Origin of the sequence: Caenispirillum salinarum AK4 (assembly GCF_000315795.1) — a bacterium.
Lineage (GTDB): Bacteria > Pseudomonadota > Alphaproteobacteria > Rhodospirillales > Rhodospirillaceae > Caenispirillum > Caenispirillum salinarum.
Genome location: NZ_ANHY01000012.1, coordinates 114,762 through 166,186, shown reverse-complemented (window position 1 = coordinate 166,186; position 51,425 = coordinate 114,762). Strand labels below are relative to the sequence as shown.

Here is a 51,425-nt window from a genome sequence, read left to right as displayed (position 1 = left end):
CCCCCCCCCCCCCCCCCCCCCCCCCCCCCCCCCCCCCCCGCCACATCAAGACACAACGAAAACAAACACATCCGCCGGACGGGAGGCGTCACTTCATGAACCACGTTCCTCAAAGCCACGCGGACGAAAACCACCAGCACCACGGCAGCGGCGAGAAAGACCTGCGGATCGCCGAAACGAACATCCCCCTGCCCTACCACGACCGCATTCGGCCGGTCTCCACGGCGCAGGTGTGGGGCTGGTTGCGGGCGGGCTGGGCGGATATGCGGGCGGCCGGCTGGCGCAGCCCGGCCTTCGGCGCGGTGTTCGTCGCGCTCGGCTATGCGATCTGGTTCGGGCTGGCGAGCTTCGGGATGCTCTACCTGCTGACCCCCATGATCGCCGGTTTCCTTCTTGTGGCGCCGTCCCTGGCGGTCGGCTTCTATGAAATGAGCCACCGCATGGAACAGGGCCGCGACCCCAGCTTCCGCTCGGCGCTGTTCTCGTTCCGGCACAACACCTTCCACATCCTGACCGCCGGACTGGTGCTGATGCTGTTCATGATGATCTGGGTGCGCATCGCCGCCCTGATCTTCGCTGTCAGCTTCCCCTACACCAACATGACCGGCCCTGCCCTGCTGTCCGCGTTGGGATCGGCCGACGGAATCGTGTTCCTGACGGTGGGCACCGTGATCGGCTTCGGGTTCGCGGTCGTCGCCTTCGTGTTCGGCGCGTTCAGCCTGCCCATGATGCTCGATCGGCGCAGCGATATCTTTGCCGGTGCCATTGTCAGTGCTCAGGCGGTCTTCAAAAGTCCGAAAGCCATGGTACTCTGGGCGGGACTGATCGTGGCGTTCACCGGCATCGGGCTGGCGACGGCCTTCCTGGGCCTGATCGTGACCCTGCCGCTGATCGGCCACGCCACCTGGCACGCCTACAGGGATGTTGTTGAATGGGACGATCCGCCGCCGCCCTCCTCGCCGTGATCGCGACCGCCGCGCTGACCGGCTGCTCCACGGTGGAGCAGATCCTGCCCATGGGGAACCAGACCCTGACCGTCACCCCCAGCGGCGGCGCCGCCTATGAGGGCCGGTGCATCGTACGCGGACAGGAGCCGGTAATCCTTGAGGGCTCCAGCGAACAGAGTTGGGAGCTTGGCGAAGGCGTGGACTGCCGGATCGTGCAGCAGGGCGACGGCAGCCTGAGCGCGGTGCTGACCGGACCCTCCGGCCTTGTCAGCCGCAGCGAGACCACCGGCGACGGCGCGTTCATCTCCATCGCGCAGCAGTAGGCCAGGCAGCCACGGTTCGCCCGTCACGCCCGCTGCGCGTGTCGGGCTTTCTTGATCTCGTACATGGCCTCGTCGGCGCGCTCCATCAGTGCGGCGACGCCCTCGCCGGTTTCGGGGTCGAGGGTCGAGGCACCGCAACTGGCGCCGACCGACAGCGACAGGTGACCGAACGCCACCCGCTTCTCCGCCACCGCCTGCGACAGTTTGGACGCCAGGGCGCGCGCCTGCTCCGCCCCCGTTTCGGGTGCCAGAATCGCGAACTCGTCGCCGCCCACCCGCGCCACAAGGTCGGAACTGCGGACGTTGTCGGCCAGCGCCTCGGCCACGCCCTTCAGCACCGCGTCGCCGGCCGCGTGGCCGTGAATGTCGTTGATGGGCTTGAAGCGGTCCAGGTCCACGAGGATCACCGACAGCGGCCGCCCGTAGCGCCGTGCCCGCTCGGCTTCGCCATGCAGCGCGCTGTCGAAGCGGCGGCGGTTGAAACAGCCCGTCAGGCCGTCACGAACGGACTGCTGAAGCAGCTCCTCGCGGCTTTCCTCCAGTTCCGCCATCAGGGTGTTGAAGTCGTCGGCCACCGATGTCACCTCGCGCGGCCAGATGGACCGGGGCGCAACGCGGCGGCCCAGGTCGTCGCGGTCGACGATGTGGCGCATGGTCTCCGACAGTTCCACGATGGGCCGCGTGATGAGGCGGCGGAGCATGATGAACAACAGCAGGAACAGGGCGACCGCGCCACCCACGTACAGCCATCCGGCCGATCGCAGCGTCACGCGCAGGGGCACGCGCAGTTCCTCGGTCGGGAACTGGATGTCGATGATGCCGTTCACGTCGCCGAGATTGGCGGTGTCATGGCACGACAGGCAGGATTCCTCGGCCAGCAACGGGTACAGGTAGCGGACGGACTCGCTGCTTTCGACCAGCCGCTCCGCGCCGTCCATGAAGGCCTGCCGCACCACCGGGTCATTCTCGCGCGCCTCGGCGGAGGGCGGATGAGCACCGAAGGCTTCGGCCACGCCGGCGCTGCGGTAGACGCGCACGTCCATGGTTTCATCGTGGCGGTTGATGCGCGAGATGATCTCGTCGATCTCGCTGCGGGTCCAGCCCTTGCGCATGACCGAGTACAGGTGATCGAACACCAGTTGCGAGGCGCGTCGCGATTCCGCCGTCGCCAGCCGCCTTACGGCGGCTTCCTCCTGATAGCTGGTGACGATGGGCATCCCCGCCGCTACCGCCGCCGCGACGCCGCTGAAAATGATCAAAAGCCACGCGCCGATGGACAGGCTATCCACAGCCCGCCGAATCATGAGCCGTCCCCCGCTGTATCCTCTTATCCCTCGCCGCAGAGCATACAGCACACGGAAGACGGGTCCAGCCCGAATGTCCCCACCGGCAGTGTGGCTGCCCAGTGCCGGCGGCGGACGGTCACCAGGGCCAGCCGAAGGGGCGCAGGAACTCGGACACCGGATTCAGGCGCGCCAGGCACCAGGCGTGCACCTTCCAGCGCCAGAAGGTTTCGGCGATGAAGGTGTCGTCGCGGCTGACCTTCCACTTGCGCCAGTGCGGCCAACTGGTGCGCTCCATGGTCACCAGTTGGCGGTGGTCGGACGGCATTTCGTATTCGCGCACCAGATAGGCGCCCTGGGAAAAGGTGCGGATGATCCGACGGTCCCACGCGGTCCCGCTCGACTCCGCGATCGCAGACGCATCCAGCATTGCTGCGGCCTCACACTCAAACGAACGTGTCCTCCGCCACCGTCCGAACGCGGCGATGGCGGGTCGGCGTGCCGGGCGTTGGTCCCGGCGCCGCGCGACCCCTGGTGCGGGGATAAACGCGCGCGCCGCCGCATGGTTTGAGTTTAGGCTGCCTCGATCGGTCGCGCCATTCTCCGGGCGGCTATGAGGAACTCGATATTGCCCTCGGGGCCCGTGATCGGGCTTTCCGTCAGGCCCACCACTTCCCACTCCGGCAGGCCCTCGAGCCAGCCGCGGATGGTCTCGCACACTTCGCGGTGCAGCGCCGGGTCGCGCACCACGCCGCCCTTGCCGACGCGCTCCTTGCCCACCTCGAACTGCGGCTTGATGAGGGCGACCAGCCATGCCCCCTCCCGCGCCAGCGCCATGGCGGCGGGCAGCACGGTGCGCAGGCCGATGAAGCTCGCGTCGCACACCACCATGTCCACGGGCTCGGGAATGTCGGCGTCGGTCAGGTGGCGGGCATTGGTGCGCTCCATCACCACCACGCGGTCGTCGGTGCGCAGGCGGTGGGCGAGCTGGCCGTAGCCGACATCGACCGCGTAGACCTTCCGCGCGCCGTTCTGCAACATCACGTCGGTGAAGCCGCCGGTGGAGGCGCCCACGTCGATGGCGGTCAGCCCGGCCGGGTCGATCTGGAACTGCTCGATGGCCTTGGCGAGCTTGAGCCCGCCGCGCGACACCCAGGGGTGGTCCTGCCCGCGCACCTCAAGGGCGGTGTCGGCAGCGATCTTCTGCCCCGCCTTGTCCAGCTTGCGCTCGCCGGAGAACACCTTGCCGGCCATGATGAGCGCCTGGGCGCGCGTGCGCGTCTCGACAAGGCCCCGGTCGACCAGCGCCTGGTCGAGCCGGACCTTTTCCACCTTTTCCGTCGGCATGTCAGGCGCGCGCCGCACCCTCTTCACCCCGGCCCAGCGCCTTCAGCGCCGTCGCCGCGATGTCCTCGGGGCGCAGGCCGGCCATGGCGATCTGGGTGTCGGGCTTCTCGTGCTCGATGAAGCGGTCGGGGAAGCACATGGTGCGGACCTTCAGGCCGGCGTCCAGGAGGCCTTCCTCGGCCAGGAAGTGCAGCACGTGCGCGCCGAAGCCGCCGCGCGCGCCTTCCTCGACCGTAATCAGCACCTCGTGATCGGCGGCCAGGCGCCGCACCAGGTCGGTGTCGATGGGCTTGGCGAAGCGGGCATCGGCGACCGTACACGACAGGCCCTTCGCCGCCAGGTCCTCGGCGGCCTTCTGCGCGGCCGTCAGGCGGGTTCCCAGCGACAGGATGGCGACGGTCGAACCCTCGCGCAGGACGCGGCCCTTGCCGATCTCCAGCACCTCGCCCTTCTCGGGAAGCTGCGTGCCCACGCCCTCGCCGCGCGGATAGCGGAAGGCGAACGGGCCGCTGTCGTGGGCGACGGCGGTCGCGACGGCATGCACCAGTTCCGCCTCGTCGGCGGGGCACAGGAACGTCATGTTGGGCAGGCAGCACAGGTAGCAGAGGTCGAAGCTGCCCTGATGGGTCGCGCCGTCGGCGCCGACGAAGCCCGCGCGGTCGATGGCGAAGCGCACCGGCAGGTTCTGGATCGCCACGTCATGCACGACCTGATCGTAGCCGCGCTGCAGGAAGGTGGAGTAGATGGCGGCGAAGGGCTTGTAGCCCTCGCTGGCGAGGCCGGCGGCAAAGGTGACGGCGTGCTGCTCGGCGATGCCCACGTCGAACGTGCGTTCGGGGAACTCCTTGCCGAACTTGTCCAGGCCGGTGCCGCCCGGCATGGCGGCGGTGACGGCGACCACCTTGTCGTCCTCGCGCGCCTCCTCCACCAGCGCCTTGGCGAAGACCGAGGTGTAGCTGGGCGCGTTGGGCTTGGCCTTGGCCTGCGTGCCGGTCACCACGTCGAACTTGGAGACGCCGTGGTACTTGTCGGCGGCGGCCTCGGCGGGCGCATAGCCGCGGCCCTTCTGGGTGATGCAGTGGATGAGCACCGGCCCCTGCGGGTCGCTGTCACGGACGTTCTTCAGCACCGGCACTAGGTGGTCCATCTTGTGGCCGTCGATGGGGCCGACGTAGTAGAAGCCCATTTCCTCGAACAGGGTACCGCCGGTGACCATGCCGCGGGCGTATTCCTCCGCCCGCTTGGCGGCGCGGTTGATGGGGCCGGGGAAGCGGGCCGCCATCTCCTTGGCAAGCTGGCGCGCCGACAGCCAGGGCTTGGACGACAGCACCTTGGACAGGTACGCCGACATGGCGCCCACGGCGGGCGCGATGCTCATGTCGTTGTCGTTCAGGATGACGATCAGCTTGGCATCCATGGCGCCGGCGTTGTTCATGGCCTCGTACGCCATGCCGGCCGACATGGCGCCATCGCCGATGACGCAGATGACGTGCCGGTCGTCGCCCGCCAGGTCGCAGGCCACCTTCATGCCCAGCCCCGCCGAGATGGACGTGGAGCTGTGGCCGGCGCCGAAGGGATCGTACTCGCTCTCGCTGCGCAGGGTGAAGCCCGAGATACCGCCCGGCTGGCGCACCGTGCGCAGGCCGTCGCGCCGGCCGGTGACGATCTTGTGCGGATAGCACTGGTGGCCGACGTCCCAGATCAGGCGGTCGGTGGGAGTATTGAAAACGTGGTGCAGCGCCACCGTCAGCTCGACCACGCCAAGGCCGGCGCCCAGGTGCCCGCCGACGCGCGACACGGCGTCGATCAGGTCGGCGCGCACCTCGTCGGCCAACTGGGCCAGTTGGTCGACGGACAGCTTGCGCATGTCCTCGGGGCTCTTGACGGTGTCCAGGAGGGGGGTCTCAAGTCGCTGGGTCAAGACGGTGTCCTCTGCGGAGCAAGCAATCGGGATCAGGCGCGGCGCGTCAGCACGAACTGGGCGACGTCGCGCAGCAGGTCGGCCTCGCGGTCGAAGGGTTTCAGATGCGCAACGGCCTGCTGTATCAACATTTCGGCCTGCGTGCGCGCTCGCTCAACCCCCAGAAGCGAAACAAAGGTCTGTTTGCCGGCGGCGGCGTCCTTGCCGATGGTCTTTCCGACCTCGGCAGCGTCGCCTTCCACGTCCAGCAGGTCATCGACGATCTGGAAGGCCAGCCCCATGTCGTGGGCGTAGCTGGACAACGCCTGGCGCAGGCTGGGCGCCGCCTTGCCCAGGATCGCGCCGGCCAGGCAGGAAAAACCGATCAGCCGGCCGGTCTTCATCTGGTGCATGCGGGTGACGGCGTTGACGTCCATGAAACGGCCGTAGGATTCGTCGCGCTCGGCCAGCAGGTCGACCATCTGGCCACCCACCATGCCGCGCCCGCCGGCGGCCTTCGCCAGTTCGGTCACGAGGTCGGCGCGGACCGCCGGATCGGTATGGGCACCGGGATCGCCCAGAAGCTCGAACGCCCGGGTCAGCAGGGCGTCGCCGGCCAGAATGGCGGTGGCCTCGTCGAACTCCACATGACAGGTGGGCCGGCCGCGGCGCAGATCGTCGTCGTCCATGGCCGGCAGGTCGTCGTGCACCAGCGAATAGCTGTGCACCATCTCCACCGCCGCTGCGACGCGCAGGGCCGCCTTTTCGGACACATTGAACAGCCCGGCGCTGGTCATCACCAGGAAGGGGCGCAGCCGCTTGCCGCCGTTCAGGCAGGAATAGCGCATGGCCTGCCACAGGCGTACCTCGGGGCAGTCATCCACCGGCAGAAGGCGCGTCAACTCTTCTTCCACGGCGGCGGCGCGGTCGGCCATGATCTCGGGCAGGCGGCTCATGCGTGTGGACACTCCTGGGCGATGCGGCGGAAAACGGCATCCGGACGATGGGCACCGGGTGCAAGGCGGGGCGGCGACAAAGGGGTCAGCCCACGTCCAGCGGCGTCGCGCCGGTGGGGCGGCCGTCGCCGGACAGGGTGATCTTCTCCACCCGCTGGCGGGCCTCGTTCAGCTTGGTCTCGCAGTGCTTGCGCAGCGCCACGCCCCGCTCGTAGGCGTCGACGGCCTCATCCAGCTTGACCTTGCCGCCCTCAAGCTGGCGGACGATGTCCTCCAGCGCGGTCATGGCGTCCTCGAAGGAAAGCTGGGCGATGTCGGCGGGAATGGAAGCGTCTTCGGCCATGCCTGGGTCTTGTCCTGCAAAACTTTCGGAAGGGGCCGAAGTCTAAATCCCGGCGCGCCTCCATGGCAAGCAAACAACCCTTTGCGGCCACCGGCATTCCGGCGCCTACGCCCGGAGTGGTACCGGCTCAGAGCCCCATCAGCGCGCGGACATGCGCCACGGTGCAACCGGCCAGGGCGCGGATGTCGTAGCCGCCCTCCAGCACGGAGACGACACGGCCTTCGCAGCAGTCGTCGGCGATCGCCATCAACTCCTTGGTCGCCCACACGAAATCCTGCACCTGGAACAGCAGGTAGGCCATGGGATCGCTGGCGTGCGCGTCGAACCCGCAGCTGATGATGATGAGGTCCGGGTCGAACTCTCGCAAGCGCGGAAGGATCTCGTCGGACATGGCCTGGCGGAACTCGTCCCCGCCCGAGCGCACCGGCAGCGGCACGTTGACGATGTTGTCGTGTGCCCCCGTCTCGGCCGGCGCACCCGAATTGGGCCACTGGGGAAACTGATGGGTCGACGCATAGAACATGTCCGGGTCGTCCCAGAAGATGTGCTGCGTGCCGTTGCCGTGGTGGACGTCCCAGTCGATGACCGCCACCCGCTTTAGGCCGTGCTCGGCGCGGGCGTGATAGGCACCGATGGCGGCGTTGTTGAACACGCAGAACCCCATCGCCATTTCGCGCTCGGCGTGGTGCCCGGGCGGGCGCACCGGGCAGAAGGCGTTGCGCACCTCGCCCTTGCACACGGCATCCACCGCCGTGCAGACGGCCCCGGCGGCGCGCAGCGCGGCCTCTCCGCTTTCGGGGCTGAGAACGGTGTCGCCGTCGATGTGGTGGTGCCCGTCGTGGGGCACGGCATCCATCACGCGCTCGATGTAGCTGAGCGGATGAACCCGCATGAGCTGCTCGCGGGTGGCATGGGGGGCTTCCTCGCGGTGGAGCATCATGAAGTCCTCGGCCTCCAGCACGCGCATGATGGCCCGCAGACGGTCGGAATTCTCGGGATGGAGGTCCCCGGTGTCGTGATCGATGCACGCATGATGCGTGACCAGAAGCGTCGCCATGTCCCACCGGCCTCCCCGCCGCCCAATTTTGCCGCCGGGACGGCTTCCCCGGCGTTCCTTCCACAGAATCGTCCGAAATGTGTCACCAAGGGCCCCATGCTTGCAACCGGTCTTTAGACAGGTCTGCCATTATGGAACCTTGGCGGGATGGCGGCAGTCCGCCGTTTCCGGGACCCGCCCTCTTGTCCCGGCCGAGACGATTGCTCATATGGAACGGGCGGTCTACAATGGCATAGACCTGCAAGAAATACGGGAAAGAAATGCCGGAAGATTTGGGGATCGACCTGGAGCAGCTGCAGGAGAACGCGCGCCGCGCCAGCGCGCTGCTGAAGGCGATGAGCAACGAGCATCGCCTGATGGTCCTATGCCAACTGCTTCACGGCGAGAAGTCGGTCGGACAGCTGGAGCAGATCGTCGGCCTGAGCCAGTCGGCGCTCAGCCAGCACCTCGCCCGCCTGCGTCGGGACGACCTGGTGAAGACGCGCCGCAGCGCCCAGACCATCTTCTATTCCCTGAAGGGGGAAGAGGCGAGCGCCGTCATCAACACCCTTTACACCCTGTACTGCGCCGACGACGCCGAACGCCTTTGCGGCCCGGCCGCCGCCGCCGGCTGACAAAACGCCCGCGCCGCCGGACGGAACATGCTATGGCCGCGCCGCCTCCTGGGGGCGCGGTTGGTCGTTGTGCGCCTGGACCGGTTCGCTCAGCAACAGAGGCCGCAGCAGCACCTGCTGGCTCAATGCCACAAGGGTCGCGGCTGCGATGATCAGCGCAAGACGGGTCACCCTGCGCTGGAAGCTGGTGTGGGTCTGGTCCATGGCACTGGAACAAACGGCAGGGCGCAGACTCCGTTCCAGGCCCTGACGGATACACTTTATCCGAACGGATATTCTCTTACGCCCCGAGCCGACGATACAGGTCCGCCCCGTCCTCGCGCCGCGCGCGCGTGACCAGGCCGCTCGCTTCCAGATGCCGCAGGTGGGCCAGCACCTCACCCACGGCGAAGAAAAGCTGATGGTCGTCCAGCGTCCGCCGGAACAGGTCGGGCACCATGTCAGCCGCCGTGCGACCGCCGCCGTCGCCGCAGGCCTCGGCGGCGGCCTCCAGCCGTTCCGCGTGGTGGGCGAGCAGCGCCGCCACGCGCTGCGGCACGCCGAAGAACGGCAGGCCGTGGCTCGGCAGCGTCAGCGTGTCGGGTGGCAGGTCGGCGAAGCGGGCCAGCGACCGCAGGAACTGATCCAGCGGGTTGGCCTCGGGCTCGTTGGGCCAGAGCGAGACGTTGGGACTGATGGTCGGCAGGATCTGGTCGCCGGAAATCAGCAGTCCGGCCTCGGCGCAATAAAGCGCCGCATGCTCCGGCGCATGGCCGCGCCCGACGATCACCCGCCAGTCACGCCCGCCGATGGAAATCGTCTCGCCGTCCTCGATCCGGCGGTAGGCGCGCGGCAGGGGCGAAACGCGCGGTGCATAGGCGTTGCCGCGCTTGTGCACCAGCGCCAGCCGGTCTTCCGGAAAACCGGCACGGCGGTAGAAGCCCACATGCGTTTCCACCAGCGCGTCCGACGTGTCCAGCGACAGCAGCATGCCCGTCGCCCACTCCCCCTGCGTCGCCCACAAGCCGACGTTCAAGTGCTCCGTCAGCCAGCCGGCGAGGCCCATGTGATCGGGATGGAAGTGGGTGCAGATCAGCCGCCGCGCCGGCTTGCCCTTCAGGGCCGGATGGGCCGGCACGGCATCCCACAGCCCCTTGGTCTCGGCGCTGGCGATGCCGGTGTCGATCAGCGTCCAGCCGTCGCCGTCCTCGACGAGCCACAGGTTGATGTGGTCCAGCGCGAACGGCAGCGGCATGCGCAGCCACAGCACGCCCTCGGCCACCTCCAGCGGTTCGCCGGGCGCGGGCGGCTCGGCGATGGGAAAGCGCAAGGGACCGGCGGGGGTGTGCGTATTCGTCGTCATGGCTTCACAGGTGCCACGGCCGCCCCTCTACCGCAAGGGCCGCTTTCCGGCCTAGACTGTCCGCCGGACGAGACCACGTCGAGGAACGAAAAAGGCATGACCCTGCGCATCGGCGTGGACCTGGGCGGCACCAAGATCGAGGCTATCGCGCTCACCGCGGCCGGTGAGGTCCGGGCGCGCCAGCGCATCGCCACGCCGACCGGCGACTATACGGCCACCGTCCGCGCCGTGGTCGACCTCGTGACGGCCGTAGAAAAGGCCGCCGGTGGTGCGGGAACGGTGGGCGTGGGCATTCCGGGCGCCGTCTCTCCGGCGACCGGCAGGGTGAAGAACGCCAACTCCACCTGGCTGATCGGCCGGGCGCTGGACGCCGACCTGGAGACCGCGCTCGGCCGTCCCGTGCGGCTGGCCAACGATGCCGACTGCTTCGCCCTGTCGGAGGCCACGGACGGCGCGGCAGCGGGCGCGCCGGTGGTCTTCGGGGTGATCCTGGGAACCGGCGTCGGCGGCGGCATCGTGGTCAATGGCCGCCCGATCTCCGGCCCCAACGCCATCGCCGGAGAGTGGGGCCACAATCCCCTGCCTGCCCCCACCGACGACGAGCGGCCGGGCCCGTCCTGCTACTGCGGCCGGTCGGGCTGCGTCGAGACGTGGCTGTCGGGCCCCGCCCTCGCCGCCGACCACGCCCGCGTCACCGGCGCCACCCTTACCGCCGAAGCGATCGCCGGTCGCGCTGCCGCCGGCGACGCAGCCTGCATCGCCACCCTGGAACGCCATGCCGCACGGTTGGCGAAGGCGCTGGCGGGCGTCATCAACATTCTCGACCCCCATGTGATCGTCCTGGGCGGCGGGCTTTCGAACATGGCGCACCTTTACGACCGTGTTCCGGCGCTGTGGGGGGCACACGTCTTTTCCGACCGGGTCGACACCCGCCTGGTGCCGCCGGTCCACGGCGATTCCAGTGGCGTGCGCGGCGCTGCATGGCTGTGGCCGGCATGACGGTGACCTTGCTCTGCGCGCCCCCGCGCCCCACCTGAGGCCCACGCCGAGAACCAGGAGAAGGAGCCAGCCGGCATGGCCGCCACCGTCGACTATTACCTCGCCCTCAACTCGCCGTGGAGCTACCTCGGTTCCCCGCGCCTGCAGGAGATTGCCGCCCGCCACGGCGCCTCCGTGCGGGTCAAGCCCGTGAAGCTGGGCGAGGTGTTCGCCAAGACCGGCGGCACGCCGCTGCCCCAGCGCCCGCTGGAGCGCCGCAACTACCGCCTGCTGGAACTGGAGCGCTGGAGCACGCACCTGGGCGTGCCGCTGGTCGTCCAGCCGCGCAACTTCCCTTCCGACGAGACAACGGCGGCGCATCTGGTCATCGCCGCGCAGGAGGACGGGCTGGATGCGCTGGGACTCGCCACCGCCCTCGGCCGGCAGTTGTGGGAAGAGGACATGAGCCTGGCCGACATGGATGCCCTGCGCGCCACCGCGCTGCTGGCCGGCGTGGATGCCGATCAGCTGCTGGGTGCCCATCCGGTGCAGGACCTGGACGCCATCCACACCCGCAACACGGAAGACGCCCTGGCCGCCGGCGTGTTCGGCGTGCCGAGCTATGTGGTGAACGGCGAGGTCTTCTGGGGCCAGGACCGCCTCGACTTCCTGGACCGCAAGCTGGCGGCCTCCTGATCCGACCGTCCTGAACGAAAGAAGCACCGGCCTGAAAGCCGGTGCTTCTTCATTTTCCGGGCCCGGCGAAGGACCGCGCGCCCTCAGCAGTCGGGGCGGTCGAGCGGCTTGAGGTCGGTCAGATCGCCCGAGATGGTGAAGTCGCCGAAGTCCTGGACGACACTCTCGGCCACGCCGTTGTCGTGGTAGGTCAGCCCCACCTGGAATTCCGGCATCGGTGCGGCGCTGCCCTCGGGGAAGAAGGCCATGTTCATGGTCCAGGCCGGACCCTCAAGCAGGCTCGCCGCGATACGCTCGGCGCTGGCGGCCGCCTGTTCCGGCCCGCCCGGCTGGGCGGCCTGACGGCTGCCGATGAGCGCCGAGACCTCGTAGGTGCCCCGGTCGCCAGACCCGTCGAAAACATTGCGGTTGACAAAGGACCCGCCCTTGTCGGCCTCGTCCAGCAGCAGGCGCGTGTGTTCGGTCGGGAACAGGGTGCCGACCGGCAACTCGGCGGATCGCGTGCTCGGCTGGGTGAACTCCACTGTGCCGGTGGCGCCGGCGTCGTCGGGCATGGAGGCGCGGCCGTCGATGGTCTCGATCAACTGGCCGTTGCGGCTGTTGCGCACCTGGAAGCGGTACTGGCTGCCGTCCTTGCTTTCCCATGTGGTGAATTCCCACGCGGTCATCACCGGCGTGCCGACGCCGTAGGAGATGGACAGCAGCGTACGCGTGTTCACGGCATAGCCGTCGCAGGTGTCGGCGAACTTGTAGTGCATGGTGCCGCGTGCCCCCACGACGCCGCTGCCCGAGCGCGAGCTGGACAGGTGCATGTCGTAGGTCGCCTCGTGCGGGACCAGCGCGTCCGGCGCGACGGCCGTGGTTTCGGCGCGGGGCGCGGCGGACGCGGCCGTGACTCCCAGCACCAGGGCGCCGGTCAAAGCAACGCCAGACGTCATGCGGCTCATAAGCAGGTTCCTTTTCAAACGCCCGAATGTGGCGATCCAACGACCGCGGTTCAGGCCCCGTTCCCTCCGATTTAGGCAACCCGCCCCCAACGAACAAGGCGCGCGACCCATCGGCCGCGCGCCCCGCCCTTCGACCGGCCGAAGCCGGGTCCAGTCTAACCGCCGCTCAGGCGTCAGGAGCCGCTCTTTTCGGCGGCCTCCTGCGCATCGGTGGTAGCCTTGGTCTTGATCTCCTTGGGTTTCTTCACCTGGATGTGAAGCTCGCGGAGCTGCTTTTCCGAAACCTCCGACGGCGCGTTCATCATCAGGTCCTGCGCCTGCCCGTTCATCGGGAACGTGATGACCTCGCGGATGTTGGGCTCGTCGGCCAGCAGCATGACCATGCGGTCGATGCCCGGGGCGGAGCCGCCGTGCGGCGGGGCGCCGTACTTGAAGGCGTTCAACATGCCGCCGAACCGCTCCTCCACGACCTCGGGGCCGTAGCCGGCGATCTCGAAGGCGCGGTACATGATGTCCGGGCGGTGGTTACGAATGGCGCCCGAGGACAGCTCCACGCCGTTGCACACGATGTCGTACTGGAACGCCTTGATCTCCAGCGGGTCCATGGTGTTCAGCGCTTCCAGCCCGCCCTGCGGCATGGAGAACGGGTTGTGGCTGAACTCGATCTCGCCGGTGTCCTCGTTCAGCTCGAACATGGGGAAGTCGACCGTCCAGCAGAAGCGGTAGACGTCCTTCTCCAGCAGGTCCAGTTCGTTGGCGACCTTGGTGCGGACCAGGCCGGCGAACTTGGCGGCCTTCAGCGGCTTGTCGCAGGCGAAGAACACGGCGTCGCCGTCCTTCAGGCCGCAGGTCTCCTTGATGGAGGCCACGCGCTGCTCGTCCAGGTTCTTGGCGATGGGGCCCTTGGGCCCGGCCTCGGCGAACTGGATGTAGCCCAGGCCGCCGGCGCCGTTCTCGCGCGCCCACTCGTTCAGCTTGTCGAACCAGCTGCGCGGCTGGCCGGCACCGCCCGGCGCGGGAATGGCGCGGACGATGGCGCCCTTCTCGATCTGCTTGGCGAAGATGCCGAAGTTCGACCCGCGGAAGGCCTCGGTCACGTCCTGGATGATGAGCGGATTGCGCAGGTCCGGCTTGTCGGAGCCGTACTTGAGCATCGCCTCATCGTAGGGAATGCGCGGGAACGGGCTGTCTGTGACGGTGCGGCCCTCGCCGAACTCGTTGAACAGGCCGGCCAGAACGGGCTCGATGGCGTCGAACACGTCTTCCTGGGTGACGAAACTCATCTCGAAATCGAGCTGGTAGAACTCGCCGGGGCTGCGGTCGGCGCGGCTGTCCTCGTCGCGGAAGCAGGGCGCGATCTGGAAGTAGCGGTCGAAGCCCGCCACCATCAGCAGCTGCTTGAACTGCTGCGGGGCCTGCGGCAGGGCATAGAACTTGCCCGGGTGCAGGCGCGAGGGCACCAGGAAGTCGCGCGCGCCTTCGGGGCTGGAGGCCGTCAGGATCGGCGTCTGGAACTCGGTGAAGCCCTGGTCGATCATGGCCTTGCGCAGGTAGCTGATGACCTGGCTGCGCAGCATGATGTTGCGGTGAAGCTTGTCGCGCCGCAGGTCAATGTAGCGGTAGCGCAGGCGCATTTCCTCGGAGTATTCCTGGTCGCCGGCCACCTGCATGGGCAGCACCTCGGCCGAGGACTGGATCTCCATGTCCTGGACCTGAACCTCGATGTCGCCGGTGGACAGGCGCGGGTTCTTGGTCTCGTCGCTGCGCATGACGACCTTGCCGGTGATGGTCACCACGCTTTCCACGCGCAGGTCCGTCAGGGCCTCGAAGTGGGCGTTGGACGTATCGCACACCGTCTGCGTGACGCCGTGGTGGTCGCGCAGGTCGATGAACAGCAGGTTGCCGTGGTCGCGCTTGCGGTGCACCCATCCCGACAGCCGCACGGTCTCGCCGGCGTTGGCGGCCCGCAAGTCGTTGCAGGTATGGCTACGGAATTGATGCATGACAGTCCCTCGGGCTTTCGCGGAAATGGTCAGACGCCGCCCCGCGCGGGCGCGCGCGTCCAGAGCGGCGAACAGGTGGGCTTTGGGAGGCGAAAGCACACCGAACGGCCGCGTTTGTCAAGCGCGGCTTGGGCGGACCGCCTCCGGTCGCCGGCGTGCGTGCGCCGTCGCCAATGATCTTGCCCGCGCGGCCCGGCGGGAGTAAAAGCAGAACCCATGACCCTGATCGCCGATTCCGACGCCCTCCGCGCCCTTTGCGACCGCCTGTCGAAGGCCGAGTACATCACCGTCGACACCGAGTTCATGCGCGACCGCACCTACTGGCCGGGCCTGTGCCTGATCCAGGTGGCCGGTCCCGATGAGGCATGGTGCATCGATCCGCTGGCCCCGGGCATGGACCTGACGCCGCTGTTCGACCTGATGCGCGACGAGAGCGTGCTGAAGGTCTTCCATGCCGCGCGCCAGGACCTGGAAATCTTCTACCGGGCCATGGGCGCCTTCCCCAAGCCACTGTTCGACACGCAGATTGCCGCCATGGTCTGCGGCTTCGGCGATTCCGTGGGGTACGAGACTCTGGCGACCAAGCTGGCCAAGGCGCGCATCGACAAGTCCATGCGCTTCACCGACTGGGGCCGCCGGCCGCTGACGGAAAAGCAGCTCAACTATGCGCTGGCCGACGTCACCCACCTGCGCGTGGTTTACGACAAGCTGCGCAAGCGCCTGGAAAAGACCGGCCGCGCCCACTGGCTGACCGAGGAAATGGACGCCCTGGTGGCGCCCGAGAAGTACACCTTCGACCCGGACGCCGCGTGGCAGCGCATGAAGCCGCGCACCAAGAGCCCGCGCTTCCTGGCCGTGCTGAAAGAGGTCGCGGCCTGGCGCGAGCGCGAGGCTCAGACCAAGGACATGCCCCGCCAGCGCGTGCTCAAGGACGAAGCGATCCTGGAGATCGCCGCCCACGGCCCGAAGACGGTGGAGGAACTGGCGCGCGTCCGGGCGCTGACCCGCAACACCGCCGAGGGCCGCCTGGGGAAGGAAATCCTGGAAGCCGTGGAACGCGGCAAGGCGGTGCCCGAGGCCGAAGCGCCGCGCATGGCGCCGAAGCGGGAACTGCCGCCGGGCGCGGGTCCGGCCATCGATCTTCTCAAGGTGCTGCTGAAGATGCGCTGCGAGGAGAACGACGTGGCGCAGAAACTGGTCGCCAACATGGACGATCTGGAGCTGATCGCGCTGGACGACGACGCCCCCGTCGCCGCCCTGCACGGCTGGCGGCGCGAGCTGTTCGGCGAGGATGCGCTGAAGCTCAAGCGCGGCGAACTGGCGCTCGCGCTCGAAGGCGAAGCCGTGGTCGCCCGCCCGGTGCCGGCGGCGGAAAACGCCGAGGGCTGAGGCCGCGCGGCGGGCATCCTACACTGTGGGTGACCACCGCTTCGGATCAAAGGCCATGGGCTTCCAGAGCGACAACGCACGCATCCGCGAAAAGATAGAGCGCCTCGCGCGGCTGAAGGGCCTGGACGAAGAGTCCGCCCTTGAGGACGCGCTGGACGCGCAGCTTTCCGTCCGCAGAAGGAAAGAAAACACGCCGGAAGCCCGCCGCGCGCGCTTGGAAAAGATTGTCGAGGAAATCAACGCAATCGGCCCCCTGCCGCCGGACCAGCAGTTTGATGCTGTGGAGTGGGACGACCTCGGGCTGCCGAAATGATCGCCGTCGACACTTCGGCCTTCATTGCGATCGTGGCGGGCGGGCCCGAGCGCCCCGCCATGATGGAGTGCCTCTGGAACGCCGAGGCCGTGCTGGTCAGCCCGGTCACTGTGGCGGAGACCCGAATGGTGGTGGCTGGGCGCTTTAAGCCGCAAGCCGAAACCAAGCTTCTCGAAATCCTCGACGAGCCGAACATCATGGTCACGTCCATCGGGCAGAAGGACTTAGACATCCTCCACGCGGCCTTCCTCCGCTACGGCAGGGGCAGCGGGTCGGGGCCAAGCTGAACATGGGGGACCTGTTCTCCTATGCGCTGGCGAAAGGCCGCGACACTCCGCTGCTCTACAAGGGCAACGACTTCAGCCGCACCGACATCCGCCCCGCCCTGCCCAGCTAACAGTCCACACATTGAAACGCCGCCCCGGAACCCTCCGGAGCGGCGCTTGATTTTTGACTTCCCTCGACTTCGGCGGCGGCGGTTTTTAATCGCCTTGTTCCGCCCCTCATGCGCCGTCGCGATACCGGCGCATGATCTGCATGCCGCTTTCCACCATGTCGGCCATCATGACCATGCTGCGCGGCTTGTCGTCGTTGGCCTGGTCCAGGGCCTGCGAGAACACGGCCTTGACCTGCTCCCGCGTGTCCTCGTCCGCCGGGCTGGAGGCACCGACGAAAAAGCCCGTCGCGTGGCCGGCGATGATCCCGATGTCGCCGGGCGGCAGCTTCAGGTCGCGGGCGATGACGTAGATCGATGCCGCGATCATACGGGCGGCCTGGTCGAAGCGCTCTTCCTGCGCGGCCTTGCCGGAAACACCCGCCTTGCGGAACACTTCCGCCTGCTGGACCATGCGGTTGTATTCCATGGTTTCCTGCTGGCGGAACCGCGGATCGATGTTCTTCACCAGCGCCTGGGTGTCGAATTCGGTCATGGTGGCGTCCTCCTGGATCGGCGGGGCGGCGGCTGAGCCGATCGATGTCATGAATGCCGTCAGTCATAGGGACGAACGCCGCCTCACCCGCCGGGTTGCAGCGGGGCGACCATGTAAACGCCAATATCAAGAGAGCATAAAAAAGAGAAAGCCTGCCAGTCTCTACCCCTGGTTACACAGGAACGACTGCATAGTCAGGTACTCCGAGTATCCCGGCAAGTTTCTCGAAGCGCCGAACCGAAGCATCTCCGGAAAACAAGGGGTCACCCGCCGGCACGTCCAGCGTCAGGCGACCGGGCGTCCAGCGCAGGCGGGTGCGCTCCAGAAGGCCCGGCGCACCGCCCGAGATGGTATGGCCGAGGCGCAGGGCGTTGCCGATGATGCGCACCCGCTTGACCCGTTCCTCGTCCAACATGGCGGCGGCCTGGCGCGCATAGGGCTGGTCGCTGCTGGAGGCATAGCGGAAATAGACGGCCAGCGCGAGCGCGGCGCGGTCGGTGTGCGACAGCCCCATGAACGGCAGGCGCAGCACCTTCAGCAGGCCCTGCTCCGCCCGATAGTCCGGGTGTTCCGACCAGAAGATGTCGCCCAGCAGGCAGGCGGCCAGCCGCAGGCGCTGAAGCTGCGCGCTTTCCTCGGGGAAGAGGGGGCTCATCCAGTCCATCAGCTCGCGCGCGTGCTGAGTGAAGCGTCCCGCCGCCAGTGCCAGGTCGGCGCAGGCGGAAATCAGCGGGTCCTCGTCGCGCACCGCCGACGGCAGGTTCTGGAAGAACTGGCCCTCGCGCATGCCGTAGACGGAGAACACAAGCTCCGACGGCTCCACCACCTCGATCAGCCGCTGCAGGGCGACCGCCGCCATGGGGAGCGTCGGCAGTCGGCGCTTGGACACGCCGGGAATCTTTTCCAGCGACTTGCGCGACTGGCGGGCGATCAGGTCCAGCAGGCCGACGGCATCGCCGGCCGGCAGCGTGAAATTGTCGAGAACGTGCAGGGGATAGTCCATCTGCTCGATGCAGATGCGGGCGATGGTGCGCCACGCCCCGCCGACGGCGTACAGGCTGCGCCCCCGCCCCTGCCCCAGCCAGTTCAGCGCGGCGAGGTGGCCGTCGATGATGCCGACGGCCTTGTCGCGGTCGCCCCCGGAATGGTCCTGCAGGCGCAGCACGCCCAGCGGCATGCTGGTGAAGTCGCCGAAACGGTGGTTCTCCACCATCACCAGTTCCAGCGAGCCGCCGCCCAGGTCGGCCACCATGCCGTCGGCGTCGGGAATGCTGCACAACACGCCGAGGGCGGCATTGCGTGCCTCTTCCTCGCCGGAGAGCAGGCGGACCTTCACCCCGCACCGCTCCTCCAGCCGGGCGATGAACTCCGGCCCGTCGGCGGCATCGCGCGACGCAGCCGTGGCCAGCACGTCAAGCGTGTCGACGTCCATGGCACGCGCCAGATGAACGAACCGCTCCACGGCGGCGAGCGCCATGGTCACGCCCTCAGGGTTCAGGCGGCCCGATCGCTCGAGGCCCGATCCCAGGGCGCAGACAGCCTTTTCGTTGAACAGCGGCACCGGCGTGCGCGTCAGGCCGTCGTAGACCACCAGGCGCACGGAGTTGGAACCGATGTCGACGATGCCCACCGGCCGGCGCCGGCGCACGAACATGCCGCCTTCCGCCGCACGGCCGGCCGGCTGGATCAGCTTGCCCGTCACCGGATCGACGGAGCGCGCCTTGGAGGAGGACTTGCGGGCCGGGGCGTCCTTGTCGTTGCTCACGATGGCCTGCTCTTCCGTTCTCAGCGGTTCTTCAGGGCCAGCTTGGGGATGGGCTTGCGCTCGTGCTGCATGGCGCTGCCCCGGCCGGAAAGGCTGGGGTTGGTCATGAAGTAGGTGTGCGCGCTGAAGGCCTCGTCACGCTGCGGCACGCGGTTGTAGGCCCCGTCGTCGCTCAGGTACCAGCTCTGCGCCTCGTCCTTCAGGTTGGCGACCATGATCTGCTCCAGGATCTGGGCGTGCACGGTCGGGTTCTCGATGGGCACGAAGGCCTCCACCCGGCTGATCAGGTTGCGCGGCATCCAGTCCGCCGACGAGATGTAGATCTTCGCATGGCGCGACGGCATCTCGTGGCCGTTGCCGAAGCAGGCAATGCGCGAATGTTCCAGAAACCGCCCGACGATGGACTTCACGCGGATGTTCTCCGACAGCCCCGGAACGCCCGGACGCAGACAGCAGATGCCGCGAATCACCAGTTCCACATGCGCGCCGGCCTGGCTGGCGCGGTAGAGGGCGTCGATGACCTTGGGATCGACCAGGCTGTTCATCTTGGCCCAGATGGTCGCCGGACGGCCGGCCTTGGCGTGCTCGGCCTCCTGCCCGATCATCTCGATCAGCTGGTCACGCAGCTGCAGGGGCGCCAGCGACAGCTTTTCCAGCCGGTCGGGCTTGGCGTAGCCGGTCATGAAGTTGAACGCCTTGGCGGCGTCGCGCCCCAGCGCCGGATCGCAGGTGAAGTACGACAGGTCCGTATAGATCTTGGCCGTGATCGGGTGATAGTTGCCCGTGCCATAGTGCACGTAGGAGCGCAGCTCCTGCCCTTCCTTCCGCACGACAAGGCTGATCTTGGCGTGGGTCTTCAGGTCCATGAAGCCGTAGACGACCGAGACGCCGGCACGCTCAAGGTCGCGGGCCCACTGGATGTTGGCCTCTTCGTCAAAGCGGGCCTTCAACTCCACCATGGCGGTGACGGACTTGCCCATCTCGGCCGCCTCGATCAGCGCCTTGACGATGGGGCTGTTCTTCGACGTGCGGTAGAGCGTCTGCTTGATGGACATGACGTTGGGGTCCCGCGCCGCCTGACGCAGGAACTGCACCACCACGTCGAAGCTCTCGAACGGGTGGTGGACGACGATGTCCTTTTTCTTGATGGCCGCGAAGCAATCGCCGCCGAAATCGCGGATGCGTTCGGGGAAGCGCGCGTTGTAGGGCACGAACTGAAGGTCCGGGCGCTCGTCGGTGATCAGGCCCTTGGTGTCAGCCATGCCGATCAGCCCGTCGATCTTGAAGACGTCCTCGTCCTCGACCTCAAGCTCGCTGCACACCAGCTGGAACAGGTCCTCGGGCATGTCGACGTTCATGGTCAGGCGGATGCAGTGGCCGCGGCGGCGACGCTTGAGCGCCGACTCGAACGACTGCACCAGGTCCTGCGCCTCTTCGTCGATTTCCATCTCGCTGTCGCGGATGACGCGGAAGTGGCCGCCCTGCACCACCTTGAAGCCGGGGAACAGCTTGTCGAGGAACAGGCCCACGACCTCCTCCAGCGCCAGGAACCGCACCTCCGGCCCTTCCAGCCGGATGAACCGGTCCACCTGGGTCGGCATGGGGATCAGCGCGCGCAACGACTCGCCGTCCTCCAGCCGCGTCAGATGCAGCACCACGGCGTGCGCCAGGTTGGGCAGGAAGGGGAACGGGTGCGCCGGGTCGATGGCCAGCGGCGTGAGAATCGGGAAGATGCGCTCCATGAAGTGCTGTTCCAGCCACTTCCGGTCGTCGGGCGTCAGGTCTTCCTTGTCGATGACGTTGATGCCCTCGTGGCGCAGAAGCTCCCGCAGGTGGCGCCAGCAGGCGGCCTGCTGGTCCATCAGGCGGCGCGCTTCCTCGTTGATGCGCTCCAGCTGCTGGGCGGGCGTCAGGCCGTCCTGGCTGGTGGTCTTCACGCCGGCGTGCAGCTGCCCCTTCAGGCCCGCGACTCGGACCATGTAGAACTCGTCCAGGTTGGACGCCGAGATGGACAGGAAGCGCAGACGCTCCAGCAGCGGGTGCCGCTCGTTGTAGGCTTCTTCCATGACGCGGAAATTGAACGCCAGCCAGGACAACTCCCGATTGATGAAGCGTTCCTTGCTGTCCAGCGTGATCGCTTGGATTTCCGGGGTTTCGGCGGTCCGTTCGGCAGTCGTCATGGGCTGTTCCATCGGCGCGGGATTTTTGACGGGTGTAACGTTGCCGTCTTCGACAGACGGCGTACGCTCATATATACACTATGCCCCGAGCCGTACCGCAACGCCTTGGGGCAAATTCATAAACATGAAACGGATATTCCTCCTGCGGCACCTGAAGTCGAGCTGGGATTTCCCGGAGCTGGACGACTTCGACCGCCCGTTGAACGAGCGGGGCGACCGCGCCGGACCCCTGGTGGCCCGCCACATCGCCGCCCACGCCATCCGCCCGGACCTGGTGCTGTGCAGCGCCGCGCGCCGAACGCGCCAGACGCTGGACCACATCGTGGAGGTCTTCGATGGCGTGCCGGTGCTGTACGAGCGCCGCCTGTACGAGGCCACCGCCGCCAACCTGCTCAAGCGCCTCAAGGAGCTGCCGGCCGATATCGAGTCGGTCATGCTCATCGGGCACAACCCCGGTTTGCACAAGCTGGCCACCGGCCTGACCGAGAAAGAGGTGCCCGACACGGTCGCCGGCCTGGCCGACCTGCGCGCCAAGTACCCGACGGGCACGCTGGTCACCCTGACCGCGCCGGTAGACGAGTGGACGGACCTGGAAAGCGGCCTGTGCCGCCTGCGCGCCGTGGTGCGGCCCAAGGACCTGGAGAACTGAATCCGGTCCTGCCGCCACCGCCGTGACAGGCGCATCAGCGTCCTGTCTCAGCGAGGCTCCGCCCTCGCGCGTTGAGCGGTCATGCAGCCGCTGGTTTCATCGCTGTCCCTGCCCCTTCTTGCCGGCCTTTTCCTCGGGCTTGCGGTCGTCGTGGGCGTCGCCGGAACCTTCATGGCGAAGGTCGCCGACTCGCTGGCGGAACGCACCCGGCTCGGCGGCACACTGATGGGGGCGGTGTTCATCGGCGTCTCCACCTCGCTTTCGGGCATATCCACATCCGTCACCGCCGCCGCAAGCGGATCGCCGGAACTGGCGGTTTCCAACACCATCGGCGGCATCGCCGTGCAGACGGCGTTTCTCGCCATCGCCGATCTGGTGTTCCGGCGCGTGGACGTGCTGGGAAACAGCGACACGCCGTCGGCCCTCTACCAGGGCCTGTTGCAGATCGCGCTGCTGACCATTCCTCCCATGGCGATGTTTCTGCCGCACTACAGCCTCTACGGCATCAGTCCGGTCTCGCCGCTGCTGGTGGTCGCCTATGCCGCTGGCCTGTTCGTGCTGCGCAGCGTGCGCGCGGAAACCATCACGCCCCAGGACGACGAAGTCCGCTGGGCGCGCGACGAGGCCCGCGAACAGGGCGGACACCTTCGGCATTCACTGACGGCCCTGTGGCTGCGGTTCGCCGTCTTCGCCGCCATCACGGCCGCCGGGGGCTATGGCATCGGGCAGAGCGGCATTGCCCTGGTCGGCAAGACCGGCCTGTCGGAAACGGCCGTGGGCGGGCTGTTCACCGCCGTCTCCACCTCCATGCCCGAGCTGGTGACGGTGCTGGCTGCCGTGCGGCAGCGGGCGCTGTCGCTGGCCGTGGGCGACATTCTGGGCGGCAACTGCTTCGACGTGCTGTTCCTGGCGCTGGCCGACATCGCCTACCGCGAGGGCTCCATCTACGCCACCATCACCGGACGGGCGGACTTTCTGTTCGCCCTGACCATCATGCTGGTGGTGCTGGTAATGCTTGCCATGCTGCGCGACCGCGGAAAAGGCGGGGAAGGCAGGGGTCGGCGGCGCGGCTGGTCGGTGGAAAGCCTGCTGATCCTCGGGCTCTACCTGGGCGGGGCCGTGGCGCTGTTCGGCGGCGGATGATATCTTTCGGCGTAGACCGGTTGCGAGTCGCCCGTGACCTTCCCGTGTCCGTGGAAGTGGCCGTGGCGGAGGGCCGCTGCCTGCGCTAATGTCCCGGTCGACCTGGAACCGCCGTCATTGCGCCTCATTTATAGGGCACAGACATGTTCGGAGGCGCGCCTGCGCTTCCGGTGACGATCTAAGGACACGTGACCCGATGATTACCCGCCGCGCCTTCACCACCCTGGCCCTCTCCGCCGCCGCCCTCGCCATCGTGCCCGGCCTTTCCGGCCTTCTGGGGCTCGCGGGCGGCGCCTCCGTCGCCCACGCCGCCGACGGAGAGGAACGCCTGGTTACCACCTACACGGTGAAGAAGGGCGATACCCTGCACACCATCGCGCAGGAAAAGGGCCTCGGCTTCCTGGAGATGCGCGCGGCCAACCCGGACGTGGAGCCCTGGCTGCCCGAGGTGGGCCGCGAGGTCATTGTGCCTTCGGTGCACATTGCGCCCAAGGGCATGGAAAAGGGCGTGCTCATCAGCCTGGGCGCCATGCGGCTGTTCCACTTCCAGAAGGACGGCACGGTCAACAGCTATCCCATCGGCATCGGCGCCGAGGGGCTGGAGACGCCGACGGGCGAAACCAAGATCGTGCGGAAGAAGAAAAACCCCAACTGGTATCCGACCGAGAACATCCGCAAGCGCAAGCCGCACCTGCCCGCCATGGTCCCCGCCGGCCCCGACAACCCGCTGGGCACGCGCGCCATGTACCTCGGCTGGCCGGCCTACCTGATCCACGGCACCAACCTGCCGGAAGGCGTCGGCCGGCGCGTCTCGTCGGGCTGCATCCGCATGTATCCGTGGGACGTGGAGTCCGTCTTCGAGAAGGTGGACGTCGGCCTGCCGGTGGAATCGCTGACCAAGCGCCATTCCGTCGCCTACGACGACGGCCGCCTGTGGCTGGAAGTCCACCCGACCCTGGACGGCTGGAACGCGCTGGAGGCCCGCGACGAGGACCGCCCCCGCCCCGGCCTGACACAGGACATCATCAACGACGTGGTCGCCGCCGCGCCCGAAAGCATTCGCATCAACTGGGAAGCGGTGGAGAAGGTCGCGCTGGAGGAGCGGGGATATCCCGTGGCGGTCGGCCGGGCCGCCCAGACGGCCGCGCGCTGAGGCCCCGGTAATTATCTGACATCGACTGCTTTTGCCACGGCCGGACCACCATCCGGCCGTGTCTGTTCCAGCACCGCCGGATACCATACGTGGCCGTATAAAAGCCCTGTCGGACATTCGGATGTTGCGTCCACCGGGCCGAAGTATTTGCGTTCATTTCATAAATTTGACCCGAGTCCAGCGGTTTCCGGTTTGCCCCCGCGCCGGTTTGGGGTATGTCCTCGTTTGCGCGGGCTCCGTGTCGGCTGATAGACTTCGGCCATGCGGCGAGCCTGCATCCTCGGCGGGAGAGCAGGCCGCGGCCGGTGCACTTCCGCCGCCGGCGCGGGCCGGACCCGCCAGGAGCCGCCCCCACGGTGCAACCCAGACGCAGGAACGGTCGGACACGAGGATGAGCGACGATACTCTGACGCTGGCGGGCGACTTTCCCGCTCCCACCCGTGACGAATGGCGCACGGCCGTCGAAAAGGCGCTCAAGGGCGCGCCCTTCGACAAGAAGATGCTGACGAAGACCTACGAAGGCATCACGCTGCAGGCGCTCTACACCCTCGACGACTGGAAGCCGGAGAACGACCCCTCCGGCCTGCCCGGCTTCAAGCCCTACACCCGCGGCGGCCAAGTGGCCGGCCAGCGTGTCGGCGGCTGGGACATCCGGCAGTTGCACACCCACCCGGACCCGCAGGCGGTCAACAAGGCGATCCTGACGGACCTGGAGCGCGGCGCGACGTCCGTGACGCTGCGCCTGGACGATGCGGCGCGCGGCGGCGACGACGCCGATCAGGCTGCCAACTACGCCGGGCTGAACGGCCTCATGGCCTACACCGCGGCTGACTTCGACACCGCCCTGACCGGCGTGTACGAGGACCTGGCCGGCGTGGCGCTGGAATCCGGCGCCGCCTTCCTGCCCGCCGCCGCCCTGCTGGCCGGTCACTGGAAGACCAAGAGCGTCGATGCCGCCACGGTCAAGGGCGCCTTCAACGCCGACCCGTTGAACCGCCTGGCCGCCACCGGCGACCTGCCCGGCGGCGTCGAGGCCGGCCTGAAGGCCATGGCGGACCTTGCCGCCTACACGTCCAGAACCTTCCCGCACGTCACCGCCGTGCGTGTCGACACCGGCCCCTATCACCTGGCCGGAGCGACCGAGACGCAGGACCTCGCCATCGCCATGGCAACCGCGGTGGCCTACCTGCGCGCCATGACCGATGCGGGCCTGAGCATCGACGACGCCGCGCGCCAGATCACCTTCCAGCTGCCCGTCGGTGCCGACCAGTTCATGGGCATCGCCAAGCTGCGCGCCGCCCGCCGCCTGTGGGGCCGCGTCATGGAGGCCTGTGGTGCGTCGGACGAAGCCGGCCGCATGCGCCTGACCGCCGCCACGGCGGAGCGCATCGTCAGCCAGCGCGACCCCTGGGTGAACATGCTGCGCACCACGGTCACCACCTTCGCCGCCGCCGTGGGTGGCGCGGAGACCAACACCGTGCTGCCGTTCGACGCCATGCTGGGCCTGCCGACCGAGTTCGCCCGCCGCGTTGCGCGCAACACGCAGCTGATCCTCATGGAGGAGTCCAACCTGGACAAGGTCATCGATCCCGCCGGCGGCAGCTGGTACGTCGAGACCCTGACCGAAGAGGTCGCCGCCGAGGCCTGGACCCTGTTCCAGGACATCGAGAAGCACGGCGGCATGGCGGAATGCCTGTCGAACGGCCACGTCCTGGCGAAGATCGAGGCCGCCCATACGGCGCGCGCCAGGAACATCGCCAAGCGCAAGGACCCGATCACCGGCGTCTCCGAGTTCCCCAACATCCATGAAAAGCCGGTGGACATCGAAAAGCCGGACCTGGACACGCTCCGCCGCGCCGCCGCCGCCAGGACCAAGGAAAGCCGCGCCGGCGTCTCCCTGCCGCTTGATAAGCTCGGCTCCGGCGCCGTGACGGAAGCCGCCATCGAGGCCGCCGCCACGGGCGCGACCATCGGCGCCCTGTCGGCCGCCCTGTTCGCTGGCGGCGAAGAGGACACCGTCACCGCCCTGCCCCGCCGTCGTCTGGCCGCGGAGTTCGAGGAGCTGCGCGACGCCTCCGACGAGTTCATGGTGACCACCGGCGCCCGCCCCAAGGTGTTCCTGGCGAACCTGGGCCCCATCGCGGCCCACACCGCGCGGGCCACCTTTGCCAAGAACTTCTTCGAGGCGGGCGGTATCGAGGCCGTCACCAACGCCGGTTTCGACAGCCCCGAGGCCTGCGCGGAGGCCTGGAAGCAGTCGGGCGCGCCGATTGCCATCCTGTGCTCCTCCGACGCCGTTTATGACGACATGGCCGAGCAGACGGCGCAGGCCCTGAAGGCCGCCGGCGCCAAGCGCGTCTGCCTGGCCGGCGCGCCGGGCGAGAAGAAGGACGCCTACACCGCCGCCGGCATCGAAGGCTTTGTGTACCTGGGCTGCGATGCGCTGGACACCCTGCGCGGCGCCCTGGCCCTGATGGGAGTGATCGACCGATGAGCGCCAAGATCCCCGATTTCTCGACCGTCGACCTGGGTGCCAAGAGCCCCGGCGCCGCCGCCTCGGTTCAGGACTGGAGCGCCAAGGTCGACCAGGAAACCGGCAGCAAGCCGGAGTCCCTGGCCTGGACCACGCCCGAGAAGATCGACGTCAAGCCGCTCTACACCAGCGGCGACCTCAAGGGCCTGGACCACCTGGGCACCCTGCCCGGCCTGCCGCCCTACCTGCGCGGCCCGTACCCGACCATGTACGTGACGCGGCCGTGGACGGTGCGCCAGTACGCCGGCTTCTCCACTGCCGAGCAGTCCAACGCCTTCTACCGCCGCAACCTCGCGGCCGGTCAGAAGGGCCTGTCGGTGGCCTTCGACCTGGCGACCCACCGGGGCTATGACTCCGACCACCCACGCGTGGCGGGCGACGTCGGCATGGCGGGTGTGGCGATCGACTCCATCTACGACATGCGCCAGCTGTTCGACGGCATTCCGCTGGACCAGATGAGCGTGTCCATGACCATGAACGGCGCGGTGCTGCCGGTCATGGCGCTCTACATCGTCGCGGCCGAGGAACAGGGCGTTAAGCCGGAACAGCTGAGCGGGACCATTCAGAACGACATTCTGAAGGAGTTCATGGTCCGCAACACCTACATCTATCCGCCCAAGCCCTCCATGCGGATCATCTCGGACATCTTCGGCTACACGTCGCAGAACATGCCGAGGTTCAACAGCATCTCCATTTCCGGCTACCACATGCAGGAAGCCGGCGCGACGGCGGACCTGGAGCTGGCCTACACCCTGGCCGACGGCGTCGAATACGCCCGCGCCGGCATGGCGGCGGGCCTGGGCATCGACCAGTTCGCGCCGCGCCTGTCGTTCTTCTGGGCGATCGGCATGAACTTCTTCATGGAAGTCGCCAAGATGCGCGCCGCCCGCGTGATCTGGGCGAAGCTCATCAAGCAGTTCGACCCGCAGAACGACAAGTCCCTGGCGCTGCGCACCCACAGCCAGACCTCGGGCTGGTCGCTGACGGCGCAGGACGTGTTCAACAACGTCACCCGCACCTGCATCGAGGCCATGGCCGCGACCCAGGGCCACACGCAGAGCCTGCACACCAACGCGCTGGACGAGGCGCTGGCCCTGCCGACGGACTTCTCCGCCCGCATCGCCCGCAACACCCAGCTGTTCCTGCAGCAGGAAAGCGGCACCACCAACGTCATCGACCCCTGGGGCGGCAGCTACTACGTGGAGCGCCTGACCCGCGACCTGGCGGACCGCGCCTGGGCACACATCCAGGAAGTCGAGGCTGAGGGCGGCATGGCCAAGGCCATCGAGGCCGGCATCCCCAAGATGCGCATCGAGGAAGCCGCCGCCCGCACCCAGGCCCGCATCGATAGCGGCCGCCAGTCGGTCATCGGCGTCAACAAGTACCGCCTGGACGAGCGCGAGAACGTCGAGGTCCTGAAGGTCGAGAACGCCCAGGTCCGCGCCCAGCAGATCGAGAAGCTGGAACGCCTGCGCGCCGAGCGCGACCAGGCCGAGGTCGACCGTCACCTGGACGCGCTGACCAAGGCCTGCGACACCGGCGAGGGCAACCTGCTGGAGCTGGCCGTCAACGCCGCGCGCGCCAAGGCGACCGTGGGTGAAATCTCCATGGCGATGGAGAAGGTCTACGGCCGCCACAAGGCCGAGATCAAGTCGATCTCCGGCGTCTATTCCTCGGAAGTGGGCAAAGACAACAAGGCCATGACCCAAGTTCACGAACTGGTGGAGCGCTTCACCGAAAAGGAAGGCCGCCACCCCCGCATCCTCATCGCCAAGATGGGCCAGGACGGCCACGACCGCGGCCAGAAGGTCATCGCGACGGCCTTCGCCGACCTCGGCTTCGACGTGGACATCGGGCCGCTGTTCCAGACGCCCGAGGAAAGCGCCCGTCAGGCGGTGGAGAACGACGTGCACGTCATCGGCGTCTCCTCGCTGGCCGCCGGCCACCTGACGCTGGTGCCGGAACTGAAGGCGGAACTGGAGAAGCTGGGCCGCGACGACATCATGATCGTGGTCGGCGGCGTCATCCCGCCGGGCGACTTCGACGAACTGTTCGCCGCCGGCGCCTCGGCCATCTTCCCGCCGGGCACCGTCATCGCCGAGGCCGCCATCGGCCTGATGAAGGAGCTGTTCCAGCGCCTGGGCTACACCGACGAGGCCGCCTGACGGCATGAGCGCTGAGAACAAGGGCGTTTCCGACTACGGGGGCTTCGCACCGCGCGCCGGTGCGAAGGCCCCCGCGCGCCGCCGCCAGCTTTCCGTCGATGAGTATGTGGACGGCGTGCTGGCCGGCGACCGCACCATCATGGGCCGCGCCATCACCCTGGTGGAAAGCCGCAACGCCGAACACCGCAAGCTGGCGCAACAAATCCTGGTCAAGCTGCTGCCCCACGCCGGCAAGGCCGCGCGCGTCGGCATTACCGGCGTGCCAGGTGTGGGCAAGTCCACCTTCATCGAGGCCATGGGCAAGCACCTGACGGGCCGCGACCACAAGGTGGCCGTGCTGGCCGTCGACCCCACCAGTTCGCGCACCGGCGGCTCCATCCTGGGCGACAAGACCCGGATGAACGAGCTTGCCGTAGACCCCAACGCCTTCATCCGCCCCTCGCCGTCGTCGGGCACGCTGGGCGGCGTCACCCGCACCACGCGCGAGACCATGGTGATCGTCGAGGCCGCCGGCTACGACGTGGTGCTGGTGGAAACGGTGGGCGTCGGCCAGTCCGAGACCATGGTGTCGGAGATGGTGGACTTCTTCCTGGTGCTCATGCTGCCCGGCGCGGGCGACGAGCTTCAGGGCATCAAGAAGGGCGTGCTGGAAATCGCGGACATGATCGCGGTCAACAAGGCCGACGCCGACGAAAAGAAGGCGCGGCTGGCCGCCCGCGAGTACCGCACGGCGCTCCACATCATGACGCCAGCCAGCCCCAACTGGACCCCGCCGGTCCTCACCTGCTCCGCCCTTGCCGGCAAGGGCTTGGCGGAGCTGTGGGAGAAGGTGGACGAGCACCGCACCAAGCTGACCGAGTCGGGCGAGCTTCCCGCCAGGCGCCGCGACCAGCAGCTGAAATGGATGTGGCAGATGGTCCGCGATCAGCTCATGGACGCGCTGGTGGAACACCCGGAAGTGAAGCACCAACTGCCGGAGATCGAGCACGCGGTCGCCGAGGGCGGGCTGACCCCGGCGCTGGCGACGCAGCAGATTCTCCAGGCTTTCGGCGTGAAGTTCGACGTCTGAGGGTGCGAAGGGAGGCACGGCCTCCCTTCGCGCATCCCTCGGTTAGTGGGTGATCCTGGCGATCATTGTGCGGGTGTCTTGCAGCACGATTTCCGGTAGATCGGGGCGCCTCAGGAAGTCGGCCCAGGCGAACAGGTCCGCCAGTTGCGCGAGGCGGCGCCACTTCTCCGGCAGCCAGCCGCCGGCCTCCACGTAGCCCGACGCCAACAACTCTGCGAAGGCAGGATCATCGCCGAAGGGCGGGCGCAGGAGGTTTCCGAAGTCGGTCGCCGGTGTGCCCGCGTGGGCGAACTCCCAGTCCAGCACCGCCGAAACCTCTCCCGCCCCGGTGCACAACAGGTTCCACGGGTTGTAGTCGCTGTGAACAAGGCAGGGCGCCCCGCACCACTCCGCCAGCGCCGAACCCTCGCGCTGCACGCAGGCCACCAGGGCCGCCGTCAGGGTGGGGCCGAGCCGGTCGGCCGCCGGTCCATCGGCGAAAATACCCTCCAGGAACGCCAGAAGCCCCGCGCCGTCCAGCGGCACCGGATGCACCACTGTCATATCCGGGCCGAGGAAGCCCGACCGCTCGAACGACAGCGCATTGTGGATGCCCGCGAGCACGCGCCCAATCTCGCGCGCGGGCGGCGGGTCCAGGCGATGCGGCGGCACGCCCTCAACAAAGCGGGACAAGGTAAAAGGAACGGGCTCCACACCCGCGTGAAGCACCTCCGGCATCCGCAGCATCGCGCCGCAACGGCGGCTCAGCGCCTGCTCGAACAGCGCCGTCTCGCCATCGCCCTGGAACAGGCGCAGCACCAGCGGCGCGCCGCCTTCGACATCCAGGCGCAGGGTGGTGTGGGACAATCCGCCGGGCAGCACTCGCCACCCCTGAAGCCGCCCGGGGTCCACCACGGGCGACAGAGTGGCGGCCAGCGTCTCGCGGTCGGGGGAAAGGATGGGGCGGGTGCGCGGCCAGGAGTCCTTCATGAAGCGCAGGATACCGGCCGCCGCCCGCCCCCACCATACATCCTCAGCCAGGGGCGCCGAGGGCCGCCGGCAGGACATCCGGCAGATGCCGCACGATCATGCGCCCCGCACCCTCCACGGTCGGGCGGATGTCGGCGATGATGGTGCCGGCGCCGGCGGCGGTCAGGGCGATGCCGCCACCGAAGGATGCCAAACGCTCCCCCATCGCGGCGGCGCGGTTGGTGTGGGCCAGGAGGGCGATGCCCGAGGAAGCGATGCACGCGCTGGCCGCCAGTTGCACGAGCCAGTCCATGACGTGTCTCCCGTTCGCGGTTGATCCGTCTCGATGAAACAAATGTGCCCCCGCCGAACCCCGTGACGCCAGCGGCCATTCCGTGGCGATTTTCGGTCGCATCTGCCACAGGCGATGCGCGAGCCCCGTGCAATGGCCCTTCCAAACCACCGGATCAGGCGTACGATGCTCCGCTTGTCACAGCCCCGTCGGACGCCGCCGCCATCATGACCCTGCACGCCGCCTTCGCCTTCTTCATCGCCGTCTACCTGCTGGGCCTGACGCCGGGGCCGGGGGTGTTCGCCGTCATCGCGCGGGGGCTGGGGCAAGGGTTCTGGCGCACCCTGCCCTTCATCGTCGGCATCCTGTTCGGCAACATCACCTGGTTGACACTCACGGTCTTCGGTCTGGCCGCCATCGCCACGGTTCTGGGACCGCTGTTCCTGGGCGTGAAGATCGCGGGCGGGCTTTACCTGGCCTGGATGGGCCTGAAAATGTGGCGCAAGCGCGTGACCGACTCCGACATCGACGCCGCCGACGAGGGCCTGGAGCAATCCCTCTTCCGCCGCTGGCTGTCGGGCTACGCGCTCACGCTCGGCAACCCCAAGCCGATCCTGTTCTACCTCTCGGTCCTGCCCAACCTGCTGAGCCTCGACGCCCTGGCCCATGGCGCAGTGTTGGCGGCCGCGCCCATCGCGGCGGCGGGCATTGCCTGCGCGCTGATCCCCTACTGCCTGATGGCGTCGCGCCTGCGCGCGGTCCTCCGGTCGGCCCGCGCGCGCCGGCGTCTGAACCGCACCGCCGGCGCCATGCTGATGGGTGCCGGTGCGGCCGTGGTCGCCACCTGAAAAATCAGGTCAAATTTCACTTGCACGCCGGGCCCTTTCGGATTATTTCGACGCGACAGACGTATTCGCACGTGCCCCTGGCCCCGGCGGTCAAGCTACGACGTAACGCGGCTCTGGAAGTTCATTCGGCCCCCGGGCCGGTGTCTTACATCTGGAGAAGTGTCATGGTTGCGCAGCGCTCGCTGGGGCGAAGTCCCCGAATGATCTGACCGGTTCCCGGACCGTTTCCGGGCCATCCACAAGATGATCTTCGATTTCCGTCCCGGACCGGATGTCCGAGGCGGGCTTCCTATTTCACCTCCGCTTATCGCGGATGCTGATCCAGGGGGATACGGGGCATGGCCGTCAGCCACCACCGTTACATCGCCGACCACCACCGCGACAGCGGCCACGCCCTGTTCGTGTTCGGCAGCCTGATGGACCGGGACATCCTGTCCATCGTGCTCGACCGCGATCCTTCGGACGTGGCCGTGACCGACGCCGTCGTGCGCGGCTTCCAGCGCCGGCGGGTGAGCGACGAGTTCTACCCCGTCCTGGTCCCGCGCCCGGACGGCACGGTGGTCGGCCGCCTGGTCGAAGGCCTGTCGGCCGACGACCTGGAACGCGTCCACTTCTACGAGGGCGACGTCTACGAACTCGCCCCCGTGCACGCCACCACCACCTGCGGCCGCCGCGAGACGGCCAACGTGTTCCTCGACGCCGGCGACATCAAGGTCTCGCGCGAGGGCTGGGACTTCGACGCCTGGCACCGGCACGAAAAGCAGGAAGCCCTGGCCCTGACCACCGCCCTCATGCGCTATTACGGCCGCATCTCGCTGCGCGAGGTGGAAGGCGTGTGGAACGAGATCAAGGACCAGGCCGAAAGCCTCTACGGCTATGACGAAGAGGCCATGGCCGCCGAGGCGAAAGCCTACCCATAGGCGCCCAGGAGCGGGCTTGTCCGCCCGTTCCGTAACGCTGCAATAAAATTCCGAAAAACCAAGCGTTTGTGCCCATTTCGCGCCACAGGTGCGCCTAAAGGACTCTGCCGCCATGACCGCCAAGATCGCCGATTTCCTCCGCGACTCCCGTCCCGCCACCCCCTGCCTGGTGCTGGACCTGGACGTCGTCGCCGACAACTACCGCTCGCTGACGACCGCGCTGCCCAGCGCGCGCGTCTTCTACGCCGTGAAGGCGAACCCGGCCCCGGCGATCCTGGCCCTTCTGGTGGAGGCCGGCTCCAGCTTCGACTGCGCCTCCATCCCCGAAATCGACATGGTGCTGGACGCCGGCGCCACGCCCGACCGCATTTCCTTCGGCAACACCATCAAGAAGGAATCCGACGTCGCGGCGGCCTTTGAGCGCGGCGTGCGCCTGTTCGCCTTCGACTGCGAGGCGGAGCTGGACAAGATTTCCCGCGCCGCCCCGGGCTCGCGCGTGTTCTGCCGCATCCTGACCTCCGGCGAGGGTGCCGAGTGGCCGCTGTCGCGCAAGTTCGGCTGCGAGCCCGACATGGCGGAAGAACTTCTGCTGGCCGCCCGCTTCAAGGGCGTCGAGCCCTACGGCGTGTCCTTCCACGTCGGCAGCCAGCAGCGCGACCTGGCGCAGTACGACGCCGCGCTGGAAGAGGTGGCGGGCATCTTCAAGTCGCTGTCGGCCAAGGGCCTGGACCTGAAGATGGTCAACATGGGCGGCGGCTTCGCGACCAAGTACCTGGTGGACATCCCGACGGCCGAGGAGTACGGCCGCGCCATCCACGAAAGCCTGCTGCGCCACTTCGGCAACCGCCTGCCCGAAACCATCATCGAGCCGGGCCGCGGCATGGTGGGCAACGCCGGCGTCATCCAGTCGGAGGTCGTGCTGATCTCGCGCAAGTCCGCCAACGACAACCGCTCGTGGGTGTACCTGGACATCGGCAAGTTCGGCGGCCTGGCCGAGACCATGGACGAAGCCATCCGCTACCCGATCCACAGCGAGCACGACGGCGGCGAAACCCAGGACGTGATCCTGGCCGGCCCCACCTGCGACTCCGCCGACATTCTGTACGAGCATGCCGGCTATCAGCTGCCCAAGGCGCTGAAGATCGGCGACAAGGTTGAGATTCGCGCCGCCGGTGCGTATACCACGACCTATGCCTCCAACGGTTTCAACGGCTTCGCGCCCCTGAAAGAGTACTACATCTGACCCTTCCGTGACGCGGCGGCCCGCTGAGAAGCGGGCCCGGCGCCACCCCTTGCGAAAGTTTCCCCGCCATGATGATCGTGCGCGAACTGCCGGGTCACGGCCCTGCCATCGACCGGCTTCTGGAAAAGGCCTTCGGCCCCGGCCGCCACGGCAAGACCGTGTACCGCCTGCGCCAGGACGTGCCCTCGGTGGACGCCCTGAACCTGGTGGCGGTGGAGGGGTCGGAAGTCGTCGGCACCATCCGCTTCTGGCCCATCGTCATCGGCCCGCGCCGCGTGCCGGCCGTGCTGTTGGGCCCCATCGCGGTGGACGAGGACTACCGCTCGCTTCGCATCGGCTCGCAGCTGATGAACGCGGCGCTGGAGCGGTGCGCCGACGAAGGCCACCGCATCGTCATCCTGGTGGGCGACGAGCCCTATTACCGCCGCTTCGGCTTCCGCCGCGACCTGTGCCTGGACCTGGACCTGCCGGGCCCGGTGGACCCGGCGCGGTTCCTGGGGCTGGAACTGGTGGAGGGCGCCATGAACGGCCTGACCGGCATGATCGACCGCCCCACCCCGCAGGAACTGGAGGCCCCGGCCACCGTTCCCGTCCTGCCGGGCTCCAACGCCGCCGCGGCGGCCAAGAAACAGGTGTGGGTTCGCCGGGCGCAAGCGGACACCCTCGCGACCGTCACGGCCGCCTGAAGCCGGCCCGGCGCGCCCGCGCCACAAGGGACGCGGCCGGCGGCGCGACCGGCCGGAATAGGCGCAGGCTACATGCGTGCACCGGGGGTGGCGGGCTGGAAGCTGATGGCCGTCACCCGGCCCCGCCAGAACGGGAACAAGTCTCCCCCGGCCGCACGGGCGATGACAAAGCCGTGCGGGATCATCATGCCGGCGGCTTCGCGGTAGTCGGTCCGCAGCACGTGCTCCCCCGAACCGTGGTAGGGCGTCGACAGGTCGCCGTCCTCCTCGGCATCGAAGCGTTCGAGGCTGCCGTCATCGCGGAAGGTCGCGACCAGCGACGCCCGCAGGCCGTCCGCCTCCACCACCGCCCGCGCGCGCCTGTCGTCCACCGGCTCCCATCGGACGGGCCCGCCGGGCAACAGGGCGGTGGGGTAGAGAGGGCTTTCGAGCAGCCAGCGCCGCAAGGACGTCTGGTTCAGCGCCGGCGTCTCCTTTTCGTCGACGACGGCGACGGCCGACAGGATCTTGGCCTTCATTTGCATCCCGCCCTCGGCATAATAGTCGTAGGCCCGCGCCCACACGCCGGGAAGGACCACCGTCGTGGCATCGAACATCAGAGCCGGAACGCCGACCGCGACGGTCTGGGAAGCCGTCATGGGCTCGAACGCCGTGGCGAGGGGCCGCCGGAATTCGCCCGCCATCTCCAACTCCACCGTAGCGATGGCAGGCACGGGCGCGCGGAAGGTGAACGCCATGTAGCGCCGCACGGGCGCCGGCAGGGCGTCGAACGCCTCCCCCGCATAGGCCCGCGCCGGACTGTTCCGGCCGATGGCGCGGACGTCGTCCCGGAAGCCGGCTATGGCCGCTTCGGTCATGCGGGATGCGACGACGCCGTATCCCGCCAGGGCGATCGCCCCGATGACGACGGCAGCAAGGATGGGTTTGACGCGCATGACAGTCTCCAGGGGGGCGGCGTCGGATCAGGCGTCGCGGGAGGGCCCCGACGCCCGCGACGACGTGATGAGGGAGATGGCGCTGTCCACGACCTGCCACCCCAGGGCCTGGCGGTCGGCCGCCGGGTGCGGAGCCCGGTTCTGCAGCATGAGGGATACCGCCCCATGAACCGTCGACCATAGGATGAAGGCCACCCGATCTGCGTCCTCGGCCGGCAGATACCCGGCTGCCTGGGCAGCCTCCACGGCGCGCCTTAGCAGGAGCAGCGATGCCATGCCGGCGTCGTGCTCGAACGGGTTGCCGGCGAACTCCGGCAATGGCGGCGGGTTGAACATGAGATGGTAGAGCGCCGGATTGTCCAGGGCGAAGGCAACATACGCACGCCCGCCCTCCCGCAGGCGCCCGATGGGGTCGCCGGCGGTTTGCGCGGCGACGGCAACCTTGTCCCGGACCAGTTGTTCGAAGCCCGCGTCGTGAACGGCCCGCAGCAAGGCGTCGCGGTTGCGGAAATGACCATACAGGGCCGGCGCGCTGCACCCGACGGCCGCGGCGATGCGGGCCATGGTCACCCCGCTAAGCCCGTCCTTCTCCAGAAGGCACCGGGCCGACGCGATCGCCAAACCGGGTATGTCCTTTTCATCCTGCTTGCGCGGTCGCGCCATGACAGCCCCCAGAAACCGAACGTCATTAATTTAACCTGATTCGGTTTTCGGTCAAGCAGGGACTCCCGGCAGATGTCCGGCATCAGCGGACCGGCCGCAGGATTGAAATGTCGGAGGCAGGACGGCGGCGGCGTTACCAGCCGCCGAAGCGTTTCCACTTGTCCACCACCTCGCCCTTGTCGAGGACGTGGTAGGCGTCGAAGCAGGCCGCCGTCATGCAGGCATGGTTGGGCATGATGCGGACCTTGGCGCCGATGGGCAGGCGGTCCCACAGGGACTCGTCGTGCACCGTGCACAGACCGTGCTCCTGCGCCATGTCGGAGACGAACAGGTTGGGCAGCGGCCGCCCCGACAGGTCGCAGACAACGCCGTAGCCCACCTCCGGCTTCAACTCCTGGGCGGAGACGTCCTTGGACAGCGCCAGCGCGCCGGCGTCCAGCAACAGGTGGCCGGAGTGGCGGTTGTGGCCGATGACGCTTGCCAGCACCGACAGCGCCAGGTCACCCGCCTTGCAGACGCCCAGCATGAGTTGGTGGACATCCATGAACATGTAGACGCCCGGCCGCATCTCGGTCAGGCCTGAGAAATCCTCGCCCAGCATCGCGGTCGGCGTGGAGCCGCCGGACACCACGGGGCACGGCAGACCGGCCTCGCGCAGGCGGTCGGCGGCATGAACCAGCCCTTCCCGCTCCGCCCAGGCGACGGAACGGATCTCGAAGGTGCCGCGGCAGTGGTAGCTCTGCCCGGCGTGCGCCATGACGCCCGCCAGCCGCGTGCCCGGCCCTTCGTGGATGACGCGGGCGACAGGCAGCAGATCCGCCCCGTCCGGCAGAACGCCGGCGCGATGCCCGCCCACGTCGATCTCCACCAGCATGTCGAAGGTCACACCCAGTTCAGCGGCGCGGGCGGAGACGGCCTCGGCCATGGGCACGTTGTCGGTGATCAGCGTGATCCGGGCACCCTTCTCCACCAGCGGCGCCAGTCCCTCGATCTTTCCGGGCACGGCGCCGACGGCGTAGAGAATGTCCTTGAAGCCGTGCCCCGCGAAGCCCCGGGCCTCGGCGACTGTCGACACGGTGATGCCACCGGCCTGCCCCTCCGTCGCGAGCATGGCGACCTCCGGGCACTTGGCCGTCTTCAGGTGCGGGCGAAGCGTCACGCCGGCGGCGGCCATGCGGCCGTTCATGGCCGCCAGATTGGCGCACAGCACCGGCAGGTCGAGAAGAAGCGAAGGTGTCGGCAGGTCGGCGGGACGAACCAAGGATGCTATTCCAGCTTTGTCAGGGCGGCGGAGTTGATGCAGTAACGCAGGCCCGTGGGCGCCGGCCCGTCGTCGAACACGTGCCCCAGGTGCGCGTCACACCGATTGCATAGCACCTCGACGCGCACCATGCCATAGGAGGTGTCCCTCTCCTCCCGTACATGGTCGGGCTCCACCGGTGCGGTAAAGCTGGGCCAGCCGGTGCCGCTTTCGAACTTGGTGCGGCTGTCGAACAGGGGCAGGCCGCAGCAGACGCAGCCGTAGAGGCCGGGCTCGTGGGCGTGGCAGAACTCGCCGGTGAACGGCCGTTCGGTGCCCTTCTTACGAGTGACGCGGTACTGCTCGGGGGTGAGCAGTTCGCGCCATTCCTCGTCGGACTTGACGATCTTTTCCATGGCCGCACCTCCGTCTCACATGCAAAAACGGCCGGCGATGATCCACCGCCGGCCGCCGGATAGGGGTTGCCCCCGGAACCGGTCAGATCCCGAAGAACGGTTGAAAGAGTCTGGGCACCACGCCGGTAAACCGCAAGGGGGCATCGGTCACGGCCAGGCACAGGCAGGGCTCACCCTCGTCCGCCACCGGCTGGTGGAGCATGCTTTCGTCGGCGCAGGCCACATCGCCGCGGGCGAAGCTGCCCATCTCGTCGGAGAACCCGCCGGCCAGGACCATCGTGTACTCGGGGCCGTTATGGCTGTGCTGCGGCATGGCCGCGCCCGGCTTGATGCGAAACAGGCGCGCCTTCGACATGCCTGACACCGGCAGGTCCAGGCCCTTCACCGCCGGCCCCATGGAGCGCCACGGCAGGCTGTCGATCCCGCCCTTGAGGTAGGACCGCAACGGTTCGGGAATCAGGTCGCGCGTGGCGGCGTCGACCTCGGGCGCGGATTTGCTTATGGGCACCGGCTCGGGCTCGTCCAGCCGCGCCATGACCGCCGCAAGGCTGTCTTCCGACAGAACATCGGGCTCCATGTCCTCCACCAGGACGCCGCCGATTGCTTCGGCTTCGGCAACCCGGGCACGGCAGGCCGGGCAGAGCGCCGTGTGGGTGGCCACCATCAACGACAGGCCTTCGTCCAGGCTGCCCGCCGCGTAGGCCACCAGCAAGTCGTCGCCGGGGTGATGATGGATCTTGATCATTCCACGTCGTCTCCCAATACCGACCGCACCTTGCGGAAGGCAAGCCGCAGCCGGGATTTCACCGTGCCCAGCGGCAGATTCAGTTCCTCGGCGATCTCGGAATGCGGCTTTTCTTCGTAGAAACTGAGCCGTATGACCTCCGCCTGTTCCGGCGGCAGGGTGCGGATCGCCTCTCGCACCAGGTCCTCTCTCTGCCGGGCCCCGACGCTGTCGTCGGCCCGCGGTGTCTCGTCCGGTGTCAGCGCCGGATCGTCGGGGTCAAGCTCCGGGCGCTTTTCACGCCGGATGAGGTCGATCCGCAGGTTACGGGCCACCGCGAAGATCCAGGTGCCGGCCGCGGCTTTCGCCGGATCATAGAGATGAGCCTTGCGCCAGACCGAGACCATGGCCTCCTGCGCCACTTCCTCGGCCTGAGTGTCGTCGGCGCCGAGCCGGCGCATGTAGGCCTTCAGGCGGGGCGCGTAATGCTGGAACAGGCGGGCGAAAGCCTGCTTGTCCCGATCCCGCCCGACGGCGACGAGGCAGGCCCCTGCGTCGAGCTTGGACAACTCCTCATTCACCGGAAAAGTCATGGCCGACCTCCGGCGCGTGAAACCGGCGCCGCCGGCGCGACTGCCCGCGGGGCCCATGGGCGGGGGCGACGGCTTGGCCTCGCCTGTGTGTGCTGTCTGGACACTCATGCCCTCCCTTACGCGGCCTCGTCCAATGGTGGATCACAGACCGCGCATTCATCCAGTATCGAGTGACGAAAATCTTGGAAACCGGATCGTGACCGATCATATCATTCCCATAACGATATCCTTACGGGTACCGTAACGCCCAACCGCGCCACTGGATACATCGGATCGTCGTTTCATGCAGGAAGCCAGTCCCGCTCCCCCGCCCGCCGGCCGGCGTCTGCGCGTTGCCGTCGTGGGATCGGGCATCGCCGGGCTGTCCTGCGCGTGGCTTTTGTCACAGCGCCACGACGTGACGGTCTATGAGAAGGATACGCGACCCGGCGGCCATTCCAACACGGTGACGGTTCCCACGCCCGAGGGACCGGTCGCGGTGGACACCGGCTTCATCGTCTACAACGACACCACCTACCCGAACCTGCGGTCGCTGTTCGGTCACCTGGGCGTGCCGACGGCCGACAGCGACATGAGTTTCGGCGTCTCGATCGATCACGGCAGGCTGGAGTACGCGGGATCGACCTCCCGCGCGACCCTCTTCGCGCAACGCCGGAACATCCTGCGCCCCCGCTTCTGGTCCATGCTGCGCGACCTGGTGCGCTTCTATCGCACTGCGCCCGGTCTGCTGGTCGAGCCGGGGGCCGAGGCGCTGACGCTGGGCGAGTACCTGGATCGCGAGGGCTACGGCGCCCCCTTCGTCAACGACCATCTTCTGCCCATGGGTGCGGCCATCTGGTCGGCGGCGGTGGAGGACATGCGCGGGCATCCGGCGACGGAGTTCATCCGGTTCTGCGACAACCACGGGCTGCTCAAGCTGCGCGACCGACCCGTGTGGCGCACGGTCGCGGGCGGCAGCCGGGAATACGTCAGCCGTCTCGCCGCGCCCCTTGCCGGCGGCCTGCGCCTGGGCGTCGGGGCGGTGGAGGTCCGGCGGCAGCCGCGGGGTCCGTGCACCGTAGTCGACACCGACGGCGGCGTCGAACGCTTCGACCATGTGGTGCTCGCCTGCCATGCCGACCAGGCCCTGCCGCTGCTCCGCGATCCGTCGGCCCGCGAGACGGCCGTGCTGGACGCCTTCCGCACCCAGCCCAACGAGGCCTGGCTGCACACCGATCCGGGCCTGATGCCGTGCCGGCGCAAGGCCTGGGCAAGTTGGAACTACCTGTCCCACGCGGGTCGCGACGGCCGTGCGGCGGTCTGCGTCACCTACTGGATGAACCGCCTGCAGCCGCTGGCGACGAAGACCGACCTGTTCGTTACCCTGAACCCGGACACGCCTCCGCGCGATGAAGCGGTCCTGGCGCGCATCCCCTACCGCCACCCGCTGTTCGACAGCCGTGCCGCCCGCGCGCGGGACCTGCTCTGGGGCTTGCAGGGGCGGCGCAACACCTGGTTCTGCGGCGCCTGGTTCGGCGCCGGCTTCCATGAGGACGGCCTGCAGGCGGGCCTTGCGGTGGCCGAGCAGCTTGGCGGGGTGCGTCGGCCGTGGGCCGTGGAGAACGAGTCGGGCCGCATTCCCCTGCGCGACCGTCCCCGGCCCTTCCCGGACGCCGAGGAGGTGTCGGCATGACGACGGACGCCCCCGACGGCGCCCTTTACACCGGCACCGTCATCCACCGCCGTTTCACTCCGCGCGCGCACCTGTTGCGCTACCGGGTGTTCTCGCTGCTGGCGGACCTGGACGCCCTGCCGGCGCTGGACACGCGCCTGCGGCTGTTCGGGCACAACCGCAGGGCCGTCCTGTCGCTGCACGACCGCGACCACGGCCCCGGCGACGGCACGCCCCTGCGCCGCTGGGTCGACGCCGAGCTGGCGGCGGCAGGCATCGACCTCGGTGACGGCGGTCGCGTGCGGCTGCTGTGCTATCCGCGGCTGTGGGGTTACGCCTTCAATCCCTTGAGCGTCTACTGGTGCCACCGCGCCGACGGATCGCTGGCCGCCGTGCTGCACGAAGTCAACAACACCTTCGGCCAGCGCCGCGTCTACCTGATCCCCGCCGAGGCGACGGAGGCGACGGAGGGCGGCGCCGTGCGGCAGAAGGCGGCCAAGGACTTCTACGTCTCGCCTTTCATGCCCATGTCCATGGAGTACCGCTTCACCCTGCGTCCGCCCGGCGCGGCGGTGACGGTGGCCATCGACGAACACGACCGCGACAGCGGAGAAAAGATCCTGCACGCCTCGTTTACCGGCCGCGCCCGCCCGCTGACCGACGCGACCATCGCCGGTGCGGTGGGGCGGCACCCGCTGATGACCGCCAAGGTCGTCGCCGGCATTCACTGGGAGGCGCTCAGGCTGTGGCGCAAGAAGGTGCCGCTGCAACCCCGACCGCCCGCGCCCGACCGGCTGGTGACGGTGGTCGGGCGCGACCCCGCCCGCGGCGAAGGCCACGCGGCCTGACCGCGGCAACTCCCCACCGACACCGACGACGAGACACGGACCGCCCGCCGACATGCCGCCATCCGACACCGCCGCCGCCACCTACACGGCCCCCGCCGCCCAGGCGCTCGCGCGCGACCGGCAGACGCCGCCGCCGCGCCTGGGGCCTTGGGGCCGGGCCGTACTGCCCTTCCTGCACCGGCTGGAAGTGGGCCGCCTGACGCTGGTGGACCCGGAGGGCCGGCGTGCCGTCTTCGAGTCCGAGCATCCGGGACCTCACGGCGAAATCCATCTGCGCGACGTCGATTGCCTGCGGCGGCTGGTCGCCGGCGGGACGGTCGCCTTCGCCGAGGCCTATCGTGACGGCGCCTGGGACAGTCCCAACCTGACCGCCCTGGTGGAACTGGCCGCCCGCCACACCCACGCCCTGGAGACCCGCTTCAAGGGCCGTCCGCTGGCGCGCGGGCTCAACCGGATGATGCACCGCCTGCGCCGCAACTCGCGGACCGGCAGCCGGCGCAACATCGCCTACCACTACGACCTGGGGAACGGATTCTATCGCCGGTGGCTGGATTCCTCCATGACCTACTCCTGTGCCCTGTTCGACCGCCCCGGCCAGGCGCTGGACGAAGCGCAGGCGGCGAAGCACGCCCGCCTGGCGGCCCTGCTGGATGTCGGTCCCGGCGACCATGTGCTGGAGATCGGCTGCGGCTGGGGCGGCTTTGCCATTCATCTGGCCCGCACCCACGGCTGCCGCGTCACCGGCCTGACCCTGTCGACCGAGCAGCACGCCTGGGCCACCCGGGCCGTGCGCGAGGCGGGGCTGGCGGACCGGGTGGACATCCGCCTGCAGGACTACCGCGACGTCACCGGCACTTACGATGCCCTGGCCTCCATCGAGATGTTCGAGGCCGTCGGCGAGGAGCACTGGCCGCAGTACTTCCGCGTGTGCCACGACCGCCTGAGACCCGGTGGCCGGGCGGCGCTGCAGGTCATCACCATCGCCGAGGACCGCTTCGACCGCTACCGCCGGGGAACGGACTTCATCCAGAAGCACATCTTTCCCGGCGGCATGCTGCCCAGCCCGTCGCGCCTGCGGGACGGGCTGACCGGCACCGGCCTGGCCGTGACGGCGGAAGACGCCGTCGGCCCCCACTACGCCGAAACGCTGCGCCGCTGGCGGGCCGCCTTTCAGCAGGAGTGGCCCGCCATCGCGCAGGAAGGCTTCGACGAGGCGTTCCGGCGGCTGTGGACCTACTATCTGTGCTACTGCGAGGCCGGCTTCCGCGCCGGCACCATCGACGTGGTGCAGCTTGGTCTGCGGCGCCCGGCAGCGTGATCCACCCTCTCCGGTCTTCCCGTACCTCTGGAAACGGGACGAATGGTGAGAGTGATGCGCATCGAGGATTTTCGGAACCAGACGCCACGGTTTGCGCCGGAGGATTATTTCGCCGGCCGGACCCGCGCCTGGGGCTTGTTCCTCGATCGGTTCGGCGGGCTGCGCCGGCAGTTCGTGGTGGACATCGCCGGGATCTGGGACCCGGGATTACGCCACCTGATCCTGGACGAGAGCTTCCGGTACGACGACGGCTCCACCGAGACGCGCACCTGGACACTGCGGCGCCACGACGGCGGCCGCTACGAAGGCTGGGCCGGCGATGTGATCGGCGCGGCGCACGGCCGCTGCCTGGGGAACGCCTTTCACTGGCGCTATGCGCTGGCGGTGCCCATGGGCGGCCGGACCGTCAAGCTGGCGTTCGACGACTGGATGTTCCTCCAGCCCGGCGGGGTACTGCTCAACCGAGCCACGGTGTCGAAATGGGGGCTGGACGTCGGCACGGTTTCCATCGCCTACAGCAAGACGGCCGAGGGCGACGCGGAGATCGCGGCGGCTTCGGGCGTCACGGCCGCCCCAGCGCAAGGGCCGGTGGCCGACAGCCTCAGAACGCGGCGATCCGCCGCCGAATGAAGCGCAGCACCGGCCCGATCACCGGCAGCATCTCGTAGAGGCCGGAGGCGGCGTCCCAGTAGTCGATATGGGCGGTGACCATCCCCTGGGTGTCCAGGTGCACCTCTGTCATGCCGTCGGCCGACCAGGCCCGGCCGCCCAGCTTGCGCAGGCGTCCGCTCATGTGCCAGCGAAGGAATCCGACGTCGCCCTGCTCGGCCATGCAGCGATGGGTGATGGTGAACGTGACGTCGCCGACGTCCTGAAAGGTGCGCTCCAGCAACGCCAGCATGGCGCCGCGGCCCTGGACATCGTGGAACGGGTCCTTGAAGCGCACGTTTTCGGCGGTCACCCGGCGCATTTCGGGCAGGGTTTCCGGACGCAGGGAGGCCAGCAGGTTCGCATAGGCCTCGAACCCGGCTATCCGCACCTCTTCCTGTGTCGTTCTCATGCTCGACACTCCGCAGCCCTCTATCGGTGTCGGACCATGCGCCGTGTAAGCGCGAAATACAACCCTTGTGGCAGTACTTTTGCCAGCTTCATAAAGACCGCCATACGGAACGGGAATGCAATTTCGAACCGCTTTGCCTCAAGTCCCCGCACGATTTTTTCAGCAGCGTATTCAGGCTCCACAAGAAACGGCATGTGAAAGTCGTTCCGATCGGTCAGCGGCGTGCGCACGAAGCCCGGATTGATGATCGACACGGACACGCCGCAGGACTCCAGTTCGGGCTTGAGCGCCTCGGCCATGTTGTTGAGCGCGGCCTTGCTCGCGCCGTAGGCGGCGGCCGTGGGGAGTCCGCGATAGCCGCTCACTGATCCCATGATCGCCACGTGGCCCGCGCGCCGCGCCACCATGCGCGGCACCACCGCCGCCAGCCCGTGGATGACGCCCATGACGTTGACCTCCATGAGCGTGCGGAACGGCTGGGCGGAGAACGTCCGGCCGTCGACGGGCTTGTGCGTGCCGGCGTTGAACACCGCCAGATCCACCTCGCCAAGGTCGCGGCGGATTGCCTCGGCGGTCGCCGCCATGGCGGCCTCGTCGGTCACGTCGACCGGGAACGGATGGAGCCGGGGATGCTCCGCCGCCAGGGTCTCCAGGTCCGCCTCGGTGCGGGCGGATACGGCAACCGTGACCCCGCGCCGCGCCAGTTCCAGCGCCAGGGCCCGGCCGATGCCCTTGCCCGCGCCGGTCACCCAGGCGACCCGGGTGCCGTTGACCGTGCGCTGTCTGCGTCCTGCCGTGGATTTGTCCGTCATACCCGATTCTACGCACGGCGGGCCCGTCGGAGATCGTGGAAATGTCATATGCCGCGTGGCCGACGTATGAAAACGAATGAAAACGCATTGTATCGCGCCGTATACGCCAGGATACGTCCGAAAAGGCTTGAATGCCCATCGCAGGACCCCCAGCTTCATCGTCGCGAACACATACACGAGCCCGACACCCTCTGCAGGAGCCGGACCCATGACGCTGCCCTCTTCCGATCGCCCGCTTCCGCCGCTGCGGCTTCCGGATCCGCGCGACGACCGGACAGGCGGTTTGCGCGCCTATCTGTCGGCCATTCACGCCCTGCCCGTCCTGACCGAGGACGAGGAACGGCGGTTTGCCGACGCCTGGGCGCGGGACGGCGACGTCGACGCGGCGCACCGGCTGGTCACCGCCCACCTGCGTCTGGTGCCCAAGGTGGCCCGCCAGTTCCGCGGCCAGGGGATGCCGCTGTCGGACCTGATCGGCGAGGGCAACATCGGGCTGCTGCAAAGCCTCAAGCGCTATGACCCGGACAAGGGCTTCCGCTTTGCCACCTATGCCCGCTGGTGGATCCGGGCGGCGATCCTCAACCACCTGCTTCAGGACTGGTCGCTGGTGAAGATCGGCACCGGCACCGGCAACAAGCGCCTGTTCTTCAATCTGGCCAAAGCCAAGCGCGAGATGGGCCTGATTGGTACCGAGAACATGACGGACGCCGACATCGCCCGCCTGGCCGAGCGCCTGGACGTGAGCCCGGCCGACATCGTGCGCATGAGCCAGCGGCTGTCGGGCGGCGACCTGTCGCTGGACCACCCCACCGGCGGCGATCCCGATGACGGCCGCACCGGCACGCTGCTGGACACCCTGGCCGACGAGCGCCCCGACCAGGAGGCCCAGCTCGCCGACCGGCAGGAAAGCCACTGGCGGCGGGAGAAGGTGCGCGAGGCCTTCGGCGTACTGGACGAGCGCGAGCGCACCATCCTGGCCCGCCGCTACCTGACGGGGCGGCCGCACACGCTCCAGGCCCTGGCGGCGCTGTACGGCGTGACGGCGGAGCGCATCCGCCAGATCGAGGCCAAGGCCATCAACAAGATGCGTCAGGCGATCACGGCCGCCAAAGCGGCGAAGGCCGCCAAGGCGAACAAGGCAGCCGCCGGCCCCACCCGCCGCCGCGCCCGGCCCGGAGCGCCCGTCCCCGCCGCCACCTGACGCGCATCGTTTCAACACCCGCTCGACGATTGACGCCCCGCCCCGTCCGGCCATACTGGGCACCGCCCGCCGGCCGGCGGGGCGCCGTGTCGTCTGGAGGAAGCCGCATGCATTTCGCGCCGGAGATCGACCACCCCGTGCTCAAGGCCCTGTTCCGGCACTGGGTGGCCGCGCGCGGCGACCACCTGATGCCCGAACCCGGCGCCATCGATCTGTCCGCCCTGCCGCCCGACGTGCGGCGCCATGCCGTCGTCTATGCCTGCGAGCCGGCGGCACCTGCGGCCGGGGACTGCCCCCGCTTCCGCCTGGTAAAGGTGGGGGAGCAGGCGCGCGAGCGTTACGGCGCCGACGCGGAGGGCCGCTTCGTCGACGAGGTGGTGCGCGCCCACGACCTGGACGTACTGACGCGGGTTCTGGAAAGCGTGCGCCGAGACCGCGTCGTCCATTGCTACCGGACCATGATCACCCTGGCCGGGGGCGGCGCCGTGCCGCGCGCCAAGCTCCTGCTGCCGCTCGGGACCCCGGACGGCGTCGTGACCGGCGTGCTCGGCGGCCTGATCCAGACCCAGGCGCCGGATCAGGGCACCCTCGACGACACCTATCACAGCCGTTTCGTGGCCCTGGATGCCCTGGAGGACCGGCCGGAGCATTTCCGGTAGAAGCGGTCAGAGCCGCTTCGGCGGGTGCGGGTCGTCCAGCTCATCGATCACCGTTTCCTCCCACAGCGGTTCTCCGCTGCGGTAAGCCGCGCGAGCCAGCAGATGCCCGCCCACCGGTCCGCCGAGGAACAGGAAGACCAGCGTCATCAGGGCCTTCGTGATCGTGCCGACCTCGGGAAAGGCGAAGGCAACGGCCAGCGCGGCCGCACCGCCACCCACGCTGCCGGCCACCGACACGGCGTGCAAGCGGCCGTAGAAATCCGGCATTCGGAACAGGCCCACCGCCGCCCCGAGGGTGTAGAGACCTGCCACTACCAGCAGGACGGCGGCGACCCAATCGGTCCAAGGTCCGGCGGTCATGGCTGGGCCTCCGGCTCGCGGTTCTCGTGGGCCTCCTCGGGCTCCGTCGGCGGGTGGCCGCCGTGATGCGCCCGCCACGCGCGGCGCATCAGATAGCGCGCCATGACCGCCGTGCCGATGAACGCCAGCAGCGCCATGGTCATCGCCACGTCGATGTAGAGCGCCTGGGCCGCGACGATGGCGAAGGCCGCCGCTGCCACGACCACGACGTATCCCAGCATGTCCAGCGCGTTCACCCGGTCGGCGGCGCGCGGCCCCTTCACCAGCCGCGCCAGCGTCACCAGCCCGGCGGCAACCGCGCAGAGAAAGCAGAAGAGGGCGGCGGCGTGAACGAGGGTCATCGCAGCACCTTCAGCGCCGGGCGCTCCAGGCTGTCCTTCATGGCGCGCTTGGCCGCCGCCGGATCGCGGCAGAACAGCGCGTGGACGTAAAGAACCTGGCGGTCGAGCCCGACTTCCAGGCTGACCGTGCCCGGCGTCAGCGTGATCATGTTGGCGAACAGGGTGATCTCGGCATTGGTGCGGGCCTCCAGCGGCACGGCGATGATGCCGGGCGCGGCACGGCGACGGGTGGCGACCTCCACCAGGACGGCCGTGGCGGCGCGCAGAACCTCCCACACGAATCGCAGCACCAGCCACCCGGCCCGCAAGGGCGTGTCGACGTATCCGGTGGAGCCCCGCCGGGTATAGAGGGGATGGGCGAGGCTTAGCACAAGGAAGCCGAGGCCGAAGCCGGTCGCGAAGTCGGTCAGGTCGAAGCTGCCGCGCAGCAGCACCCAGAGCACCGCCAGCACCACGTTGAGCGCGAACAGGGTCATGGCTCGCCTCCTTGCTGTTCCAGGCCCATGACGGCCTCCACATAGGGCTCCGGGTCCAGCAACAGCGCCGCCGCCCGCTCGGCAACCGCCAGCACGGGCTCGGCACCCAGGCCTAGGATCACCACCAGCCCCGCCATGGCGACGGCCGGAGCCGCCAGCCACCCCGGATGGCACGGCGCCTCCGTCAATGTCGCAAGCGGCCGGGGCGGATCCTCCCACGCCAGCGCCGACCACAGCCGGGCCATGGCGAATACGGTCAGAAAGGCAGCCAGCAGCGCCACACCGGCCATCACCCACTGCTCCGCCTCCAGGCCCGCGCGCACAAGGGCATACTTGCCCCAGAACCCCGACAGCGGCGGGATTCCCGCAAGGCTGAAGGCCGGCAGGAACAGCAACAGCGCCATCCCCGGCCGGGCCTGCATCAGGCCGCCGCCGGATGCCAGGGCGAAACTGCCCTGCGCCAAGCGCGCGGTCAGGCCGACGGTCAGGAACAGGGCTGCCTTCACCACCATGTCATGAACGCTGTAGAACACCGCGCCGGCCAGCCCCAGCGGCGTCATGAGCCCCAGCCCCATGGCGATGTAGCCCATGTGTCCGACCACCTGGAAGCTCAGGATGCGCCGGGCGTCGCGCTCCACCAGCGACCCCAGCACGCCAATAACCAGCGTCGCGCCGGACAGCATTAGGATCAGGGTCTGAAGAAAACCAAGGTCATCCGTTCCGCCGAATACCACGGTGAACACGCGGAGGGCGGCGTAAAGCCCCACCTTGGTCAACAGCGCCGCGAACAGGGCTGAGACGGTGGCCGGCGGCGCGTGGTAGCTGGCCGGCAGCCAGAAGAATACCGGCACCAGCCCCCCCTTCACGGCGAAAGCGAACAGGAACAGCATCGCCACCGCCGTTACCAGCGCCTGGTTCTCCACCACCGGCACGGCGCCCGCCAGGTCGGCCATGGCCAGCGTGCCGGTCAGGCCGTACAGCAGCGCCACGCCGACCAGAAGCACGGAGGTGCCGATGAGATTGAGGACAAAGTACTTGATGCCGCCATCCAGCTGCCGTCCCTCGCCGCCCAGCACCAACAGCGCGAACGAGGCAATGAGCACGACCTCGAACCAGACATACAGGTTGAACACGTCGCCGGTCAGGAAAGCGCCGTAGCAACCCGCCATCACCACATGCAGGAAGGCATGGAATCCGCCCCGCTCCCGCCCCCGGTCGGCCTCGCCGATGGCCGACGCGATGCAGGCGAGCGCAACGACGGCGGCGGTGACGGAGAAGGTCGCGCTCAACGGGTCAGCGACGACAGCAATGCCCAGCGGCGGCGCCCAGTCGCCCAGAGGCGCAACCAGCACCGCCCCCTCCCACACCCGTGCGAGCAGCAGGGTTGTGAGCGCCAGCAGTCCCGCGCCACCGGCCAGCGACACCATCCGGTGCGGCACCGGGTGCGTGCGCAGCGCAAAGCAGGCGATGGCGATCGCCAGCGACAGAGGCACGGGAAGCGCGGGCAGCCAGGACGTCATGCCTCGTGCCTCCGGTGCTCATCCTCGGCGGCGGCGACGTCCGGCGGCGGCTCGGCGGCGCGGAAGCGGTCCGTATCGACCGTCCCCAGCACGCGGCGCAGACGCACCGCCAGCACCAGCACCGACATCAGCAACCCGAAGCTGATGACAATCGCTGTCAGGATCAGCGCCTGCGGCAGTGCGTTGGCGGCCGTCTCGGGCACGCCGCCCTCGCCTTGCGCGATGGGTGGAATGGCGCGGGTCAGCCGGCCCGACGTCAGCACCGCCAGATTTATGGCATGTGCCAAAAGCACCGTCCCCAGCACGATGCGCACCAGGTTGCGGCACATGACGAGATAGAGCGCACAGGCCGTCAGGAGGCCGGTGAGGATGGCGAGCCAGGGTTCCACGGCCTATTCCTCCTCCTCGACCTCGCCGGCGTTGACACGGCCCGCATCCTCTTCCAGCGCCAGCAGCAGGGCGAGCGTCGCGCCGATCACCACCAGATAGACTCCGACGTCGAACAGAATGGGCGTGCCGACGTGGGAGCCGCCGACCGTCATCCACAGCCCTGTCAGGAAAGGCTTGCCCGCCAGGGCGGCTGAGAAGCCCGCGATCAGCGCCACCGCCAGTCCGGCGGCCGCGATCAGGCGGGGCGCAATCCGCAACGCGCGGCGGGCGCGGCGGGAACCTTCACCCAGCGAGCCGATGACGATTCCCAGCGCGCAGATCAGCCCGCCGATGAACCCGCCCCCCGGATCGTTGTGGCCGCGCAGCAGCATGTAGAGGGAGAACAGGATCAGGACCGCCGCCAAGAGCCGCCCCATGGTGCGCAGGATCAGCGTGCTCATGACCGGCGCTCCCGAGTTCCGGTCCTCTGGCGATGGGGCTCGCCGTGCGTGCCGGCGGTGCCGGCGTCGCGGCCGCTGTCGAGCCCGCTGCGGCCCAGGCGGAACAGCGCGTAGGCGCCCAGCCCCGCCATGGTCACCACCGTGATCTCGCCCAGGGTATCGAAGGCGCGGAAGTCCACCAGGATCACGTTGACGACGTTGTCGCCGTGGGCTTTTTCAGGGGCGAGCTTGAGGATGCGCTGCGTCAGGCTGGCGTCGAAGGGCATGGCGGTGACGGAGACCAGCAGAACCGCGACCAGCGTGCCGCCGCCCAGGGCGATCAAGCCCTTCGCGACCTTGGCGCCGACACCCATCGCCGGCTTCTCCGCCGGCGGCGGCAGGCGCAGCAGAACCAGCGCCAGCAGGACGGCGCTCAGTGTGGTGACGGTGATCTGCGTGATCGCCAGGTCCGGCCCGCCGAACAGCACGAAGATCAGCGCCACGGCCCCTTCGAGAATGGTCACGGCGCCCACGGCGGCAAGCCGGGTGCGGGCGGCCACCGTTGCCACGCCCGCACCCGCCGCTAGCAGCAGCACCAGCCAGTCCATGGGGCCGCCCCACGACCACTCCCCAGGCCCGGGCAGGCGCAGGCCGCCCAGCACCGCCAGGGCACTGGTCGCAAGGCCGATCATGGCCAGCATGGTGACGCCGGTGTAACTGGTCAGGCGGCCGTCCTGCAGGAGGCCGGTGACGGCCGCACTGATGCTCTTGAGCGCCCGGACGATCCGCTCGTAGCCGGCCTCGGGCTGAAGGGGAAAGCGTGGCGTCATCCACACAA

At 68.5% G+C, this 51,425-nt stretch carries 55 protein-coding genes (1 of these 55 only partly in view); 25 read left to right on the top strand and 30 right to left on the bottom strand.

The window, feature by feature from the left end:
- Nucleotides 1-95 precede the first annotated feature (95 nt).
- Together C882_RS13080 and C882_RS13075 are read left to right on the top strand one after the other, a co-directional pair.
- Nucleotides 96-965: a DUF2189 domain-containing protein gene (locus C882_RS13080; RefSeq protein ID WP_009541096.1), complete on the top strand. Its 870-nt coding sequence runs from the start codon at nt 96-98 to the stop codon at nt 963-965.
- Nucleotides 932-1,270 carry a hypothetical protein gene (locus C882_RS13075; RefSeq protein WP_009541095.1) on the top strand — a complete coding sequence of 113 codons (339 nt, stop codon included), beginning with the start codon at nt 932-934 and terminating at the stop codon, nt 1,268-1,270. Before C882_RS13080 ends, C882_RS13075 begins: the two co-directional genes overlap by 34 nt.
- Nucleotides 1,271-1,293: 23 nt before the next feature.
- Here C882_RS13075 and C882_RS23300 read toward each other — a convergent pair whose 3' ends face one another.
- The 7 genes from C882_RS23300 to C882_RS13040 all read right to left on the bottom strand — a co-directional run bounded on the left by C882_RS23300 (nt 1,294) and on the right by C882_RS13040 (nt 8,156).
- Nucleotides 1,294-2,574 (bottom strand): GGDEF domain-containing protein, encoded by a 1,281-nt coding sequence (locus C882_RS23300; protein ID WP_009541094.1) that lies wholly within the window; start codon nt 2,572-2,574, stop codon nt 1,294-1,296.
- A gap of 118 nt (nt 2,575-2,692) precedes the next feature.
- The gene (locus C882_RS13065) at nt 2,693-2,983 is read right to left on the bottom strand and encodes a hypothetical protein (RefSeq protein WP_009541093.1); all 291 of its coding nucleotides are present in this window, start codon (nt 2,981-2,983) and stop codon (nt 2,693-2,695) included.
- A gap of 143 nt (nt 2,984-3,126) precedes the next feature.
- On the bottom strand, nt 3,127-3,900 hold the full coding sequence (locus C882_RS13060; protein ID WP_009541092.1) for a TlyA family RNA methyltransferase: 774 nt from the start codon (nt 3,898-3,900) through the stop codon (nt 3,127-3,129).
- Between the two features lies 1 nt (nt 3,901).
- On the bottom strand, nt 3,902-5,821 hold the full coding sequence (gene dxs / locus C882_RS13055; RefSeq protein ID WP_009541091.1) for a 1-deoxy-D-xylulose-5-phosphate synthase: 1,920 nt from the start codon (nt 5,819-5,821) through the stop codon (nt 3,902-3,904).
- A 32-nt stretch (nt 5,822-5,853) separates the two neighbouring features.
- Complete coding sequence (locus C882_RS13050) at nt 5,854-6,756, bottom strand: polyprenyl synthetase family protein (protein ID WP_009541090.1); 903 nt, start codon at nt 6,754-6,756, stop codon at nt 5,854-5,856.
- Nucleotides 6,757-6,841: 85 nt separating this feature from the next.
- Entirely contained in the window at nt 6,842-7,099 is a 258-nt protein-coding gene (locus tag C882_RS13045) for an exodeoxyribonuclease VII small subunit (RefSeq protein ID WP_009541089.1), read from the bottom strand.
- Nucleotides 7,100-7,226: 127 nt separating this feature from the next.
- On the bottom strand, nt 7,227-8,156 hold the full coding sequence (locus C882_RS13040; protein WP_009541088.1) for a histone deacetylase family protein: 930 nt from the start codon (nt 8,154-8,156) through the stop codon (nt 7,227-7,229).
- A gap of 260 nt (nt 8,157-8,416) precedes the next feature.
- On the opposite strand from C882_RS13040, the gene C882_RS13035 reads away from it, so the two are divergent.
- Nucleotides 8,417-8,770, top strand: coding sequence for an ArsR/SmtB family transcription factor (locus tag C882_RS13035; protein ID WP_009541087.1), 354 nt, complete (start codon nt 8,417-8,419; stop codon nt 8,768-8,770).
- A 280-nt stretch (nt 8,771-9,050) separates the two neighbouring features.
- Here the strand turns inward: C882_RS13035 and C882_RS13030 are convergent, their stop codons facing one another.
- Entirely contained in the window at nt 9,051-10,112 is a 1,062-nt protein-coding gene (locus tag C882_RS13030; protein ID WP_009541085.1) for an MBL fold metallo-hydrolase, read from the bottom strand.
- A gap of 96 nt (nt 10,113-10,208) precedes the next feature.
- Here C882_RS13030 and C882_RS13025 point away from each other — a divergent pair, with 96 nt between their 5' ends.
- On the top strand, nt 10,209-11,111 hold the full coding sequence (locus C882_RS13025; RefSeq protein ID WP_009541084.1) for an ROK family protein: 903 nt from the start codon (nt 10,209-10,211) through the stop codon (nt 11,109-11,111).
- 75 nt (nt 11,112-11,186) lie between these two features.
- On the top strand, nt 11,187-11,786 hold the full coding sequence (locus C882_RS13020; protein WP_009541083.1) for a 2-hydroxychromene-2-carboxylate isomerase: 600 nt from the start codon (nt 11,187-11,189) through the stop codon (nt 11,784-11,786).
- 83 nt (nt 11,787-11,869) lie between these two features.
- Here C882_RS13020 and C882_RS13015 read toward each other — a convergent pair whose 3' ends face one another.
- Nucleotides 11,870-12,733, bottom strand: coding sequence for an EipB family protein (locus C882_RS13015; RefSeq protein WP_009541082.1), 864 nt, complete (start codon nt 12,731-12,733; stop codon nt 11,870-11,872).
- Nucleotides 12,734-12,906: 173 nt separating this feature from the next.
- Entirely contained in the window at nt 12,907-14,736 is a 1,830-nt protein-coding gene (gene aspS / locus C882_RS13010; RefSeq protein WP_009541081.1) for an aspartate--tRNA ligase, read from the bottom strand.
- 216 nt (nt 14,737-14,952) lie between these two features.
- Between aspS and rnd the strand changes: the two genes are divergently transcribed.
- The 4 genes from rnd to C882_RS25250 are packed head-to-tail and all read left to right on the top strand — an operon-like array spanning nt 14,953 to nt 16,835.
- The gene (gene rnd, locus C882_RS13005) at nt 14,953-16,125 is read left to right on the top strand and encodes a ribonuclease D (RefSeq protein ID WP_009541079.1); all 1,173 of its coding nucleotides are present in this window, start codon (nt 14,953-14,955) and stop codon (nt 16,123-16,125) included.
- Between the two features lie 55 nt (nt 16,126-16,180).
- Complete coding sequence (locus C882_RS13000) at nt 16,181-16,438, top strand: type II toxin-antitoxin system VapB family antitoxin (RefSeq protein ID WP_009541078.1); 258 nt, start codon at nt 16,181-16,183, stop codon at nt 16,436-16,438.
- The gene (locus tag C882_RS12995; protein WP_009541077.1) at nt 16,435-16,725 is read left to right on the top strand and encodes a type II toxin-antitoxin system VapC family toxin; all 291 of its coding nucleotides are present in this window, start codon (nt 16,435-16,437) and stop codon (nt 16,723-16,725) included. Before C882_RS13000 ends, C882_RS12995 begins: the two co-directional genes overlap by 4 nt.
- Nucleotides 16,726-16,727: 2 nt before the next feature.
- Complete coding sequence (locus C882_RS25250; RefSeq protein ID WP_201448368.1) at nt 16,728-16,835, top strand: type II toxin-antitoxin system VapC family toxin; 108 nt, start codon at nt 16,728-16,730, stop codon at nt 16,833-16,835.
- A 106-nt stretch (nt 16,836-16,941) separates the two neighbouring features.
- On the opposite strand, the gene C882_RS12990 is transcribed toward C882_RS25250, so the two are convergent.
- The 3 genes from C882_RS12990 to C882_RS12980 form a co-directional block, all read right to left on the bottom strand.
- Nucleotides 16,942-17,367 carry a hypothetical protein gene (locus tag C882_RS12990; RefSeq protein WP_009541076.1) on the bottom strand — a complete coding sequence of 142 codons (426 nt, stop codon included), beginning with the start codon at nt 17,365-17,367 and terminating at the stop codon, nt 16,942-16,944.
- Nucleotides 17,368-17,539: 172 nt separating this feature from the next.
- A complete protein-coding gene (locus C882_RS12985) occupies nt 17,540-19,132 on the bottom strand; it encodes a Ppx/GppA family phosphatase (RefSeq protein ID WP_009541075.1) in 1,593 nt (530 codons plus the stop codon).
- Nucleotides 19,133-19,152: 20 nt separating this feature from the next.
- Nucleotides 19,153-21,312: an RNA degradosome polyphosphate kinase gene (locus C882_RS12980; RefSeq protein ID WP_043645405.1), complete on the bottom strand. Its 2,160-nt coding sequence runs from the start codon at nt 21,310-21,312 to the stop codon at nt 19,153-19,155.
- 124 nt (nt 21,313-21,436) lie between these two features.
- On the opposite strand from C882_RS12980, the gene C882_RS12975 reads away from it, so the two are divergent.
- The 6 genes from C882_RS12975 (at nt 21,437) to meaB (ending at nt 30,024) form a co-directional block, all read left to right on the top strand.
- Nucleotides 21,437-21,961 (top strand): SixA phosphatase family protein, encoded by a 525-nt coding sequence (locus C882_RS12975; RefSeq protein WP_009541073.1) that lies wholly within the window; start codon nt 21,437-21,439, stop codon nt 21,959-21,961.
- A gap of 81 nt (nt 21,962-22,042) precedes the next feature.
- Nucleotides 22,043-23,104 carry a sodium:calcium antiporter gene (locus C882_RS12970; protein WP_009541072.1) on the top strand — a complete coding sequence of 354 codons (1,062 nt, stop codon included), beginning with the start codon at nt 22,043-22,045 and terminating at the stop codon, nt 23,102-23,104.
- A 196-nt stretch (nt 23,105-23,300) separates the two neighbouring features.
- Nucleotides 23,301-24,257 (top strand): L,D-transpeptidase family protein, encoded by a 957-nt coding sequence (locus C882_RS12965; RefSeq protein ID WP_009541071.1) that lies wholly within the window; start codon nt 23,301-23,303, stop codon nt 24,255-24,257.
- A 391-nt stretch (nt 24,258-24,648) separates the two neighbouring features.
- Nucleotides 24,649-26,751 (top strand): methylmalonyl-CoA mutase family protein, encoded by a 2,103-nt coding sequence (locus C882_RS12960; protein ID WP_009541070.1) that lies wholly within the window; start codon nt 24,649-24,651, stop codon nt 26,749-26,751.
- A complete protein-coding gene (gene scpA / locus C882_RS12955; RefSeq protein WP_043645403.1) occupies nt 26,748-28,955 on the top strand; it encodes a methylmalonyl-CoA mutase in 2,208 nt (735 codons plus the stop codon). The genes C882_RS12960 and scpA overlap by 4 nt, the downstream gene beginning before the upstream one ends.
- A 4-nt stretch (nt 28,956-28,959) precedes the next feature.
- A complete protein-coding gene (meaB, locus tag C882_RS12950) occupies nt 28,960-30,024 on the top strand; it encodes a methylmalonyl Co-A mutase-associated GTPase MeaB (RefSeq protein ID WP_009541069.1) in 1,065 nt (354 codons plus the stop codon).
- Between the two features lie 42 nt (nt 30,025-30,066).
- On the opposite strand, the gene C882_RS23295 is transcribed toward meaB, so the two are convergent.
- Complete coding sequence (locus C882_RS23295) at nt 30,067-30,993, bottom strand: phosphotransferase family protein (RefSeq protein ID WP_009541068.1); 927 nt, start codon at nt 30,991-30,993, stop codon at nt 30,067-30,069.
- A gap of 43 nt (nt 30,994-31,036) precedes the next feature.
- Entirely contained in the window at nt 31,037-31,285 is a 249-nt protein-coding gene (locus tag C882_RS12940; RefSeq protein ID WP_009541067.1) for a hypothetical protein, read from the bottom strand.
- A gap of 206 nt (nt 31,286-31,491) precedes the next feature.
- Between C882_RS12940 and C882_RS12935 the strand changes: the two genes are divergently transcribed.
- The 4 genes from C882_RS12935 to C882_RS12920 all read left to right on the top strand — a co-directional run bounded on the left by C882_RS12935 (nt 31,492) and on the right by C882_RS12920 (nt 34,961).
- Nucleotides 31,492-32,112, top strand: coding sequence for a LysE family translocator (locus C882_RS12935; protein ID WP_009541066.1), 621 nt, complete (start codon nt 31,492-31,494; stop codon nt 32,110-32,112).
- Nucleotides 32,113-32,450: 338 nt separating this feature from the next.
- Complete coding sequence (locus C882_RS23290) at nt 32,451-33,032, top strand: gamma-glutamylcyclotransferase family protein (RefSeq protein WP_009541065.1); 582 nt, start codon at nt 32,451-32,453, stop codon at nt 33,030-33,032.
- 112 nt (nt 33,033-33,144) lie between these two features.
- Complete coding sequence (locus C882_RS12925) at nt 33,145-34,275, top strand: type III PLP-dependent enzyme (protein ID WP_009541064.1); 1,131 nt, start codon at nt 33,145-33,147, stop codon at nt 34,273-34,275.
- A gap of 68 nt (nt 34,276-34,343) precedes the next feature.
- The gene (locus tag C882_RS12920) at nt 34,344-34,961 is read left to right on the top strand and encodes a GNAT family N-acetyltransferase (RefSeq protein WP_009541063.1); all 618 of its coding nucleotides are present in this window, start codon (nt 34,344-34,346) and stop codon (nt 34,959-34,961) included.
- A 68-nt stretch (nt 34,962-35,029) separates the two neighbouring features.
- On the opposite strand, the gene C882_RS12915 is transcribed toward C882_RS12920, so the two are convergent.
- From C882_RS12915 to C882_RS12890, 6 genes are all read right to left on the bottom strand, one after another.
- The gene (locus tag C882_RS12915) at nt 35,030-35,896 is read right to left on the bottom strand and encodes a DUF6920 family protein (RefSeq protein ID WP_009541062.1); all 867 of its coding nucleotides are present in this window, start codon (nt 35,894-35,896) and stop codon (nt 35,030-35,032) included.
- A gap of 27 nt (nt 35,897-35,923) precedes the next feature.
- Complete coding sequence (locus C882_RS12910; RefSeq protein ID WP_043645401.1) at nt 35,924-36,559, bottom strand: TetR/AcrR family transcriptional regulator; 636 nt, start codon at nt 36,557-36,559, stop codon at nt 35,924-35,926.
- 133 nt (nt 36,560-36,692) lie between these two features.
- Nucleotides 36,693-37,820: an alanine racemase gene (locus tag C882_RS12905; RefSeq protein WP_009541060.1), complete on the bottom strand. Its 1,128-nt coding sequence runs from the start codon at nt 37,818-37,820 to the stop codon at nt 36,693-36,695.
- Between the two features lie 5 nt (nt 37,821-37,825).
- A complete protein-coding gene (gene msrB, locus C882_RS12900) occupies nt 37,826-38,215 on the bottom strand; it encodes a peptide-methionine (R)-S-oxide reductase MsrB (protein ID WP_009541059.1) in 390 nt (129 codons plus the stop codon).
- A gap of 82 nt (nt 38,216-38,297) precedes the next feature.
- Entirely contained in the window at nt 38,298-38,960 is a 663-nt protein-coding gene (locus C882_RS12895) for a ChrR family anti-sigma-E factor (protein WP_009541058.1), read from the bottom strand.
- On the bottom strand, nt 38,957-39,532 hold the full coding sequence (locus C882_RS12890; RefSeq protein ID WP_009541057.1) for a sigma-70 family RNA polymerase sigma factor: 576 nt from the start codon (nt 39,530-39,532) through the stop codon (nt 38,957-38,959). The genes C882_RS12895 and C882_RS12890 overlap by 4 nt, the downstream gene beginning before the upstream one ends.
- A 283-nt stretch (nt 39,533-39,815) precedes the next feature.
- On the opposite strand from C882_RS12890, the gene C882_RS12885 reads away from it, so the two are divergent.
- The 4 genes from C882_RS12885 to C882_RS12870 are packed head-to-tail and all read left to right on the top strand — an operon-like array spanning nt 39,816 to nt 43,979.
- Nucleotides 39,816-41,204 carry an NAD(P)/FAD-dependent oxidoreductase gene (locus tag C882_RS12885; protein WP_009541056.1) on the top strand — a complete coding sequence of 463 codons (1,389 nt, stop codon included), beginning with the start codon at nt 39,816-39,818 and terminating at the stop codon, nt 41,202-41,204.
- The gene (locus C882_RS12880) at nt 41,201-42,031 is read left to right on the top strand and encodes a DUF1365 domain-containing protein (protein WP_009541055.1); all 831 of its coding nucleotides are present in this window, start codon (nt 41,201-41,203) and stop codon (nt 42,029-42,031) included. The genes C882_RS12885 and C882_RS12880 overlap by 4 nt, the downstream gene beginning before the upstream one ends.
- Before the next feature lie 52 nt (nt 42,032-42,083).
- On the top strand, nt 42,084-43,349 hold the full coding sequence (locus C882_RS12875; RefSeq protein ID WP_009541054.1) for an SAM-dependent methyltransferase: 1,266 nt from the start codon (nt 42,084-42,086) through the stop codon (nt 43,347-43,349).
- A 42-nt stretch (nt 43,350-43,391) separates the two neighbouring features.
- The gene (locus C882_RS12870; protein ID WP_152415327.1) at nt 43,392-43,979 is read left to right on the top strand and encodes a DUF3833 domain-containing protein; all 588 of its coding nucleotides are present in this window, start codon (nt 43,392-43,394) and stop codon (nt 43,977-43,979) included.
- Here C882_RS12870 and C882_RS12865 read toward each other — a convergent pair.
- Together C882_RS12865 and C882_RS12860 are read right to left on the bottom strand one after the other, a co-directional pair.
- On the bottom strand, nt 43,951-44,409 hold the full coding sequence (locus C882_RS12865; protein ID WP_043645399.1) for a nuclear transport factor 2 family protein: 459 nt from the start codon (nt 44,407-44,409) through the stop codon (nt 43,951-43,953). The genes C882_RS12870 and C882_RS12865 overlap by 29 nt on opposite strands.
- 20 nt (nt 44,410-44,429) lie before the next feature.
- A complete protein-coding gene (locus C882_RS12860; protein WP_009541051.1) occupies nt 44,430-45,221 on the bottom strand; it encodes an SDR family NAD(P)-dependent oxidoreductase in 792 nt (263 codons plus the stop codon).
- A 208-nt stretch (nt 45,222-45,429) separates the two neighbouring features.
- Between C882_RS12860 and C882_RS12855 the strand changes: the two genes are divergently transcribed.
- Nucleotides 45,430-46,422 carry an RNA polymerase factor sigma-32 gene (locus C882_RS12855; RefSeq protein ID WP_052000153.1) on the top strand — a complete coding sequence of 331 codons (993 nt, stop codon included), beginning with the start codon at nt 45,430-45,432 and terminating at the stop codon, nt 46,420-46,422.
- Nucleotides 46,423-46,529: 107 nt separating this feature from the next.
- On the top strand, nt 46,530-47,081 hold the full coding sequence (locus tag C882_RS12850; RefSeq protein WP_009541049.1) for a PAS domain-containing protein: 552 nt from the start codon (nt 46,530-46,532) through the stop codon (nt 47,079-47,081).
- 6 nt (nt 47,082-47,087) lie between these two features.
- On the opposite strand, the gene mnhG is transcribed toward C882_RS12850, so the two are convergent.
- The 7 genes in view from mnhG to mbhE are tightly spaced (at most 3 nt apart) and all read right to left on the bottom strand, a layout consistent with a single transcriptional unit that may run on beyond the window.
- Nucleotides 47,088-47,441 carry a monovalent cation/H(+) antiporter subunit G gene (gene mnhG / locus C882_RS12845; RefSeq protein ID WP_009541048.1) on the bottom strand — a complete coding sequence of 118 codons (354 nt, stop codon included), beginning with the start codon at nt 47,439-47,441 and terminating at the stop codon, nt 47,088-47,090.
- Nucleotides 47,438-47,782, bottom strand: a complete 345-nt coding sequence (locus C882_RS12840) for a monovalent cation/H+ antiporter complex subunit F (RefSeq protein WP_009541047.1) — start codon at nt 47,780-47,782, stop codon at nt 47,438-47,440. Before C882_RS12840 ends, mnhG begins: the two co-directional genes overlap by 4 nt.
- Nucleotides 47,779-48,258: a Na+/H+ antiporter subunit E gene (locus tag C882_RS12835; protein ID WP_009541046.1), complete on the bottom strand. Its 480-nt coding sequence runs from the start codon at nt 48,256-48,258 to the stop codon at nt 47,779-47,781. The genes C882_RS12840 and C882_RS12835 overlap by 4 nt, the downstream gene beginning before the upstream one ends.
- The gene (locus C882_RS12830) at nt 48,255-49,778 is read right to left on the bottom strand and encodes a proton-conducting transporter transmembrane domain-containing protein (protein ID WP_009541045.1); all 1,524 of its coding nucleotides are present in this window, start codon (nt 49,776-49,778) and stop codon (nt 48,255-48,257) included. Before C882_RS12830 ends, C882_RS12835 begins: the two co-directional genes overlap by 4 nt.
- Nucleotides 49,775-50,167, bottom strand: coding sequence for an NADH-quinone oxidoreductase subunit K (locus C882_RS12825; protein WP_009541044.1), 393 nt, complete (start codon nt 50,165-50,167; stop codon nt 49,775-49,777). Before C882_RS12825 ends, C882_RS12830 begins: the two co-directional genes overlap by 4 nt.
- A 3-nt stretch (nt 50,168-50,170) precedes the next feature.
- Nucleotides 50,171-50,608: a Na(+)/H(+) antiporter subunit B gene (locus C882_RS12820; RefSeq protein ID WP_009541043.1), complete on the bottom strand. Its 438-nt coding sequence runs from the start codon at nt 50,606-50,608 to the stop codon at nt 50,171-50,173.
- Nucleotides 50,605-51,425 carry the 3' portion of a hydrogen gas-evolving membrane-bound hydrogenase subunit E gene (mbhE, locus tag C882_RS12815; RefSeq protein WP_009541042.1) on the bottom strand. It continues 1,540 nt past the right edge of the window, so the window shows 821 of its 2,361 coding nt (coding positions 1,541-2,361); its start codon lies off the right edge, out of view — the gene reads right to left on this strand; it ends in the stop codon at nt 50,605-50,607. The genes C882_RS12820 and mbhE overlap by 4 nt, the downstream gene beginning before the upstream one ends.

Coding starts and splice junctions, on each gene's coding strand:
- C882_RS13080 (WP_009541096.1), top strand. CDS start 96: ATGAACCACGTTCCTCAAAGCCACGCGGACGAAAACCACCAGCACCAC.
- C882_RS13075 (WP_009541095.1), top strand. CDS start 932: ATGGGACGATCCGCCGCCGCCCTCCTCGCCGTGATCGCGACCGCCGCG.
- C882_RS23300 (WP_009541094.1), bottom strand. CDS start 2,574: ATGATTCGGCGGGCTGTGGATAGCCTGTCCATCGGCGCGTGGCTTTTG.
- C882_RS13065 (WP_009541093.1), bottom strand. CDS start 2,983: ATGCTGGATGCGTCTGCGATCGCGGAGTCGAGCGGGACCGCGTGGGAC.
- C882_RS13060 (WP_009541092.1), bottom strand. CDS start 3,900: ATGCCGACGGAAAAGGTGGAAAAGGTCCGGCTCGACCAGGCGCTGGTC.
- C882_RS13050 (WP_009541090.1), bottom strand. CDS start 6,756: ATGAGCCGCCTGCCCGAGATCATGGCCGACCGCGCCGCCGCCGTGGAA.
- C882_RS13045 (WP_009541089.1), bottom strand. CDS start 7,099: ATGGCCGAAGACGCTTCCATTCCCGCCGACATCGCCCAGCTTTCCTTC.
- C882_RS13040 (WP_009541088.1), bottom strand. CDS start 8,156: ATGGCGACGCTTCTGGTCACGCATCATGCGTGCATCGATCACGACACC.
- C882_RS13035 (WP_009541087.1), top strand. CDS start 8,417: ATGCCGGAAGATTTGGGGATCGACCTGGAGCAGCTGCAGGAGAACGCG.
- C882_RS13030 (WP_009541085.1), bottom strand. CDS start 10,112: ATGACGACGAATACGCACACCCCCGCCGGTCCCTTGCGCTTTCCCATC.
- C882_RS13025 (WP_009541084.1), top strand. CDS start 10,209: ATGACCCTGCGCATCGGCGTGGACCTGGGCGGCACCAAGATCGAGGCT.
- C882_RS13020 (WP_009541083.1), top strand. CDS start 11,187: ATGGCCGCCACCGTCGACTATTACCTCGCCCTCAACTCGCCGTGGAGC.
- C882_RS13015 (WP_009541082.1), bottom strand. CDS start 12,733: ATGAGCCGCATGACGTCTGGCGTTGCTTTGACCGGCGCCCTGGTGCTG.
- aspS (WP_009541081.1), bottom strand. CDS start 14,736: ATGCATCAATTCCGTAGCCATACCTGCAACGACTTGCGGGCCGCCAAC.
- rnd (WP_009541079.1), top strand. CDS start 14,953: ATGACCCTGATCGCCGATTCCGACGCCCTCCGCGCCCTTTGCGACCGC.
- C882_RS13000 (WP_009541078.1), top strand. CDS start 16,181: ATGGGCTTCCAGAGCGACAACGCACGCATCCGCGAAAAGATAGAGCGC.
- C882_RS12995 (WP_009541077.1), top strand. CDS start 16,435: ATGATCGCCGTCGACACTTCGGCCTTCATTGCGATCGTGGCGGGCGGG.
- C882_RS25250 (WP_201448368.1), top strand. CDS start 16,728: ATGGGGGACCTGTTCTCCTATGCGCTGGCGAAAGGCCGCGACACTCCG.
- C882_RS12990 (WP_009541076.1), bottom strand. CDS start 17,367: ATGACCGAATTCGACACCCAGGCGCTGGTGAAGAACATCGATCCGCGG.
- C882_RS12980 (WP_043645405.1), bottom strand. CDS start 21,312: ATGACGACTGCCGAACGGACCGCCGAAACCCCGGAAATCCAAGCGATC.
- C882_RS12975 (WP_009541073.1), top strand. CDS start 21,437: ATGAAACGGATATTCCTCCTGCGGCACCTGAAGTCGAGCTGGGATTTC.
- C882_RS12970 (WP_009541072.1), top strand. CDS start 22,043: ATGCAGCCGCTGGTTTCATCGCTGTCCCTGCCCCTTCTTGCCGGCCTT.
- C882_RS12965 (WP_009541071.1), top strand. CDS start 23,301: ATGATTACCCGCCGCGCCTTCACCACCCTGGCCCTCTCCGCCGCCGCC.
- C882_RS12960 (WP_009541070.1), top strand. CDS start 24,649: ATGAGCGACGATACTCTGACGCTGGCGGGCGACTTTCCCGCTCCCACC.
- scpA (WP_043645403.1), top strand. CDS start 26,748: ATGAGCGCCAAGATCCCCGATTTCTCGACCGTCGACCTGGGTGCCAAG.
- meaB (WP_009541069.1), top strand. CDS start 28,960: ATGAGCGCTGAGAACAAGGGCGTTTCCGACTACGGGGGCTTCGCACCG.
- C882_RS23295 (WP_009541068.1), bottom strand. CDS start 30,993: ATGAAGGACTCCTGGCCGCGCACCCGCCCCATCCTTTCCCCCGACCGC.
- C882_RS12940 (WP_009541067.1), bottom strand. CDS start 31,285: ATGGACTGGCTCGTGCAACTGGCGGCCAGCGCGTGCATCGCTTCCTCG.
- C882_RS12935 (WP_009541066.1), top strand. CDS start 31,492: ATGACCCTGCACGCCGCCTTCGCCTTCTTCATCGCCGTCTACCTGCTG.
- C882_RS23290 (WP_009541065.1), top strand. CDS start 32,451: ATGGCCGTCAGCCACCACCGTTACATCGCCGACCACCACCGCGACAGC.
- C882_RS12925 (WP_009541064.1), top strand. CDS start 33,145: ATGACCGCCAAGATCGCCGATTTCCTCCGCGACTCCCGTCCCGCCACC.
- C882_RS12920 (WP_009541063.1), top strand. CDS start 34,344: ATGATGATCGTGCGCGAACTGCCGGGTCACGGCCCTGCCATCGACCGG.
- C882_RS12915 (WP_009541062.1), bottom strand. CDS start 35,896: ATGCGCGTCAAACCCATCCTTGCTGCCGTCGTCATCGGGGCGATCGCC.
- C882_RS12910 (WP_043645401.1), bottom strand. CDS start 36,559: ATGGCGCGACCGCGCAAGCAGGATGAAAAGGACATACCCGGTTTGGCG.
- msrB (WP_009541059.1), bottom strand. CDS start 38,215: ATGGAAAAGATCGTCAAGTCCGACGAGGAATGGCGCGAACTGCTCACC.
- C882_RS12895 (WP_009541058.1), bottom strand. CDS start 38,960: ATGATCAAGATCCATCATCACCCCGGCGACGACTTGCTGGTGGCCTAC.
- C882_RS12890 (WP_009541057.1), bottom strand. CDS start 39,532: ATGACTTTTCCGGTGAATGAGGAGTTGTCCAAGCTCGACGCAGGGGCC.
- C882_RS12885 (WP_009541056.1), top strand. CDS start 39,816: ATGCAGGAAGCCAGTCCCGCTCCCCCGCCCGCCGGCCGGCGTCTGCGC.
- C882_RS12880 (WP_009541055.1), top strand. CDS start 41,201: ATGACGACGGACGCCCCCGACGGCGCCCTTTACACCGGCACCGTCATC.
- C882_RS12875 (WP_009541054.1), top strand. CDS start 42,084: ATGCCGCCATCCGACACCGCCGCCGCCACCTACACGGCCCCCGCCGCC.
- C882_RS12870 (WP_152415327.1), top strand. CDS start 43,392: ATGGTGAGAGTGATGCGCATCGAGGATTTTCGGAACCAGACGCCACGG.
- C882_RS12865 (WP_043645399.1), bottom strand. CDS start 44,409: ATGAGAACGACACAGGAAGAGGTGCGGATAGCCGGGTTCGAGGCCTAT.
- C882_RS12860 (WP_009541051.1), bottom strand. CDS start 45,221: ATGACGGACAAATCCACGGCAGGACGCAGACAGCGCACGGTCAACGGC.
- C882_RS12855 (WP_052000153.1), top strand. CDS start 45,430: ATGACGCTGCCCTCTTCCGATCGCCCGCTTCCGCCGCTGCGGCTTCCG.
- C882_RS12850 (WP_009541049.1), top strand. CDS start 46,530: ATGCATTTCGCGCCGGAGATCGACCACCCCGTGCTCAAGGCCCTGTTC.
- mnhG (WP_009541048.1), bottom strand. CDS start 47,441: ATGACCGCCGGACCTTGGACCGATTGGGTCGCCGCCGTCCTGCTGGTA.
- C882_RS12840 (WP_009541047.1), bottom strand. CDS start 47,782: ATGACCCTCGTTCACGCCGCCGCCCTCTTCTGCTTTCTCTGCGCGGTT.
- C882_RS12835 (WP_009541046.1), bottom strand. CDS start 48,258: ATGACCCTGTTCGCGCTCAACGTGGTGCTGGCGGTGCTCTGGGTGCTG.
- C882_RS12830 (WP_009541045.1), bottom strand. CDS start 49,778: ATGACGTCCTGGCTGCCCGCGCTTCCCGTGCCTCTGTCGCTGGCGATC.
- C882_RS12820 (WP_009541043.1), bottom strand. CDS start 50,608: ATGAGCACGCTGATCCTGCGCACCATGGGGCGGCTCTTGGCGGCGGTC.